The organism is Pectobacterium hainanensis, assembly GCF_046237015.1.
Taxonomy (GTDB): Bacteria; Pseudomonadota; Gammaproteobacteria; order Enterobacterales; family Enterobacteriaceae; genus JBJYIN01.
Genome location: NZ_JBJYIN010000010.1, coordinates 115344 through 159023, shown reverse-complemented (window position 1 = coordinate 159023; position 43680 = coordinate 115344). Strand labels below are relative to the sequence as shown.

The 43680-nt window shown below is 50.1% G+C and carries 36 protein-coding genes, 1 pseudogene and 1 riboswitch (1 of these 38 cut by a window edge); of the genes and pseudogenes, 17 read left to right on the top strand and 20 right to left on the bottom strand.

The window, feature by feature from the left end; translation table 11 throughout:
* Nucleotides 1-83: 83 nt before the first annotated feature.
* Both murI and btuB read right to left on the bottom strand, forming a co-directional pair.
* Nucleotides 84-941, bottom strand: a complete 858-nt coding sequence (gene murI, locus ACKPVM_RS12360) for a glutamate racemase (protein WP_409309345.1) — start codon at nucleotides 939-941, stop codon at nucleotides 84-86.
* Nucleotides 886-2760 carry a TonB-dependent vitamin B12 receptor BtuB gene (gene btuB, locus ACKPVM_RS12355; RefSeq protein ID WP_409309344.1) on the bottom strand — a complete coding sequence of 625 codons (1875 nt, stop codon included), beginning with the start codon at nucleotides 2758-2760 and terminating at the stop codon, nucleotides 886-888. The genes murI and btuB overlap by 56 nt, the downstream gene beginning before the upstream one ends.
* A gap of 67 nt (nucleotides 2761-2827) precedes the next feature.
* A riboswitch (cobalamin riboswitch) is annotated at nucleotides 2828-3049 on the bottom strand.
* A 134-nt stretch (nucleotides 3050-3183) separates the two neighbouring features.
* Here btuB and trmA point away from each other — a divergent pair.
* Nucleotides 3184-4287 (top strand): tRNA (uridine(54)-C5)-methyltransferase TrmA, encoded by a 1104-nt coding sequence (gene trmA / locus ACKPVM_RS12350; protein WP_409309343.1) that lies wholly within the window; start codon nucleotides 3184-3186, stop codon nucleotides 4285-4287.
* 42 nt (nucleotides 4288-4329) lie between these two features.
* Here the strand turns inward: trmA and ACKPVM_RS12345 are convergent, their stop codons facing one another.
* Complete coding sequence (locus tag ACKPVM_RS12345; RefSeq protein WP_409309342.1) at nucleotides 4330-4704, bottom strand: YijD family membrane protein; 375 nt, start codon at nucleotides 4702-4704, stop codon at nucleotides 4330-4332.
* A 144-nt stretch (nucleotides 4705-4848) separates the two neighbouring features.
* Nucleotides 4849-5484 carry an HTH-type transcriptional repressor FabR gene (fabR, locus tag ACKPVM_RS12340; protein WP_409309341.1) on the bottom strand — a complete coding sequence of 212 codons (636 nt, stop codon included), beginning with the start codon at nucleotides 5482-5484 and terminating at the stop codon, nucleotides 4849-4851.
* A 194-nt stretch (nucleotides 5485-5678) separates the two neighbouring features.
* Here fabR and sthA point away from each other — a divergent pair, with 194 nt between their 5' ends.
* Nucleotides 5679-7085, top strand: coding sequence for a Si-specific NAD(P)(+) transhydrogenase (gene sthA, locus ACKPVM_RS12335; RefSeq protein WP_409309340.1), 1407 nt, complete (start codon nucleotides 5679-5681; stop codon nucleotides 7083-7085).
* Here the strand turns inward: sthA and oxyR are convergent.
* Complete coding sequence (oxyR, locus tag ACKPVM_RS12330; RefSeq protein WP_409309339.1) at nucleotides 7068-7985, bottom strand: DNA-binding transcriptional regulator OxyR; 918 nt, start codon at nucleotides 7983-7985, stop codon at nucleotides 7068-7070. The genes sthA and oxyR overlap by 18 nt on opposite strands.
* 117 nt (nucleotides 7986-8102) lie before the next feature.
* Here oxyR and ACKPVM_RS12325 point away from each other — a divergent pair.
* A pseudogene (locus ACKPVM_RS12325) lies at nucleotides 8103-8189 on the top strand (glutathione peroxidase); the annotation flags it as partial.
* Nucleotides 8190-8380: 191 nt separating this feature from the next.
* On the opposite strand, the gene metF reads toward ACKPVM_RS12325, so the two are convergent.
* The 3 genes from metF to metB all read right to left on the bottom strand — a co-directional run bounded on the left by metF (nucleotide 8381) and on the right by metB (nucleotide 13148).
* Complete coding sequence (gene metF, locus ACKPVM_RS12320; RefSeq protein ID WP_409309338.1) at nucleotides 8381-9277, bottom strand: methylenetetrahydrofolate reductase; 897 nt, start codon at nucleotides 9275-9277, stop codon at nucleotides 8381-8383.
* A 272-nt stretch (nucleotides 9278-9549) separates the two neighbouring features.
* Nucleotides 9550-11985 carry a bifunctional aspartate kinase/homoserine dehydrogenase II gene (locus tag ACKPVM_RS12315; RefSeq protein ID WP_409309337.1) on the bottom strand — a complete coding sequence of 812 codons (2436 nt, stop codon included), beginning with the start codon at nucleotides 11983-11985 and terminating at the stop codon, nucleotides 9550-9552.
* 2 nt (nucleotides 11986-11987) lie between these two features.
* Complete coding sequence (gene metB / locus ACKPVM_RS12310; protein WP_409309336.1) at nucleotides 11988-13148, bottom strand: cystathionine gamma-synthase; 1161 nt, start codon at nucleotides 13146-13148, stop codon at nucleotides 11988-11990.
* A 189-nt stretch (nucleotides 13149-13337) separates the two neighbouring features.
* Between metB and metJ the strand changes: the two genes are divergently transcribed.
* Nucleotides 13338-13658, top strand: coding sequence for a met regulon transcriptional regulator MetJ (gene metJ, locus ACKPVM_RS12305; protein ID WP_409309335.1), 321 nt, complete (start codon nucleotides 13338-13340; stop codon nucleotides 13656-13658).
* Between the two features lie 137 nt (nucleotides 13659-13795).
* On the opposite strand, the gene ACKPVM_RS12300 is transcribed toward metJ, so the two are convergent.
* A complete protein-coding gene (locus tag ACKPVM_RS12300) occupies nucleotides 13796-15355 on the bottom strand; it encodes a methyl-accepting chemotaxis protein (protein ID WP_409309334.1) in 1560 nt (519 codons plus the stop codon).
* A gap of 408 nt (nucleotides 15356-15763) precedes the next feature.
* Nucleotides 15764-15979: a 50S ribosomal protein L31 gene (gene rpmE, locus ACKPVM_RS12295; RefSeq protein ID WP_409309333.1), complete on the bottom strand. Its 216-nt coding sequence runs from the start codon at nucleotides 15977-15979 to the stop codon at nucleotides 15764-15766.
* 233 nt (nucleotides 15980-16212) lie between these two features.
* Here rpmE and priA point away from each other — a divergent pair, with 233 nt between their 5' ends.
* The 7 genes from priA (at nucleotide 16213) to rraA (ending at nucleotide 24685) form a co-directional block, all read left to right on the top strand.
* Nucleotides 16213-18411 (top strand): primosomal protein N', encoded by a 2199-nt coding sequence (gene priA, locus ACKPVM_RS12290; RefSeq protein WP_409309332.1) that lies wholly within the window; start codon nucleotides 16213-16215, stop codon nucleotides 18409-18411.
* Nucleotides 18412-18680: 269 nt separating this feature from the next.
* Entirely contained in the window at nucleotides 18681-19724 is a 1044-nt protein-coding gene (gene cytR / locus ACKPVM_RS12285; protein ID WP_409309352.1) for a DNA-binding transcriptional regulator CytR, read from the top strand.
* An 82-nt stretch (nucleotides 19725-19806) separates the two neighbouring features.
* Entirely contained in the window at nucleotides 19807-20637 is an 831-nt protein-coding gene (gene ftsN / locus ACKPVM_RS12280) for a cell division protein FtsN (RefSeq protein ID WP_409309331.1), read from the top strand.
* Nucleotides 20638-20995: 358 nt separating this feature from the next.
* Complete coding sequence (gene hslV / locus ACKPVM_RS12275) at nucleotides 20996-21526, top strand: ATP-dependent protease subunit HslV (RefSeq protein WP_409309330.1); 531 nt, start codon at nucleotides 20996-20998, stop codon at nucleotides 21524-21526.
* A gap of 9 nt (nucleotides 21527-21535) precedes the next feature.
* Nucleotides 21536-22867 (top strand): ATP-dependent protease ATPase subunit HslU, encoded by a 1332-nt coding sequence (gene hslU, locus ACKPVM_RS12270; protein WP_409309329.1) that lies wholly within the window; start codon nucleotides 21536-21538, stop codon nucleotides 22865-22867.
* Nucleotides 22868-23103: 236 nt separating this feature from the next.
* Nucleotides 23104-24021, top strand: a complete 918-nt coding sequence (locus tag ACKPVM_RS12265) for a 1,4-dihydroxy-2-naphthoate polyprenyltransferase (protein WP_409309328.1) — start codon at nucleotides 23104-23106, stop codon at nucleotides 24019-24021.
* A gap of 178 nt (nucleotides 24022-24199) precedes the next feature.
* Nucleotides 24200-24685, top strand: a complete 486-nt coding sequence (rraA, locus tag ACKPVM_RS12260; protein WP_409309327.1) for a ribonuclease E activity regulator RraA — start codon at nucleotides 24200-24202, stop codon at nucleotides 24683-24685.
* 102 nt (nucleotides 24686-24787) lie between these two features.
* Here the strand turns inward: rraA and zapB are convergent, their stop codons facing one another.
* Nucleotides 24788-25027: a septal ring assembly protein ZapB gene (zapB, locus tag ACKPVM_RS12255; protein ID WP_409309326.1), complete on the bottom strand. Its 240-nt coding sequence runs from the start codon at nucleotides 25025-25027 to the stop codon at nucleotides 24788-24790.
* Nucleotides 25028-25505: 478 nt separating this feature from the next.
* Here zapB and ACKPVM_RS12250 point away from each other — a divergent pair, with 478 nt between their 5' ends.
* The 4 genes from ACKPVM_RS12250 to fpr all read left to right on the top strand — a co-directional run bounded on the left by ACKPVM_RS12250 (nucleotide 25506) and on the right by fpr (nucleotide 29949).
* Nucleotides 25506-26345, top strand: coding sequence for an MIP/aquaporin family protein (locus tag ACKPVM_RS12250; RefSeq protein ID WP_409309325.1), 840 nt, complete (start codon nucleotides 25506-25508; stop codon nucleotides 26343-26345).
* A gap of 55 nt (nucleotides 26346-26400) precedes the next feature.
* On the top strand, nucleotides 26401-27912 hold the full coding sequence (glpK, locus tag ACKPVM_RS12245; protein ID WP_409309324.1) for a glycerol kinase GlpK: 1512 nt from the start codon (nucleotides 26401-26403) through the stop codon (nucleotides 27910-27912).
* 127 nt (nucleotides 27913-28039) lie between these two features.
* A complete protein-coding gene (gene glpX, locus ACKPVM_RS12240) occupies nucleotides 28040-29050 on the top strand; it encodes a class II fructose-bisphosphatase (RefSeq protein ID WP_409309323.1) in 1011 nt (336 codons plus the stop codon).
* A 152-nt stretch (nucleotides 29051-29202) separates the two neighbouring features.
* Complete coding sequence (gene fpr / locus ACKPVM_RS12235) at nucleotides 29203-29949, top strand: ferredoxin--NADP(+) reductase (RefSeq protein WP_409309322.1); 747 nt, start codon at nucleotides 29203-29205, stop codon at nucleotides 29947-29949.
* 28 nt (nucleotides 29950-29977) lie between these two features.
* Here fpr and ACKPVM_RS12230 read toward each other — a convergent pair whose 3' ends face one another.
* Nucleotides 29978-30400, bottom strand: a complete 423-nt coding sequence (locus ACKPVM_RS12230) for a DUF805 domain-containing protein (RefSeq protein ID WP_409309321.1) — start codon at nucleotides 30398-30400, stop codon at nucleotides 29978-29980.
* A 190-nt stretch (nucleotides 30401-30590) separates the two neighbouring features.
* Here ACKPVM_RS12230 and ACKPVM_RS12225 point away from each other — a divergent pair, with 190 nt between their 5' ends.
* Both ACKPVM_RS12225 and tpiA read left to right on the top strand, forming a co-directional pair.
* Nucleotides 30591-31187 (top strand): DUF1454 family protein, encoded by a 597-nt coding sequence (locus tag ACKPVM_RS12225; RefSeq protein ID WP_409309351.1) that lies wholly within the window; start codon nucleotides 30591-30593, stop codon nucleotides 31185-31187.
* 126 nt (nucleotides 31188-31313) lie between these two features.
* Nucleotides 31314-32081: a triose-phosphate isomerase gene (tpiA, locus tag ACKPVM_RS12220; RefSeq protein WP_409309320.1), complete on the top strand. Its 768-nt coding sequence runs from the start codon at nucleotides 31314-31316 to the stop codon at nucleotides 32079-32081.
* A gap of 148 nt (nucleotides 32082-32229) precedes the next feature.
* Here tpiA and aguA read toward each other — a convergent pair whose 3' ends face one another.
* The 8 genes from aguA to ACKPVM_RS12180 all read right to left on the bottom strand — a co-directional run.
* Nucleotides 32230-33351, bottom strand: a complete 1122-nt coding sequence (gene aguA / locus ACKPVM_RS12215; protein ID WP_409309319.1) for an agmatine deiminase — start codon at nucleotides 33349-33351, stop codon at nucleotides 32230-32232.
* Nucleotides 33352-33354: 3 nt separating this feature from the next.
* The gene (gene aguB / locus ACKPVM_RS12210; RefSeq protein ID WP_409309318.1) at nucleotides 33355-34239 is read right to left on the bottom strand and encodes an N-carbamoylputrescine amidase; all 885 of its coding nucleotides are present in this window, start codon (nucleotides 34237-34239) and stop codon (nucleotides 33355-33357) included.
* 293 nt (nucleotides 34240-34532) lie between these two features.
* On the bottom strand, nucleotides 34533-35495 hold the full coding sequence (gene pfkA / locus ACKPVM_RS12205; protein WP_409309317.1) for a 6-phosphofructokinase: 963 nt from the start codon (nucleotides 35493-35495) through the stop codon (nucleotides 34533-34535).
* A 218-nt stretch (nucleotides 35496-35713) separates the two neighbouring features.
* Nucleotides 35714-36619 (bottom strand): CDF family cation-efflux transporter FieF, encoded by a 906-nt coding sequence (gene fieF / locus ACKPVM_RS12200; protein WP_409309316.1) that lies wholly within the window; start codon nucleotides 36617-36619, stop codon nucleotides 35714-35716.
* A gap of 33 nt (nucleotides 36620-36652) precedes the next feature.
* Entirely contained in the window at nucleotides 36653-37840 is a 1188-nt protein-coding gene (locus tag ACKPVM_RS12195; RefSeq protein WP_409309315.1) for a sugar transporter, read from the bottom strand.
* Between the two features lie 310 nt (nucleotides 37841-38150).
* Complete coding sequence (locus ACKPVM_RS12190; protein WP_409309314.1) at nucleotides 38151-40244, bottom strand: YehQ C-terminal OB-fold domain-containing protein; 2094 nt, start codon at nucleotides 40242-40244, stop codon at nucleotides 38151-38153.
* A complete protein-coding gene (locus tag ACKPVM_RS12185; RefSeq protein WP_409309313.1) occupies nucleotides 40241-41395 on the bottom strand; it encodes a VWA domain-containing protein in 1155 nt (384 codons plus the stop codon). The genes ACKPVM_RS12190 and ACKPVM_RS12185 overlap by 4 nt, the downstream gene beginning before the upstream one ends.
* Nucleotides 41392-43680, bottom strand: partial view of a DUF5682 family protein gene (locus ACKPVM_RS12180; protein WP_409309312.1) — the 3' portion only. Its footprint extends 276 nt past the window's final position; 2289 of the gene's 2565 nt are visible here — the last part of the coding sequence; its start codon lies beyond the right edge, outside the window; its stop codon occupies nucleotides 41392-41394. Before ACKPVM_RS12180 ends, ACKPVM_RS12185 begins: the two co-directional genes overlap by 4 nt.

The following is a 43680-nucleotide window of genomic DNA, read 5'->3' as shown; positions in this document are numbered from 1 at the left end:
GCGCATTATAGGGACTTCTCGCCGCCTGACAAGCGCTAAATGCAAAAAAATTATCATTCGCCTACAATTTGCCCACCAGCACACTAAAGTGATAGTTTTTCCAACGAAAAGAAACCATAACGCTGCAATACTGGCCACAAAGTAGCAACCTTTGGTGTAATCGCTAGACAGTAGACCAGATTTTTTTCCGTTGAGCATGGTGGGTTATCAAGATTGGCGACCAACCATACTGTCCTTCTTGCTATCGCCGCACCGGAATCCACCAATCGAGTACCATTAGGTAGCGCTAATTGCAGTTCCTCCGATAACAACGGGAAATGCGTACACCCCAGCACAACAGTATCCGGTGGCTCAGGCAAACGCAGCCAGGGACGCAAAATCTTTTGCAGTTCAGACGTCGAGATCGTCTCTCCCTGCAACTTTGCCTCTGCCAATTCGACCAGTTCTGACGAACCCAGCGATAAAATCTGGCAATCAGTCGCAAAACGAGCAATCAGTTCGTGTGTATAAGGCCGCTGCACCGTAGCCCGAGTGGCTAATAAACCCACGACACCATTACGCGTCAACTTTGCAGCCGGTTTAACCGCAGGCACAACCCCTACTACTGGGAAAGTAAAACGTTCGCGCAAAGCAGGAAGAGAAATCGTACTTGCCGTGTTACAGGCAATCACAACCAGCGCCAATGGGTGGCGTTGCTGAATAGCAGTAACTATGTTGACAACACGCTCAATAATAAACTGCTGCGGTTTCTCACCATAGGGAAACGCTTCATTATCGAATGCGTAAATATAGTGAAGATCCGGCAAGAGTTGCCGGATCTCATCATAAACAGACAGCCCGCCTACGCCGGAATCGAACACCAGTACCGTAGGACGGGATGGCAGGTTAGAAGGTATAGCTTCCGGTGAGATAGTATTCTCGCCCTGCCGTGCGGTAGCCATATGCCGTCTCATAATCTTTATCAAACAGGTTGGCAATTCTACCACGAACGGTTAGGTGAGAGGTGATCGGATATGAAGCTGCGAAATCAACGGTACTGTAGCTTGGCAAACGTCGAGTATTCTGAACCGAATCAAAACGTTTTCCTACATATTGATAACTAAGATCAAAATCCACGTCATACAATGACCAATCAAGTTGATACTTAGCCTGCTGCTTCGCTCGACGCCCCAATACGTTGTCATCATCATCACGACGCGCATCAAGATAATTCAGCGTAATTTGATGTTTTACAATGCCAGTATCAAACGATCCTGTCCATTCAACGCCTTTCATCGTTGCCGCTTTGACGTTGTAATAGGTTCCAGTATTCGTCGCAGAGGAATACTCATACTCAATGAGGTTATCAACTTTGTTGATATAAGCGAACAGGCGCCAGTCCAATGGACCCGTCAACCCTTCAATCCCGGCTTCCCACTGTTTTGATTCTTCAGGGTTCAGGTCTTTATTCGAGTCAATATCAAAACGTTTCTGCCCGTATAACTGACCCAGCGTTGGAGCCTGGAACCCCGTGCCGTAAGAAAGCGTGAAACGATAATCAGGAACAAATTCCCATCCCGCAGCCAACTGCCATGTTCCATAACGGCCAAACTGTTCATTATCATCTCCGCGCGCAGACCCTTCCAAAGTGACCGAACCGTACTGCTGCTGCGCGGTAATATAAGCGCCAGTATTGTCTTGTTTATAGCTGTTCGCCTCTCGGAGGCCGCTACTAAAACTTACCCCTTTGGAAGTTAGCCTCTGCTGCTTCCAATCAATACCGCCACTCACTGTTCCATGCGCAATTGCAAAGGTATTCCCCCATTGCAGATTACGCTGTTCCATATCATCCAGCGAATGATTCTTGCCGTAGCGCCCTTGGGTACTGGCGTAATTCAGCGAACTGTATGTCTGATAAGTAGCAATCAGTTGAGAAGCATAATTCCCCTGATTGAAACGCAAGCCTGAGCTATAGGTGTGGTTATAGGTTTGTTGCTCATCCCCTTCTCCGGGAGATCTCGCGTCATAATCATTATTTGCCCCATAGCCATAGCCGCGCACAAACCCTGAAAAACGCTCATTAAACTTATGTTCAACGCCCGCCCAGAATGATTTATTTCGCCAACCGTCTCTATCTCTATCAACGCTATAGGAAGAATCAGGATAAACATTAAAGCCTCTTGTGTCCTGATATGCGCCAGCCAAAGTCAGTTGCGTATTATCCGCAATCATACGGCGAAAATTGCCACCATATTCCTGATAATGGTTGGACCCTATGCCAGCATGGAGGTTTGCGCTGTCACCTTCAGCCTGAGTAATGATATTAATCACGCCACCAATCGCGTCAGCGCCGTACACCGCAGAGCGAGGGCCACGAATAAACTCAATACGCTGAACAAGAGAAATTGGAATCTGGTTGAAATCAGCAACACCTGAAATCCCAGGTTTAGCAACAGGCACTCCATCAATCAGCACCAGAGTATGACGCGCTTCTGAACCACGAATAAACATTGAGGCACTTTGCCCCAACCCGCCATTCTGAGCGATATCAACACCGGGTAATCGGCGCATCACTTCCAATACATTTTTAGCCTGCCAACGATCAATATCATCACGAGTGACAATATCGATTGGAGCCAACACAGAGGAAACGGGTTGAGAAAAACGGTTTGCTGTTACGACAATATCGTCAGAAGAATCTTGCGATGAATGGCTATCCTGCGCCCAGCCGGAAAATGCCGTGACAGAGAGCGCTGTCAACAGCGTTGTTTTTTTAAACATAAATCAAGCATCCACACCATATTAAGGATGCCGCATTACCACGATCGATAGCACGCGATGGTCATGGTCATTGCGACGTATACCGGCAGGTCTTCGGGCTTGGGTGCCATTGTTACTCTATTTCGAAAACGAAAGTATGGTTAACAATAGGAGCGATGACTTCCCATCTTTAAAAGACAGTGTCTGCAATCATGCTATCGCTCGACGTTCCCTTACCGCTGCGCGTCAGCCCCAGATTTACACTGGATTCCCTTTTAACTCATGATAAAAGGCCGGACGCACATGCTACGATGCCAGCATGCAGATGTCTAGACTGCTATTTCACAACAGCATAACCGTATAACAGAACTGGACTTCCCAGCGATATTCCCTACAATTCCCCGCCAGTAAACCTCATTTAGACGCCGTTCAGACGAGAAAACCATGACGCCAGAAACCCTGCCTATTGATCAATATGACGACCAGCTTGCACAAAAAACTGAACGTCTTCGCAGGATGATGGCACCCTTTGATGCGCCGGAACCATTCGTTTTCCGTTCCCCCGTCAGCCACTACCGGATGCGAGCAGAATTTCGTATTTGGCATGACGGCGATGAGCTTTACCACATCATGTTTAACCCGCAAACGAAACAACGCATTCGGGTTGATCAATTTCCCGTAGCCAGCGAACTGATTAATCGTCTGATGCCGGTGTTGATTCGCGAGTTACAGCCCAACCCGACGCTACGCCGCAAATTATTTCAGATTGATTATTTATCCACGTTGAGCGGTGAAATCGTCGTTTCTCTACTGTATCACCGCGCACTGGATGAGGAATGGCAGGAACATGCCCGCGTACTACGCGACAACCTGACTCATCAAGGATTTCGTCTACAGTTAATTGGTCGCGCGACAAAAACCAAAATCTGCCTTGACCACGATTATGTCGATGAATGTCTGCCAGTTGCAGGCCGGGATATGATTTACCGGCAAGTGGAAAATAGCTTTACCCAGCCGAATGCGGCAATCAATATTCAGATGCTGGAGTGGGCGTTAGATGCTACGGCAGGATCAAAAGGTGATTTGCTGGAACTGTATTGCGGCAATGGCAATTTTTCACTCGCGCTGGCAAGAAACTTCGAGCGGGTGCTGGCTACTGAGATCGCCAAACCTTCCGTCGCCGCAGCACAATATAACATTTCAGCAAACCTGATTGATAACGTACAGATTATCCGAATGTCAGCAGAAGAGTTTACTCAAGCCATGCAAGGGTTCAGGGCGTTTAATCGCTTAGAAGGGATCGATCTAACCGATTATCAGTGCGAAACCATTTTTGTCGATCCACCACGTAGCGGTCTGGATTCAGAAACGCTCAAACTTGTGCAGGCTTATCCGCGCATACTCTATATTTCCTGCAACCCGGAAACGCTGTGCCACAACCTGGAAACGTTGAATGATACACATCGGATTCAACGTCTGGCGCTCTTTGACCAATTCCCCTATACCCACCACATGGAATGTGGCGTAGTACTGGAAAAACGCACGTAATCCGCACTACTGACTGGCGGCATCGCCGCCAGAAACGAGTACCTACGGTGTGTCTATCTCTGTTGCAGGCTTTCTGGCCCGCAATTTAAGTCCAATCCAGAAAATCAACGCAACACACAGCAGAGACGGAATAAAATTTGAGCCAATAGCCGGGTATTCAACGCGAACAATCGCGCTGTAGATCAACAATCCCAATAGGAAACAGGCGGCGACCAGTATTGGCATCCCTTCTTGCATGCTCTGATTCATGTAACGCTGATGCAGGCAGTAAATAGAGAGCGCCAGCGCAATCAAGGGAAAAATCGAGAAGGGGACGATTGAACTAAATAACGCTGCAAACGCACCGTTCACCGATAACCCAGCGATAAGCGCCAGCAACAGCGTCCCTTTTTCTTGCAGAGGTGGTTGTTTTGTCATGGGATCTCCCTTTTCATGTTGACACCCGCCATATTCCAAGTTGCCCTGTATATTAGCGACGTTTACGACTTGCCCTATCCAAGGGGCTAGCATTATGGGATGCCGCAGCAACTCAAATTATGTCAGGAATATTCGGTATAAAAATCACGAAGTACTTGTACTGGTGCCAGAGTCTTGTTCCTTTCTATACCAGTAGTAAGCGCCTTTAGAGATAATGCGCAGTTGTAACACCAAACGTTCTTCCAGTTGCCTACGCTGTGCCAAATCGACATCCAATGCTTCCGCCCCGGCACTAAAAACAATGGTCACCATCGCTTCTGATTGCGCCTCCGCAAAACTGCGGGGTATATGATTTTCAACTTCCAGATAATCAGCCAATTCTGCGATAAAGTGCTGTATCTCACGCGCGACCGCAGCACGAAATGCAGCAGACGTTCCAGAGCGTTCGCGTAATAACAATCTGAAAGCGTTAGGATTATCGCCAATAAATTCCATGAAAGTAGACACTGACGTTCTGATCACACTGCCGCTTTTCGCAATACGTTGCCGGGCCTGACGCATTAGCTGACGCAGCATCAACCCGCTTTCATCCACCATCGTCAGCCCCAATTCGTCCACATCGCGAAAATGGCGATAAAAAGAGGTTGGCGCGATACCGGCTTCACGAGCGACCTCACGCAAACTCAGGCTGGCAAAACTACGTTCAGCACTTAATTGACTAAACGCCGCCTCAATCAGCGAACGACGCGTCCGTTCTTTTTGTTGTGCTCTGACACCCATTATCCTGCCCAAATCCTTCGCTCTCCTTTCCAGAAAAGCACTATAGCAAACTTTAATCCCAGCATACTGAGACAAAGTTTGCCATATTAAAAATGCGCCTATCATTTCTCCTTAATAACAGCAGGGATGATTGGGTTCTACCGTGAGCGATGTTACAATCAAGTTACTATTTTGTATAAAAACAGGTTTAGACAATGGCCTTACAAAAGCAATTCGACTACGATGCGATAGTGATTGGTTCAGGTCCCGGCGGCGAAGGGGCAGCCATGGGCTTATCCAAACAAGGGGCTAAAATTGCGGTAATTGAACGACATTACAATGTCGGCGGCGGCTGTACCCATTGGGGAACCATTCCTTCCAAAGCCTTGCGCCATGCCGTCAGCCGTATCATCGAATTCAACCAGAACCCACTCTATAGTGATAACTCCCGCATTATCAGTTCTTCATTTTCCGATATCCTGCGTCATGCCGACAGCGTGATTGGTCAGCAAACCCGCATGCGTCAGGGGTTCTATGAGCGAAATCAGTGCGAACTATTCTCCGGCGAGGCGCAATTTATTGACGCACATACGCTTGCCGTACATTATCCGGATGGCACACACGATACCCTGACCGCCGCCAATATCATCATTGCGACCGGTTCGCGGCCTTATCGCCCACCGGAAGTCGATTTCACGCATCCCCGTATTTATGACAGCGATTCGATCCTACAACTTAATCATGAGCCGCAACACGTCATCATCTATGGCGCTGGCGTGATCGGTTGCGAATATGCATCGATCTTCCGTGGATTGAGCGTTAAGGTCGACCTGATCAACACTCGCGATCGTTTACTGGCGTTTCTCGATCAGGAAATGTCAGACTCACTGTCCTATCATTTTTGGAACAATGGCGTGGTGATCCGCCATAACGAAGAATTTGAACGTATTGAAGGGTTGTCCGATGGCGTTATCGTCCATCTAAAATCGGGCAAAAAAATGAAAGCCGACTGTTTGCTCTATGCCAATGGCCGAACGGGTAATACTGAAACACTGGGACTGGATAACATTGGTCTGAATACTGATAGCCGTGGGCAAATCAAGGTCAACAGTATGTACCAAACCGGTCTGGCGCACATTTATGCCGTGGGTGACGTTATTGGCTACCCCAGTCTGGCTTCAGCAGCCTATGATCAAGGGCGTCTTGCCGCACAGGCCATCACGAAAGGCGATGCGACCGCTCACCTCATCGAAGACATTCCTACCGGCATTTACACCATTCCAGAAATCAGCTCCGTGGGTAAAACCGAACAAGAACTCACCGCCATGAAGGTGCCTTATGAGGTAGGGAGAGCGCAATTCAAACATCTGGCACGGGCACAGATCGTCGGGATGAACGTAGGTAGCCTGAAAATTCTCTTCCATCGAGAAACCAAACAGATTTTGGGTATTCACTGCTTTGGCGAACGTGCTGCGGAGATCATTCATATCGGACAGGCCATCATGGAGCAAAAAGGCGAAGGTAATACCATCGAGTATTTCGTCAATACCACCTTCAATTACCCAACGATGGCGGAAGCCTATCGGGTTGCGGCATTAAATGGGTTAAACCGTCTGTTTTGACAAGTTTTCCATATAAGCCTGCATATGCTCGCGGACGGTATCAGCAAGTTGTTCATAACGTCCGCGCAGCGGTGAACCAGGGCGATAAACCAGAGCGACAGTCCGCTTTGGCTCCGGTTTATAACAGGTCAAATAACAGACGCCATCGCGTTCTCGCTCATGCGGTACCGATAACGAGGGCAACAGCGTGATGCCACTTCCTGCGGCCACCATGTTACGCAGCGTTTCCAGACTGGTCGCACGGAAATGGGTATCTTCATCGGCACCAGCCTGAAAACAGAATCCCATCGCCTGATCGCGCAGGCAGTGTCCATCTTCCAGCATCAGTAACTTTTCGCCAGCCAGATCGGACATGGCAACCCGTTCGCGGTTTGCCCACGGATGATCCTGATAAATAGCCAGTTTCATTGGCTCATCAAAGAGAGGCACTTCAATAAAAGCCTCGGACTCTTTCACCATAGCTAGTATTGCGCAATCCAATTTCCCACTATCCAACTGAGCCAACAGCTGATGCGTTTGTGCTTCATGTAGGTACATCTCAAGCTTGGGAAACGTACGATGCAACATAGGAATAATTTGCGGTAGCAGATAAGGGCCAACTGTCGGGATCAAACCGATATGCAACGGGCCAGACATGGTTTCTCCCTGCTGACTCGCCATTTCTTTCAACACTTTGACTTCACGCAGTACCGTTCGTGCCTGTTCTACCAGTAACAACCCAGCTTGAGTAAACAAGACTTTTCGACTGGTTCGTTCTAACAACATCACACCAAGTTCATCTTCCAACTTCCGAATTTGCCCACTGAGCGTTGGCTGACTAACGTGGCAAGAGTCTGCTGCGCGCCGAAAATGACGGTGCTCGGCCAACGCCACAAGATACTCTAAATCCCGAATATTCATTTATTATTCTCCTTATCATGATAGCAAATGGCGATAGATAGAATAGCAATGAACGATTATTCCTATCAACAGACAAAACGAATAATGCATCTCATCACGATATATCTACTTTTATCTACATGCTCCCTCAGCCACCTGCCACGCTATAATGAGTTGGCTAATATATTCAAGTTATTTGGTGTTGATAGCATTTTGTGCATGTCATCGATGTCACGGTTGCCAGCATCTTCAAGAAAATGTTCTGGCATGTAGAGCAGCGATCACGGCGCGATAAGATAACAAAAAACAACGCGTTGATATCGTCATGATTTGCAAAGACAGGAAGATAACGAAATGCGCAGACGATACCGGGTTCGGGGAAAACCAGGCATCGTCTGTATTATGCAAGAGTGAGTTTAGTGTGCGACCACCGGACGAACGCCCAGCGTATGACAAATTGCGTAGCTTAATTCAGCACGATTCAACGTATAAAAATGGAAATCCTTCACACCTTCACGGCTCAGAATTTTAACCATATCCATGGCAATGGACGCGCCAACCATCTTGCGGGTTTCCGGATCGTTATCCAACCCTTCAAACATAGACGTCATCCAGTTCGGCACACGAACATTCGTCATGGTGGCGAAACGCTGTAGCTGTTTGAAGTTAGAAACAGGCAAGATCCCCGGCACAATCTCGACATCGATCCCTGTGGAAACACAGCGATCGCGAAAGCGTAAATAGCTCTCTACATCAAAAAAGAATTGCGTAATCGCACGGTTAGCACCTGCATCAATCTTATGTTTCAAATTGATCAAGTCAGCCTGCGCACTCTTTGCTTCGGGATGGACTTCCGGATAGGCGGCAACAGAAATATCAAAATCACCGACCTCTTTCAGCAACGTCACCAGATCGGATGCATACATTTCTGGTTTTCCACCGGTAGGGGGCAAATCACCCCGCAGCGCGACAATATGACGAATGCCGCTCTGCCAGTAATCCTGCGCGATTTCACGTAACTGCTCACGTGAAGCGTCAATACAAGTCAAGTGTGGGGCGGCTTCCAAGCCCGTGCGTTCTTTAATGGTTTTTATGATGCTGTGAGTACGATCGCGCTCACCCGAATTAGCACCGTAGGTAACAGACACAAACTTCGGCTTTAGGTTACTCAGGCGATCAATAGAATTCCACAAAGTCTCTTCCATATCACTGGTACGCGGCGGGAAAAACTCAAATGAAACATTAATCTGCCCCTGTAATTCCGCCAGACTTTGATTCAGCGCTTCCCGCTGGTTTGCGTGAAAAAAACTCATACCCTGCTACCCCATTCACCGTTGCCGTTATCATCATTTCCATAAACGTCTATACGTTTAGACGTCTATATAGAAAATGACGTAATCTGCCTAAAGAGTCAACGCTTTTCATCAGGATATGCGGTGATGATTACTCAAGCTACATGAATAAAATTCATGTGGTCGATATGAGGATAAAGAAAATAGAGGATTACTCAGACAATGAATTACGCGCCCCAGGAAAACAAGAGCGCGCGATTAGATGTAATCTATTGATAAATAGTCACAAAAAACTAAAGTAGTTGAGCCAACCGGTTTAAATCGGATTGGATAGCGCCAGCCGTTACATCACGCCCCGCACCGGGCCCACGGATCACCAGAGGATTGTCGCGGTACCAGCGACTTTCGATGGCAAACACATTATCACAGGGCAACAATGACGCCAGCGGATGATCCGGCCTGACCGCTTCCACGCCAACCCGCGCTTTGCCATTGCTGTCAAACCGGGCGACGTGTCGCAATACCAACCCCATCTCCTGAGCGGCTTCCAGACGTTGGATCATCTGTTCGTTTAGCGATTCACCATTTTCGAAGAAATAGTCAACAGAACCTTCTTCACAACCTGATGGCACCAACGATTCCACCCGCACCTGACTGGGCTCAATTTCATACCCTGCTTCACGAGCCAAAATCACCAACTTACGCATCACATCCTGTCCAGACAGATCGACACGCGGATCGGGTTCGGTCAACCCTTGCTGGCATGCCTGATCCACGAGCTCAGTAAACGGTACTGAACCATCAAACTGCAAGAATAACCAAGACAGGGTGCCAGAAAAAATACCACTGATTGCAAGAATACTATCACCGCTATCGCGCAGATCCCTGACAGCAAAGTTCACCGGCAACCCAGCGCCGACCGTCGCGTTATACAGCCAATGACGACCCGTTTTAGCAAAGGCGTCCCGGATCTGACGATAATTATTCCCTCCAGAAGCTCCAGCCAACTTGTTAGCACTAATCACATGAAAACCATAGCTGGCAAAATCGAGGTACAAATCGGCAACCGACTCACTGGCCGTGACATCCAGCACCACTAAATCATCGAAGGGATGTGAACGCATCCACAGGAATAAATCTTCACCATCACGCGTCTGTGCTTCATTTTCGAAAAATGCCAACACACGACTGGCGTCCAGACCGTCGTAATTTAGCAAGCTACGAGTACTGTCCACGACGCCTGCCAACACAAATTCAAAGCCTGTCCGGGCAGAGATATTACTCTGCTCACGCGCGAACAGTTCCAGCCAACGCGAGCCAATGTTCCCTTTACCGAACAATACCAGCCCGATGCGTTTTTCCGCCCGGAATAAAGAGTGATGAAGACCACGAATCAGATGTTCTGTCGGGCCAACACGCAATACTGCAACCAGACTAATCCCATCTTCCGACTGCCAGATAAACTCGATCGGCTGATCTTTTAACTGCTGATAAAAACGATGGCTGTGCAGCGGATTTTTCCCCACGCCCGCGCCAACCATCGCAACCAACGCCAGGTTTTCCCGCTTATTTAGCACGACCGGAAGATCTGCCTGAGCCAGCTTCTCCCAGGCGCTGTCCACAACCTCAGAGGTATAGCAGAGCTGTAGCAAATGACGGTCATGATGAACTCCCGTCGCTAGCGGTTTTAACTGTAAACGATTTAAAAGCTGCTCAATGTCGTGCTGTACCTGCAAGAACGCGTCTTCAGCCGGAACCTGAATTTCAATCAGGCAAACGTCATCATGGCTGGTCACTATTTTGGCACCGGTTCCAGAAGCCAATACGCGCTCAATACGCGTCGATCCCTGTTCCGGCTGGTAGCTGCAACGCAACTGCAAATCGATATCACTACCGGATACTGGTTGCAGCGTACGCGCATGTAACACGGGCGCAGCCAATCGCGCCAGTTCACTCGCTTCGTCCAACCGTAGCAGAGGGAGCAGACAGGCATCTTTCACCTTGCGCGGATCAGCACTGTAAACACCAGCGACATCACTCCAAATCGTGACGCGAGCCACGCCCGCCAGCGCACCAATCTGCGTCGCGGAATAATCACTACCGTTACGCCCCAGCAGTACCGTTTCTCCCGCATCATTGCGACAGATAAAGCCGGTCACCACCAGACGGTGCCCCGCATACTTCGTGAGGTATTGCTGCAACAACGGTCGGGATTGTCCTTCGTCTACCTGAGGCTGCGCCGCACGTTCTGCCCGCATAAAATCACGCGCATCCAGCCAGGATGTTTGCATGTCCAGGTGATTAAGTACTGCCGACATCAAACGTGCGGACCAAATCTCGCCGTGTCCCACGACTTCGGCGTATACCGCATCGGTAATTTTGCCATCCAGCAGGGCGGCCAAACGCTCCAGATCGCGAATTAGCAGGGCAATCAGCGGTTCAGCTATCTCAGAAGGAAGCAACCCTGCAATCAAATCACTCTGATAACGACGCAATGCTTGTTGAACCTGATGAGCGGAAAGACGATCGCTTTGGCTCAATTTTAACCAGCTGATCAGCTGGTTGGTGGTACTGCCCGCAGCGGATACCACCATCAGATCTCCTGGATGGCTATACTCCGCCATGATGCCTGCGACACGCAGATAACATTTCACATCCGCCAGGCTGCTACCGCCAAATTTATGCAATTGCCGGTCGGTTACCGGTCCTGCAACTCCTAGTGAACTCATTCTTACCTCTTCGCTGCCGCCTGAAATGCACGATCCAGATCGGCAACGAGATCATCGCCGTCTTCAATACCGGTTGAAATACGCAGTAACGTCTCAGAGATCCCGGCTGCCGCACGCGCTTCGGGAGCCATACCCGCATGAGTCATGGTTGCTGCATGGGAAATCAGGCTTTCCACTCCCCCCAACGATTCAGCCAAAGTAAACAGCTCCAGCGGTTCCAAGAAGCGCCGCAGAGTGTCTTCATCGCCATCTAGCTCAAAGCTTAGCATGGCACCAAACCCAGATTGCTGACGACGCGCAATTTCATGACCCGGATTCTGTGGCAGTGACGGATGATATAATTTCTTCACCAACGGCTGATGTTGCAAGTATTCAACCAATTGCAATGCGTTACGCTGTGCAGCGGCCATACGCGGTGCCAACGTGCGCAGACCACGTAATAACAGATAACTATCAAATGCCGCGCCCGTTACACCGATATTGTTTGCCCACCATGCCAGTTCGGTGACCATTTCCGGATCGCTGGCTATTACCGCTCCCGCAACCACATCGGAGTGACCATTCAGGTACTTAGTGCAGGAGTGCAGCACCAAATCCGCGCCCAACGCCAACGGCTGCTGCAAAGCAGGACTCAGGAAGGTGTTATCCACCACGCTAATCGCACCAGCGGCACGGGCCGCCCGGCAAATTGCCGCAATATCCACGACACGAAGTAATGGGTTGCTGGGGCTTTCAACCAGCACCAGCTTGGGCTTCTCTTCCAGCGCAGCATTGAGCGCCGATTCATCGCCCTGATCGACAAACTTCACGCGAAACGCACCGCGTTTACTCAGGCTGTCGAATAAACGATAGCTACCGCCGTAACAATCATGGGGGGCAACCAGCAAATCCCCCGGACGCAGAAATACCGTACAAACCAGCATAATCGCCGACATACCGCTGCTGGTCATTACCGACCCTGCGCCCCCTTCCAGCTCAGCCAACGCGCGCTGTACAACATCACGAGTCGGATTACCGCGACGTGAATAATCATGCGCTCTTGGCTGATTAAACCCGGTAAAATTATAGGTACTGGAAAGATGAATGGGGGGGACAACGCAGCCGTATTGCTCGTCATCATTTAACCCGCTGCGAACTGCGATCGTTGCCTGTTTACGCGTCATCGGTTTTTCCTGGCTGGAGGCTAAAACATAGGGAAGTAAAGAGTAAACCCACTCTCAACGGACGTCAATACATCTAGACTTCTAAACTTCTTTGCGTATAGATTGAGCATAGGCATAATAACCGCTAGAATTGTGGTATTTCATGACAAATGCTGTCTTCTTCATTGTGATTAATTTTTAAGGTATCCCATGGCTGCTGAGTGGAATGGTGAGTATGTCAGCCCTTACGCTGAACACGGTAAAAAAAGCGAACAGGTCAAAAAGATCACGGTCTCTATTCCGCTGAAAGTCTTGAAAATCCTGACGGATGAGCGAACAAGACGCCAGGTGAATAATTTACGCCACGCAACAAACAGCGAGCTTCTCTGTGAGGCTTTCTTACATGCCTTCACGGGTCAACCCCTTCCAAACGATGAAGATTTGCGTAAAGAACGTAGCGATGAAATTCCTGAAGAAGCGAAAGTTATCATGCGGGAAATGGGGATAGATCCTGATACGTGGGAATATTGATCGTATTTTCCCCATTTTAGTGGTTGATTGTCTATCAGCAGTCATCTGAAACCACCTCGAAAAGAGGTGGTTTCGTCTTTTGGGCCTCAGTGCCAACAGTGCTTAGCCGATGACTTAACGCCTGCGGTTTTCACCTGTTAGCTTGCACCCAACGCCAGATAACTACCTGCGGATTCATCAACGCGGAACTGTTCAACGGTGCGTGACAGTTCTTGCGCTTGCTCACTCAGCGACCTCGCCGCAGCTAGGGCTTCTTCGACGAGCGCAGCATTCTGTTCTGTGCTCTGATCCATCTGCGATATCGCCAGATTAACCTGTTCGATACCAGAGCGTTGTTCTGCGCTAGCCACGCTGATCTCACCCATCATAGATGTGACGCGATGTACACTTTCAACGACCTCACTCATCGTATCGCCAGCCTGCTTCACGAAATCCGAACCTTCGCCAACCTTGGTAACAGAATCATCAATCAGACCTTTAATTTCACGGGCCGCAGATGCAGAGCGCTGCGCCAACGTGCGTACTTCGCTGGCGACTACCGCAAAACCGCGACCTTGTTCACCGGCTCGTGCCGCCTCAACTGCCGCATTCAACGCCAAAATGTTCGTCTGGAAAGCAATGCTGTCGATCACGCCGATGATATCCACAATTTTGCGCGATGATGAGCTAATGGAATCCATCGTCACGACAACCCGACTGACAACATCCCCACCGCGTACCGCCACATCCGATGCCGACACTGCAAGTTCATTCGCATAACGTGCATTATCCGCATTCTGTTTCACCGTCGCGGTCAGTTGTTCCATTGCCGCAGCCGTTTGTTCTAATGCGCTGGCCTGTGACTCAGTACGGGCAGATAAATCGCCATTACCCGATGCGATCTGCGTTGACGCGGTGGCGATAGAGTTTGTGCTGCTGCGCACCTGATTAACGAGATGAGACAGGTTGTCGCGCATCGCCCGGATAGCGTAAAGAATACTGGTTTGATCGCCCGGTTTTGTTTCAACATCAACGCGCAAATTGCCTTCCGCGATTTCACGAACGACATCAACGGCATACTGAGGTTCACCGCCGAGCTGGCGCATCAACGTACGCAGCATATTCCATGCTAACGCGGAAATAGCTAACAACAGAACCAACCCTAAAGACAGCAGAACCAGCGCATTGTGCCAGAACGTCTGCTGAATATCGTCGATATAATCACCGTAACCAATCGTCCAGTCCCAAGGCTCGAATTTGATGACGGCATAAAGCTTCTCAACCTTATTTTGCTGTCCTGGACGTGTTCCTTCCGCGATTACGGTGCCAATCGTATTGCCCTGGAGCGCAGCACGATAACGTTCCCCGGCCTCTTTACCACCATTAGCATCAACGATACCAATGCGCTTAGGATTGGGGTGGACATAGTTCACATCATTCGTGTAACCGCGCACAAAGAAATAGCGATCGCCCTGATGGAAACTGCCGATCGTACGTTTGGCCTCTTTCTCTGCTTCATCGCGCGACAGCTTGCCGCTTTTCTCAAGGTCGTAGGCCTTTTGTGCCGCAGAATGCGCCAGTTGAACCAGCGTAGAAAGCTGGCCAGTACGCTCACTCATCATCGTGTTATAGAGTGTGTTCAGCGCCACCGCAGATAAAATTAACATCCCTAACAAAGTCATGCCGCATAGCAGCGCAATTCTGGTTCGTAATTTCACGTCATTCTTCCCTCTAACGATTTTTCAGATAATTCCGAGTGAAAATTACACTACATTGCCACCTTGAGCTATACCATCCAGGTAGTAATGATAGGTTTTTTAACAAAAAACCATGAAAAATCACCTTATTCGCTCAACATTAAGTCCAAACCGCGCAATAACGATTAAAACCCCGCTAAAAATGATCGAAATCGAACCAAACGAGTCGATGACGAAACCATCACGGCAAAGCCCCAGATCGTCATCTTGGCCTCATGTGTTTATTAATTGCGTTTGCCGGTCATGTCGATGAAATGAAGATGGAGAGATGAAAAGAGAAACAGACGTTGTCAATTGTAGAAACAATCAGGGCGCCTGACGGCGCCCTGATTGTTTCTGCTTAGCTTGTTATCGCTGAACCAAAACAGCTTATTTTTTGCTGCCTGGTACGCTGAAACGCTTGTTAAAGCGTTCAACACGACCACCAGTATCAACAACACGTTGCTTACCAGTATAGAACGGGTGGCATGCGCCACAAACGTCCAGGTTCAGATCGTGACCCACGGTAGAATGGGTTTTGATAACATTACCGCAAGAGCAAGTTGCAGTAACTTCAACGTAATTCGGGTGAATACCTTTTTTCATGGGAAACCTCGATTAAGGCCGTGTCGCTATCCAGCCCTGTTCCGCCAGACACCACACGAAAGTTGAGTAAATGGGTTTATCATGCAAATAGCGTGATCGTTTATGCTAACTACACAATGGCGGCGGATCATACAGAAACTGATAACCCGATGCAATCGCATCCACACATTATCACTCACTGCATGTACACTAGCGCATTACATCATTCTACGTCTGACCCAACCGGAGCTGTCATGCCTGTCGCCCAAATCGCACTGCCCGTGCCATTAGCACGTACATTCGATTACACACTCCCCACTGATGGCATCATGCCACAGGTAGGCGTGCGCGTCAGCGTGTCCTTTGGTAACCGCAAGGCCATCGGCATCGTCACCGCATTGAGCGAATCAAGCGTACTCCCGCTGGATCAATTGAAACCTATACACGCGGTACTGGATGATCACCCCTTGTTTCCTACCAGCCTGTGGCGAATTCTAATGTGGGCGGTGGATTATTATCACTATCCTATTGGTGAAGTGCTATTCCATGCGTTACCCGTCTTATTACGCCAAGGTAAACCCGCCCATCGCGCACCACTCTGGCAATGGTTCGCCACCGAACAAGGACGAGCCACACCGTTAAGCTCACTCAAACGGGCACCTAAACAACAGCAGGCATTGGCAACACTCATCCAGGGCCCGATCTATCGTCATCAGGTTAGTGAAACCGAATTAACAGAATCAGTATTCCAGGCGTTGCGTAATAAAGGGTTATGCGATTTAAAAGCTGCCGAGCAGGCAACTCACGATTGGCGTAAAGATTTCAGTACCGCCACAGAACGTCTTCGGCTAAGTACCGAACAGGCAACCGCCGTTGGCGCCATTCGTAGCGAAGATCGTCATTTTGCCGCATGGTTATTGGCCGGTATCACTGGCTCCGGTAAAACGGAAGTCTACCTGAGCGTACTGGAAAACGTGCTGGCACAGGGAAAGCAAGCGCTGGTGCTGGTGCCGGAGATAGGCCTGACGCCGCAGACGATTGCCCGATTCCGCGAACGCTTCAACGCCCCCGTCGATGTACTACATTCCGGCCTGAATGACAGCGAGCGACTTGCCGTCTGGCTCAGAGCGCGACAGGGTGAAACGGCAATTGTCATCGGTACGCGATCGGCCCTGTTCACCCCATTTGCCAGACTGGGGGTGATCGTTATCGATGAAGAACATGATGGTTCGTATAAACAACAGGAAGGCTGGCGCTATCATGCTCGCGATCTGGCGGTATTCCGTGCCCGAGAAGAAGATATCCCAGTCGTCATGGGAACCGCGACACCTGCGCTGGAAACGCTGTATAACGTACAAATCGGCAAATACCGTCAATTAAAGCTGACCAAACGCCCTGGCAACGCGATGCTGGCACGTCAGCATATTCTTGATTTGAAGGGGTTGCCTCTCACTACGGGGTTACCACAGCCACTCATCACTCGTATCCGTCACCATTTGGCACAGGATAATCAAGTCATTTTATTCCTGAATCGTCGCGGATTTGCGCCAGTGGTGATGTGCCACGAATGTGGTTGGATCGCTGAATGCCAACGTTGCGATCATTACTATACCCTACACCAGCATCAGAAAATGCTGCGCTGTCACCATTGCGACAGCCAGCGCCCAGTGCCGCATCAGTGTCCCGGTTGCGGGTCCACCAATCTGGTACCGATCGGTCTTGGTACGGAACAGTTGGAACAATCGCTGTCGCCGCTCTTTCCCGATACCCCCATCACCCGTATCGATCGGGACACCACCAGTCGTAAAGGTACGCTGGAACATCAGCTATCACAGGTGAGACAAGGCGGCGCTCGTATCCTGATCGGTACACAAATGCTGGCGAAGGGGCACCATTTCCCTGACGTAACGCTGGTTGCTTTACTGGATGTAGACAGTTCGCTCTTTTCGGCAGATTTTCGCGCAGCAGAACGCTTCGCCCAACTTTATACTCAGGTTTCAGGACGCGCGGGACGTGCCGGTAAAGCGGGGGAAGTCGTGTTACAGACACACCATCCAGAACACCCTTTATTGCAAATACTGCTGCAACAGGGTTATGACGCTTTCGCCAGCCAGACTTTAAAAGAGCGAAAAAGCGTTTTTCTCCCTCCGTTCACTAACCATATTCTGTTCCGTGCTGACGATCATGATAATCAGCAGGCTGCTCTTTTCCTACAGCAGTTGCGCAACCTGTTGGAAGCCAGCCCGCTACAGGATGAGTCGCTGTGGATCCTGGGGCCAGTGCCAGCCCTTCAACCCAAACGCGCCGGGCGCTTCCGCTGGCAGTTATTATTACAGCACCCTTCTCGAGGCGTATTGCAACGTCTGGTTAAAACGTCCATGACGCTCATTGATACGCTACCGCAAGCACGCAAAGTGAAATGGGTGTTAGATGTAGACCCGACGGACGGTTAAGCCTTCCACTTTCCACAACCCCGGTCCATTGTTGCGAACCACCTCGTAAAACCGATATTCATCACACTTTCTATGCAAATTAAGCAACAAAAATTGCGCTCAATCTGTTAAGAATGTGGGTGAAAACAGTATGCTGAAAAAGATTACCCCACCAATATGACAACACCCCGGCACGGTGATGAATGATGGCGCATCATCATCTTCGTGCGAAGGGGGAAGCAATAACCCGGCTGGTCGCGCCAGTTAAAACTGACGCAAGGAGAAAAGCGTTGGAACAGAAAAAAGCAGTCACGACAGCGACGATGAAAGACGTCGCGGACGAGGCCGGTGTATCCACCGCCACGGTGTCCCGCACGTTGATGAATCCGGAAAAAGTCTCCGCAACAACGAGAAAAAAAGTCGAACAAGCGGTGACCACGGTAGGTTACGCCCCTCATGCCCTGGCCAGAAACCTGAAACGTAACGAATCACGAACCATCTTAACTATCGTGCCAGATATCTGTGATCCCTACTTTTCTGAAATATTCAGAGGCATTGAGGAAACCGCGGCGGAACACGGGTATCTGGTTCTGGTTGGCGATTGCGCACATCAACGTCAGAAAGAAAAAACCTTCGTTGATTTAATCATTACGAAACAAATTGATGGCATGTTACTGCTGGGATCAGACCTACCGTTCGATGCAAGTAAAGAAGAACAGCGAAATCTACCGCCGATGGTGATGGCGAACGAATTTGCACCGGAATTGGAACTGCCTACGGTCCATATTGATAATCTCACCGCTGCATTCGATGCAGTACACTACTTACACCAGCTCGGTCACCAACGGATCGCCTGCATTGCCGGTCCAGAACACACGCATCTGAGCCAATATCGGCTACAAGGCTATATACAGGCACTGCGTCGCAGTGGCATTGCTGTCGATAACCAATACATCATCCGGGGTGATTTTACCTATGAAACGGGCGTAAATGGCTTGATTGCACTGATGAAACACCCACAGCCACCCAGCGCAATTTTTTGTCATAGCGACATGATGGCATTGGGCGTACTGTCGCAGGCCAGAAAAATGGAGTTAGCCATCCCACGCGATATTTCCGTGGTCGGTTTTGACGATATCGCTCAGGCACAGTATTGTTGCCCGCCGCTGACAACGGTGGCACAGCCGCGTTATCAGATCGGACGTGAAGCAATGCTGCTATTATTAGAGCAGTTGCACGGCAATACCGTTCGTAGCGGCTCACGATTACTGGCCAGTGAACTTGTCATACGAGAGAGTTCGGCAGCGTTGAATTATTCTCGCAACAGGCTTTAAGAATTCAGGTGCTGGTCAAATATTTTAGGGTTCAGTAACATGGCCCCCTAATACTTTTTATCTCATTCACAGCGAAACGACAGTGGCACAAAGAGACTATGTCAGCCGGGGCCGTGCAGGTACGCGCCGGAAAAAGACAACCAGCCGAAGAAAGGGTAATACGTCAGGTGCATCCAAAACCATGGTAGCTCTGGCTGTTGCCGTTTTGGTCACGTTTGCGGGCGGGCTCTATTTTATCGCGCACAACAAACCAGAAGAATCGCCAGTATTACCACATCAAAACGCCGCAGGAAAAGGCAATGGCCTCCCTCCTAAGCCTGAAGAGCGTTGGCGTTATATTAAAGAGCTGGAAAACCGCCAGTTGGGTGTGGCGTCGCCAACTGAGCCTTCCGCTGGCGGAGAAGTCCGGTCTCCCGTACAACTAACGGATGAACAGCGTCAACTGCTGGAACAGATGCAATCAGATATGCGTCGCCAACCGACGCAACTTTCAGAAGTGCCGTATAACGACCAAACGCCGGTACCGCGTTCGCAAGTTACGATCAAACCACCGTCACCCGCGCAGCAAACCCCGGTTGTCACGGCACCGCCACCTGCCGTTCGGGCACCAGTGGCAGCAACGCCTACACCGCCAAAGCAGGAACCGGTAAAACAACCCGAAGCGCCAAAACCGGAAAAAGAGAAAAACCAACGCTGGGTCGTTCAATGCGGCTCATTCAAAACCATGGAACCAGCCGAATCAGTGCGAGCACAATTGGCCTTTGCTGGCATCGAAAGCCGCATCGCGTCGAGCGGTGGATGGAACCGCATTATGTTGGGGCCTTACAATAACCGCGCTACCGCAGACAGTATGCTGCAACGCCTGAAAGGTGCTGGGGCATCAAACTGCATCCCGCTTGCCAGCGGGGGTTGAAAAACTTTACCCATTCCCCCATCTATATCCTAAATAATTCAAGTTTCAGGAAGACGGCAAGTGAGGGACAAATTCGTCGGGAACGAATTTGAACAGCCAACGGCTGGCCTCCGGTGAGAGACAGGATGTCTCTCATTTAATCCCGATGAGCTTACTTGAGTAAGTGATTCGGGTGACAAATCTGCCGGGAGCAGATTTGAACGCTGCTTGCAGCGGCCCCAACGGGGCGAGGCTCATGGATGAGCCGAGTAACGAGCGCAGCCAACGCACATGCAACTTGAAGTATGACGGGTATATACCTTAACTACACCCCGCCCGCTTGGCGGGGGCCTTTTTCTTCAGTAACGGGGACTCACTCGTGACAACTATTGTAAGTGTACGCCGCAACGGCCATGTGGTCATCGGCGGTGATGGGCAAGCCACGCTGGGCAACACCGTCATGAAGGGCAATGTGCGTAAAGTTCGTCGCCTCTATAACGATCGCGTTATTGCCGGTTTCGCTGGTGGTACGGCGGATGCTTTCACCTTGTTTGAGCTTTTTGAGCGCAAACTGGAAATGCATCAGGGGCATCTGGTAAAAGCAGCGGTCGAACTGGCGAAAGACTGGCGTACCGATCGCATGTTGCGTCGGCTTGAGGCTTTACTTGCCGTTGCTGATGAAAACGCGTCATTGATCATTACAGGTAATGGCGATGTCGTGCAGCCAGAAAACGATCTGATTGCTATCGGTTCTGGCGGGCCATATGCTCAGGCCGCCGCTCGCGCCTTGCTTGAAAACACAGAATTGAACGCACGGGATATTGTCGAAAAGTCGTTAGGTATTGCTGGCGATATCTGTATCTACACCAACCAGTTCCACACGATTGAAGAATTAGCCTCAAAGGCGTAAGGATCCACCATGTCTGAAATGACCCCGCGCGAAATAGTGAGTGAACTCGATAGCTATATCATTGGTCAGCAAAAAGCCAAACGAGCCGTTGCGATTGCCTTGCGTAATCGCTGGCGTCGAATGCAGTTGGAAGAAACACTGCGTCACGAAGTCACCCCCAAAAATATCCTGATGATTGGTCCAACCGGTGTCGGCAAAACGGAAATCGCCCGCCGTCTGGCTAAGCTAGCGAATGCGCCGTTCATCAAGGTTGAAGCCACCAAATTCACCGAAGTTGGCTATGTTGGTAAAGAAGTCGACTCGATTATCCGTGACTTAACGGATTCGGCGATCAAGATGGTGCGTCATCAGTCCATTGAAAAGAATCGCTACCGTGCGGAAGAGTTGGCGGAAGAGCGTATTCTGGATGTGTTGATCCCTCCGGCGAAAAACAACTGGGGGCAGGCAGAAGAAGTCAGTGAACCCTCTGCGGCCCGTCAGGCTTTCCGTAAAAAATTACGCGAAGGTCAGTTAGATGATAAAGAAATTGAAATCGAACTGGCTGCGGCCCCCGTTGGCGTTGAAATTATGGCGCCTCCTGGCATGGAAGAGATGACGAACCAGCTACAGTCCATGTTCCAGAATCTGGCGGGTCAGAAACAAAAAGCGCGTAAAGTCAAAATTAAAGAAGCGTTTAAGCTGTTGGTTGAAGAAGAAGCGGCCAAGTTGGTCAATCCTGAAGAGCTAAAACAGCAGGCCATTGAGGCCGTCGAACAACACGGTATCGTGTTTATCGATGAGATCGATAAAATCTGTAAGCGTGGTGAAAGCTCTGGCCCAGATGTGTCTCGTGAAGGTGTTCAGCGTGATTTATTGCCGCTGGTAGAAGGTTGCACGGTTTCGACCAAGCACGGCATGGTAAAAACCGACCATATTCTGTTTATCGCCTCGGGGGCATTTCAGGTTGCCAGCCCATCCGATTTGATCCCGGAATTACAAGGCCGTTTACCCATCCGTGTTGAATTACAGGCGCTGACGACAGAAGATTTTGAGCGTATCCTGACGGAACCGAGCGCCTCTCTGACCGAGCAATATAAAGCCCTGATGGCCACCGAAGGCGTCAATATTGAGTTTTCTGCCGAGGGGATTCGTCGTATTGCAGAAGCCGCATGGCAGGTTAACGAACGCACTGAGAATATCGGCGCACGTCGTTTACATACCGTATTGGAGCGTCTGATAGAAGATATTTCTTACGATGCCAGCGAAATGGGTGGTCAAAATGTTACCATTGACGCAGATTACGTACGTAGTCACCTGGATGAATTAGTTGCAGATGAAGATCTAAGCCGATTTATCTTATAATCCGTTTCACGGATCGCCCGGTTTATAAAATGGGAGGCCTCGGCCTCCCATTTGAGGTTAATGACAAACCTCGCTATCCCTCACGCAGCAAGGATGACGAATGCAAATTCGGCGTGACGCATCGCGACGTGGCCAATGGTTCCGTTTATATTTATCGCATTGTCGTTAAAGAAATTATTTATTCATAAACAAATACTTCCCTCATTTGGGAGTATCAATAAAAACTGAAGCACACCATGACCTTATCAACCCATAGCAGCAAAACCAAAGCCTGGCTGGATAGCTTACGCCCTAAAACATTGCCATTGGCTTTCGCTTCTATCGTCACCGGCTCTGCAATTGCAAGCTGGCATAGCAGTTTTAAACCGGGAGTGGCGTTACTCGCGTTACTCACCGCAGGATTGCTACAGATTCTTTCTAATCTGGCCAATGACTATGGGGATGCGGTAAAAGGCAGCGACACCGAAGACCGTATCGGGCCATTACGTGGTATCCAAACCGGTGCAATCAGTCTGTCACAGTTAAGAAACGCGCTCATTGTCACCATCGTGCTCACCATTATCTCAGGCGTATCACTGGTGGTTATCGCGTGTGAAAAGCCAAGCGATATTATCGGCTTTCTGGTTCTGGGTTTACTGGCGATTTTTGCCGCAATTACCTATACCGTCGGCAATCGTCCCTACGGCTATATCGGGCTCGGCGACATTTCGGTACTCATATTTTTTGGCTGGCTTAGCGTTGCGGGTTCCTATTATCTTCAAACCGGTCATTTCGATAGCATCGTGATGCTTCCCGCTACCGCCTGCGGCCTGCTTGCTACTGCGGTATTAAATATTAATAACTTGCGCGATATTGATAATGATCGGCTCAGCGGCAAAAACACGCTGGCCGTTCGTCTTGGCGCACAAAAAGCACGCTGCTATCACACGCTGTTATTAATGCTGGCCCCTTTCTGTCTCGGTCTGTTTGCTATGCTGTACTTACATAGTCTGGCTGGCTGGCTCTTCCTCCTGACGCTTCCCCTACTGCTTAAACAAGCTATTTATGTGCTACGTGAAACCAGTGCGTTCAGTATGCGTCCTATGCTGGAAAAAACGGTCAAAGGGGCGTTGCTGACCAATATCCTGTTTGCCGTCGGCGTAATACTCAGCTAAAAATTGAAATTGGGACGCCCCAATAACATCGTGTTAATGGGGTTTGCTTGACTCAAAGGGATGGCGAAGCGTTAATTGCCGTTTACTGATTCTCATCAAGTTAACATTTGATGATTTTGCCAACACCCGTCAGAAAGGGATATACTCACCATTCCAGCGGCAACCTGACATTAATCCTATGAAATACGATACTTCCGAACTGTGCGATATTTACCACGAAGAGGTGAACGTTGTTGAACCTCTGTTCTCTAATTTTGGCGGGCGTACTTCATTTGGTGGAAAAATCACCACGGTGAAATGTTTTGAGGATAATGGCCTGCTTTACGATCTGCTGGAAGAAAATGGCCTCGGACGAGTATTGCTTATTGATGGCGGAGGCTCAGTGCGCCGCGCCTTAATCAACGCAGAGCTAGCCAGGTTAGCGACACAAAATGAATGGGAAGGTATCGTCATCTATGGCGCAGTGCGTCAGGTGGACGATCTCGCCGAACTGGATATCGGAATTCAGGCAATGGCAGCGATCCCAGCAGGCGCTACCAGTGAAGGTATTGGAGAGAGCGATATTCGGGTGAATTTTGGCGGTGTGACGTTCTTCTCCGGCGACCACCTGTACGCCGACAACACCGGTATTATTCTGGCAGAAGATCCGCTGGATATTGAATAACCGTCAGTATTGCACAACCGATCAGTATTATATAATCGATCAGTATCGCACTGCCAAACAGAATCCCCGCCTTCGCGGGGATGATTAACAAGCAGTAAGCGCTTAAACTTCTTCCATCTTGCCTAACAGCGCGCGCAGACGCTCTTGCCATACCGCCTGTTCTTCTTTCAATTGTGCATTTTCACGCACGAGCGCTTCCTGGGAACCCGCAGCAGCCTGAACATCTTGTGACAGCGTGTTGTTCTGTTCTTTTAGCTCTTCGATTTCCATTTGCAACAGCGTGATCGTATCAATCGCCTGCTGAACTTTTGCTTCCAGCTTTTCAAACACTTCAAATGACATTCTTCAAACCCCTTTTAATCGCAAGGCATAAACCGGTAATAATGCCCGTTTAATACACCTCTGGACATAACCTGATGGCGAAACCGACCATAGCTGAATTGTATGTAGCCAATGGCTCGCTGTCTAGCGGACATCCCATACAACGCCGAGTGTGACGGTTTTTATTTATTACCACTATCAGCACAAACTGAAAAAGCACGACCTAGTCTGACATGGCAACAGTCATGTTAATTATTTCACCGATTATTTAACATAAAATGGACGCTATCGACCACCAAGTCACAAAATAATAGGCGAATTCGCACATTTTTTGACGAGCAACACACATTTCGATTTCGATACTTCTCGTTTACGCTCATTAACGATAAATTCACATTATCAGGACGTTCAAAGCCATGGTCGTTCTTTGTTTGTAAAATCACTGTTTGTGAAATCACTCAAGACCAACCACTCTGTATTCAACAAGTAGGAAAACAACATGAGTCAATCAGAGCGTTCCCCCCTAAAAGGTCAATGTATCGCTGAGTTTCTGGGCACTGGCCTATTAATTTTCTTCGGCGTGGGCTGTGTCGCAGCACTAAAGTTAGCCGGAGCCAGCTTTGGTCAATGGGAAATCAGTGTTATCTGGGGCCTGGGAGTGGCAATGGCAATCTATCTGACAGCGGCCATCTCTGGAGCGCATCTGAACCCGGCAGTGACCATCGCACTATGGCTGTTCGCCTGTTTTGATGGTAAGAAAGTCATTCCTTATATTCTTGCTCAAGTTGCAGGAGCCTTCTGCGCCGCAGCATTAGTCTATGCCCTGTACTACAATTTGTTCGTAGATTTCGAGCAGGCAAACAATATGGTACGCGGTAGCGTCGAGAGCCTGAATCTCGCGGGCATCTTCTCCACTTACCCCAACCCGCATATTTCAGTGATGCAGGCATTTTTAATTGAAACCGTGATTACCGCCATCCTAATGTGTCTGATTCTAGCGTTAACGGATGATGGTAACGGTATTCCACGTGGGCCGCTGGCTCCGCTATTGATCGGTATTTTAATCGCCGTCATCGGGGCTTCGATGGGGCCGCTGACTGGATTCGCACTTAACCCGGCGCGTGACTTTGGTCCAAAACTTTTTGCCTTCCTGGCAGGCTGGGGAGACGTTGCGTTAACTGGCGCACGCGATATTCCGTACTTTCTGGTACCCATTTTTGGTCCGCTAGTCGGTGCTTGCTTAGGCGCATTCGGTTACCGTGCCTTAATCGGCCGCCACCTGCCATGTGATGTATGCGAAGCAGACAACGAAACGACGACGCGCACAGAAACCCGCTAAATGTCGTGTTACCGCGAATTGCCTTTTTATGGCTAACCATTACAGGATTAGATTTATGAACCCGGAAAAAAAATACATTGTCGCACTCGACCAGGGTACCACCAGCTCCCGTGCCGTTGTGCTGGATCACGACGCCAATATTATCAGCGTCTCACAGCGTGAATTCAGCCAAATTTATCCTAAAGCCGGTTGGGTAGAACACGATCCGATGGAAATCTGGGCTTCGCAGAGTTCAACACTGGTTGAAGTGCTGGCTAAAGCAGATATTAGCGCGGATGAAGTCGCAGGGATCGGTATCACCAACCAGCGTGAAACCACTATTGTGTGGGAAAAAGAAACAGGCAAGCCTATTTATAACGCTATTGTCTGGCAATGTCGTCGAACGGCGGAGATCTGCGAACGACTCAAAAAAGAAGGTTTGGAAGAGTATGTTCGTAACACGACCGGTCTGGTCGTTGACCCTTATTTCTCCGGCACCAAGGTGAAATGGATTTTGGATCACGTCGAGGGCTCTCGTGAACGCGCTCAGCGCGGTGAACTCCTGTTCGGTACCGTAGACACCTGGCTGATCTGGAAAATGACACAGGGACGCGTTCACGTTACCGATTATACCAATGCCTCACGTACCATGCTGTTCAACATCCATACGCTCGAATGGGATGAGCGCATGCTGGAAGCATTAGATATTCCTCGCGCGATGCTGCCAGAAGTCCGCGCTTCTTCCGAGGTCTATGGTCAAACCAACATTGGCGGTAAGGGTGGTACGCGTATTCCGATCGCGGGTATCGCAGGAGATCAGCAGGCCGCGCTGTATGGACAACTTTGCGTCCACCCTGGCATGGCCAAAAACACCTATGGCACCGGCTGCTTCCTGCTCATGAATACTGGTAACGAAGCCGTGCTCTCCAAACACGGTTTACTGACTACCATCGCCTGCGGACCTCGCGGTGAAGTTAACTATGCTCTGGAAGGATCCGTTTTCGTTGGCGGCGCATCAATCCAGTGGTTGCGCGATGAACTTAAGCTGATCGGCGACTCCATGGACTCTGAATATTTTGCCACCAAGGTAAAAGATACCAATGGCGTCTATGTCGTTCCCGCCTTTACCGGTTTGGGTGCGCCCTACTGGGACCCGTATGCCCGTGGCGCGATTTTCGGTTTGACCCGTGGCGTCAACGCGAACCACATTATTCGTGCCACGCTGGAATCCATTGCTTTCCAGACTCGTGACGTGCTGGATGCCATGCAGGCCGACGCCAATACGCGTTTGAAAGCACTGCGTGTCGATGGCGGAGCGGTCGCCAACAACTTCCTGATGCAGTTCCAGTCAGATATCCTCGGTACGCGCGTGGAACGCCCGGAAGTACGTGAATCCACCGCATTAGGTGCTGCGTTCCTGGCAGGGCTAGCGACCGGATTCTGGAACGATCTGGATGAAGTCAAAAGCAAAGCCACGATCGAGCGTGAATTCCGCCCTGGTATTGAAACAGTGGAACGTAACTACCGTTACAGTGGCTGGCAAAAAGCCGTTGCCCGCGCACGTAACTGGGAAGAACACGACGCATAATGTCATTCAGGGCGCGCGAGTCGCGCCCTTTGTTTAATCACATCGCACTGACTCCCCTCAGCAATCCACTGTGATAAAATCCCGCCCGTTTACTCTTCTCTTCCCGATCAAAAACAGACAGGTATCCATGAAACGTGAATTAGCCATCGAATTCTCACGCGTCACCGAAGCGGCGGCGCTAGCAGGCTATAAATGGTTAGGCCGTGGTGATAAAAACGCTGCGGATAATGCTGCGGTGCAAGCCATGCGCATTATGCTCAATCAGGTCAATATCAATGGTCAAATTGTCATTGGCGAAGGTGAAATCGACGACGCGCCCATGCTTTTCATCGGTGAGCAGGTGGGGACCGGTCAGGGAGAAGCCGTCGATATCGCCGTTGATCCTATTGAAGGCACCCGGATGACAGCCATGGGTCAGGCCAATGCCTTAGCGGTGCTGGCCGTTGGCGAAAAAGGCGCGTTTCTCCACGCGCCTGACATGTACATGGAAAAATTGATTGTCGGCCCTGCGGCAAAGGGCGTGATTGACCTGTCTCGTCCTCTGGCTGAGAACCTGCGCAATATCGCGATAAAACTGGCGAAACCGCTCAGTCAATTAACCGTCATCACGCTGGCAAAACCACGCCACGACGCCTGCATTGCGGAAATGCAGCAATTGGGGGTAAAAGTGTTCGCCATTCCCGACGGTGATGTTGCCGCATCTATTCTTACCTGTATGCCTGACAGCGAAGTGGACGTGCTGTACGGTATCGGCGGTGCGCCGGAAGGTGTCATTTCAGCCGCGGTCATTCGCGCACTTGATGGCGATATGCAAGGTCGCTTGCTGGCCCGTCATCAGGTAAAAGGCGATACCGCAGAAAACCGTCATATTGGTGAAAATGAACTGGCTCGCTGCCAGCAAATGGGGATTGAAGCCGACAAAGTTTTACAACTGAGTGATATGGCGCGTAATGATAACGTGATTTTTTCAGCCACGGGGATCACCAAAGGCGACTTGCTTGAGGGGATCTCCCGCAAGGGAAATATCGCCACCACGGAAACCTTACTGATCCGGGGTAAATCAAGGACGATCCGTCGAATTAAATCCACACATTACCTCGATCGCAAAGATCAAACGCTACATGATTTCTTACTGTAACCGATCGCGGAACAATACGTTTTAACCGATGATTTGTTTCACAATTGTTAATAGATAGCGTATCTTAGAGGCGGTCGATCATGGCCGCACTCGCCTACCGTAATAATATGTAAGGGTATAAGGGCGAACACAGAGAACAGGAGCGCAGCACGATGGCTGAATGGGTCACAGGCAACGTTATTCAGGTGGAACACTGGACAGAAAGTTTGTTTAGCATTCGGGTCACCGCCCCCACCGATCCGTTTACGGCCGGACAATATGCAAAGCTGGCGCTAGAGCTTAACGGTGAAAAAGTTCAGCGTGCCTACTCCTATGTCAACGCGCCCAGTAATCCTCATCTCGAATTTTACTTGGTTAACGTACCAGAGGGGAAACTCAGCCCTCATTTGCATGCCATGCAACCCGGTGCAGAAATCATGATCACCAAAGACGCGACCGGCTTTTTCGTGCTGGAAGAAATTCCCACCTGCGAAACCCTATGGATGCTGGCAACTGGTACTGCCATCGGACCGTATCTTTCCATCCTCCAGGAAGGCAACGATTTGGCGCGTTTTAAAAACATCGTACTGGTCCATGCCGCCCGCTTCGCCCGCGATTTAAGCTATCTGCCATTAATGCAGCAGCTACAACAACGCTATAACGGCAAGTTACGTATCCAGACTGTCGTCAGCCGTGAAGAGGAAGTGGGTTCATTAACAGGACGAGTTCCGGCGCTAATCAGTAATGGTTCGCTGGAAGCAACGGTAGGTTTATCAATGGATGCGGCAACCAGCCATGTCATGCTGTGCGGCAACCCGCAAATGGTACGTGATACGCAGCAAGTGCTAAAAGACGAACGCCAGATGACTAAGCATCTGCGCCGCAGACCCGGACATATGACCAGCGAACATTACTGGTAATCAACGCTATTGTCAGGCAGAGGGCCGTTCAGAAGCGGAATTTCAGCGGTTCCGCTTCAGGTCCAAACCGATTCTCACCTTTCGTCCCTAAAAAGACACCGCAATCAAGCACCATCATGATGCCAATCAGCGTTGGGATAAACCGACCGATTCCCCACTGCCAGACCACTGGCAACATGGACCAGTTACCCGACGCTAATACCCAAGCCACGACGAGTAATAACGCCCACCAACCGCTTTTACCACGATCGTGCAAACGCTTCACCACCATCGCCGACGTTGGCCACAGCAATGCAACAATCACAAACGCGGTAGATTGAACATCCAACCAATTCTGGCCAGATAACGTGAAAAGAATCACCATCGCCAGTAGCCAAAGCGCAATCCAGACCCAAAAATCACGGCGTCCAATCCGGCCTTTAAACGAGAAACACCATTGCTGTAACGTCATCAAATACGGAATCCTAAATTGCAGCACCAATATCTTCAGCAGAGTTTACCTTAACAGACCAACAATGAAGCGTTATCTTTACGCGCCTTTTGACAATGACTCATGAATACCGTTTTAATCAGATATTGCCCCACACTATCGCCACCTTTGGCCTAAACTGATCACCACGGTGATGACTGATAAAACTGATATGACACGACAATCTATCGCTACGCTTTGTACGTTTTCCGCTCTGATGCTCTACCAACCCTGTGTATGGTCCGATCCTATTTTCCCCGCCAAAACAGCCATAACCGCGCCCTACCTATCGGCTGGAGCTCCAACCTTTGATCAAACGATTGTTCAATTCCGGGCTCGCTATAATTTGAGCAATCCAGCGCTACCTATTGGGGAATTTCGGGTTGTCGATACCGGCAGTATTTCCAGCCTGCTGACACGTGCCGCCAGCAAAATCAACGATCACCTGTATGCTTCAACGGCCTTGGAAAAAGGGACAGGGAAGATAAAAACGCTACAAATTACCTGGTTACCACAACAGGAAGATACCGATACAGCCGCAAGGCGCACACAAGCCATCAGCTATATGGCTGCTCTGTCACGCGCATTTTCTCCCTCCTTGACGGAGGAACAGAGCATTAAGAAAGTGACCGAATTACTGGAGAAAGGCAAAGGACAACACTTTTATCAGCAAACGGAAGGCGCTATGCGCTATGTTGTGGCAGACAATGCGGAAAAAGGGCTAACTTTTGCTGTTGAACCGATTAAGCTAACGTTATCTGAACCGTGATCAATGAGGCAATAAATGACGAAAGACCGAGCCACCTCCGCATTTCGTCTTTATACTGGTGACAGATAAGGCTGCCTCTCGGCAGTAACATATTGATTATTCGCGATCCCCCTTGGAGGAAAAAAAATGCGTCATCCATTAGTTATGGGTAACTGGAAGCTGAATGGTAGCACCAATATGGTCAACGAACTGATCGCTGGTCTGCGTAAAGAATTAAGCACCGTTGACGGCTGTGGTGTCGCTATCGCACCGCCCGCAATCTATCTGGATCAAGCTAATCATCACTTGGCTGGTAGCCGTATTGCTCTGGGCGCACAGAACGTGGATGTGAACCTGTCTGGCGCGTTTACGGGCGAAACCTCTGCCGATATGCTGAAAGACATCGGGGCGAAATATATTATTATCGGCCACTCAGAACGTCGCACTTACCATAAAGAAAGCGATGAATTCATTGCCAAAAAATTTGGTGTACTGAAAGAAACAGGTTTAATTCCGGTTCTGTGCATCGGCGAAACCGAAGCTGAAAACGAAGCCGGACAGACAGAAGCTGTCTGCGCACGTCAATTGGACGCGGTGCTGAATACGCTGGGTGCGAAAGCATTTGAAAACACCGTCATCGCCTACGAACCCGTATGGGCTATCGGCACCGGCAAATCAGCAACGCCAGCACAAGCTCAAGCCGTTCATAAATTTATCCGTGACCATATTGCCAAACAAGACGCGGCCATCGCCAAGCAAGTCATCATCCAATACGGCGGTTCTGTTAATGCTGCCAACGCGGCGGAGTTGTTCACTCAACCTGACATCGACGGCGCATTGGTTGGTGGGGCCTCCCTGAAAGCCGATGCCTTTGCGGTCATCGTGAAAGCCGCAGCCGACGCGAAACGCGGCTAAGCTTTTATAACCTTTACGCTTTATAGAAAACGGATGGACACCTGTCCGTCCGATCAAAAAGCCGGTTCACGCTGTCGCGCCAACCGGCTTTTTATGGCGAACGGGATATGCGCCCGCTCTTTTCAATCGTCCGCTAACGGATCAACGCTTACTTCACCGCTGGGATTTGCTGCGTAATACAGTGGATATTCCCCCCGCCCAGCAGGATTTCCCGTGCAGGGACACCACTAATCAAATAGCTCGGGAACATCTGTCGCAACAAATCGCGCGCAACGCCATCCGTCTTTTCATCCAGCAACGGGAAAATAATCTGCTGGTTACTAATCAGAAAATTCACATAAGAACCTGCCAGACGAGAATCGGCAAGGCGTTCAATGGCATCTCCGCTCGCCACGCCCTGCGCCTCCTCCTGGGTCGCATACAGCGGACCGGGAGCAGGTAACTTCCAGATCTTCAGTTCACGTCCTTGCGCATCACGTGCCGCTGAGAGCACCTCGTAAGCCGCGACAGAACGCGCATATTGGGGATCGTTCTCGTCATCGGTCCAGTGCAGCGCCACTTCACCGGGGCGGACAAAACAACACATATTGTCGATGTGACCATCGGTTTCGTCGTTAAACACGCCCTCTTCCAACCAGATAATCGTCGATATGTTCAGATAATCACGCATCAGCTGTTCAATTTCTGCCTTGTTCAACTGAGGATTACGGTTAGGGTTCAACAGGCATTCTGCCGTAGTAAGCAACGTACCTTCGCCATCCGTATGAATTGAACCACCCTCGAGGATCAGCGGTGCAATATAGCGAGCGTTCTGATGATAGGCCAACACCTGAGCCGCAACGTTTTCATCCTGACGCCAGTCTTCATACAACCCGCCTAGTTCGCCGCCCCAGGCATTGAACCCCCAGTCAACACCACGCCGTTCGCCATCCGAATTCAACAGCATGGTTGGCCCGGTATCACGCATCCAGGCATCATCACTTTCCATCTCAACCAACGTGACATTGGCAGGCATCACGCGTTTTGCTTCCGCCATATGGCTCGCGGGCACCCCCATGATAACCGGCGTTGTTTGCGCAATTGCCGTTGCAACCTGTGCAAACGTTTTCTGAGCAGGAACACCGTCTTCACGCCAGTTATCCCGACGATACGGCCAAATCATCCACACCGCGTCATGCTGAGCCCATTCAGCAGGCATCATGAAACCATCCTGGCGCGGGACGGTTGTCAAATGAGGTGTCGTGAAGCGAGAAGTTGCTAACTGTGGCATCACTTATCTCCGGGTTTTACCGTCAGAACTGCCAATCGTGCCATACATTTCCGGGCGGCGATCGCGGAACAAGCCCCACGAAGCACGCTGTGCAGCGATAGCATCTAAATCAAATTCGTGGACCAGCACGGTTTCATCGGTTTTGTTAGCCTGAGCCACCAGCGCACCGGTCTGATCGGCAATAAAAGAGGAGCCGTAGAATGTCATTTCCAGACCATCGATAAACTTACTGGCTTCCGTTCCAATACGGTTAGAGGCAATCACCGGCACCAAATTCGCGGCGGCATGGCCTTGCTGAACACGAGTCCAATGCGGTTGACTGTCGATCTCAGGATAAGCGGGTTCAGAACCAATCGCCGTTGGGTAAAAGATCATCTCCGCGCCAAGCAACGCCAGACTACGCGCGGTTTCCGGGAACCATTGATCCCAACAGATACCGACACCAATTTTCGCATAGCGCGTCTGCCAGACCTTAAAGCCGGTGTCGCCCGGAATGAAGAACTGTTTTTCCTGATACGCCGGGCCGTTCGGGATATGCGTTTTACGGTAAACATCCAGCACGGCACCATCCGCGTCAATCATCACCAGCGAGTTGTAATAGGCGTTATTGGCACGTTCAAAGAAGCTCAACGGCAGCACCACGCTCAATTCTGCTGCCAATGCAGAAAAATGTTTGATGAGCGGACTGGTTTCCAGCTCTTCCGCCAGTGCATAGTGCTCTGGGCTCTGGTCGATACAGAAATAAGGCGCGGCAAACAATTCCTGAATCAGGATAACCTGAGCGCCTTTTGCATGCGCCTGCCGCACCAGCTTCTCAGCATTTTCAATGTTTCTGGGTAAATCCCAGGAGCACGCCATTTGTGTTGCGGCAACGGTAACTTTTTTCATGCGAAAACCTCAATAATAGCGATTCAATTCACCAGCAATAAGCAAAGCAGCATGTTCACTCAATGGACGTCATACCAGAAGTTTAGGTCAACAAACTGCCCAATGCCGATCGACAAAACCCAAACCCTGCATTCGCTAAAGCAGCGATTCGTATTATGCCAGTTAATGGCGATATTTAGCCATAATGGGTAATAACGATAAAAAATAATTAATTATTAAACACATATAAAAATCCCGCCTTACGAGCGAGCGGGATTTTTACTTCAGACAGGAACAAACAACATCTGGCGAAATTAGAACAATTTTTTCGCCGTATCCAACCAGTCGCCTTTAAATGGACGCTTCATATTCTCGATCGCATCGATGATATCGTGATGAACCAGTTTCTCATTCTGGATACCGACACAGCGACCGCCATAGCCTTGCAGCAATAACTCAATGGAGTACGCGCCCATACGAGAAGCCAGAATGCGGTCATAAGCGACAGGGGAACCGCCACGCTGAATGTGACCAAGAACGGTTGCCCGGGTTTCACGCCCCGTCTCTTTCTCAATGTATTTAGCCAACTCATCGACGTCACATACCAGTTCAGTGATCGCCACAATCGCGTGTTTTTTGCCTTTCTCAATACCCGCTTTGATTTCGCAAACCAAATCTTCCGGGCTGAACGGTACTTCTGGCAACACGATAAACTCACATCCACCGGCAATCGCTGCCGCCAGCGTCAAATCGCCACAGTGACGCCCCATCACTTCCACAATGGAAATACGTTGATGTGAAGAAGAAGTATCACGCAGTCGGTCAATCGCCTCCAGCACCGTTTCCAGCGCCGTAAAGTAACCTATCGTATAATCCGTTCCCGCTACGTCGTTGTCGATCGTACCGGGCAGACCGATGCAGGGAAATCCCGTCTCAGTCAGACGTTTAGCCCCCATATAGGAACCATCGCCGCCAATAACCACCAACGCATCCAGGCCGCGTTTTTTCATATTATCTACGCACACCTGTCGAACCGCATCTTCCCGAAACTGCGGGAAACGCGCTGAGCCAAGAAAGGTTCCGCCACGATTGATTACATCCGATACGCTGTAGCGATCCAACTGCGCCATGCGATCTTCATACAAGCCCTGATAGCCATCATAAATACCAAAAACTTCCAGCCCTTCCGACAGTGCGGCTCGAACCACACCACGAATTGCCGCATTCATTCCGGGTGCATCACCGCCGCTCGTCAGTACTCCAATTCTTTTAATCATGACAACCTCTGGACTTGTAGATGTAATTTCGCAGGATTCTTCTATCGTAAATTAGCTGTCGCTTGTTACGTCGACAGCGACCACTCATCTTTTATTAGCATATTATAACAAATACACGTAGCTGAATTGATTCAGGTCAGTCTAAATTGTGCATGAATTTTCATGCTATATCACGTTTTAAACATAAGCTGGTAACAAACAACGCCGGGGACAACGCATCATCGCACGCTGAGTTGTCCTTTCTGTGACGCTGGCACAGCCGAGACCGGATCCTGATGGATAATAATATCGGAGCCCGGAAATTGCTTGAGCAATGCCTGCTCTATGTCATCGGCGATTTGATGCGCCTGCACCAGTGGAAAGGCGTCATCCATCTCCAGATGCAGTTGAATGAAACGGGTTGGACCGGAACGGCGGGTTCTCAGATCGTGAGCACCTCGAATACCCGGCCAATTGGCAATAATCTCCACAATTAAGCGCCGCTCTTCATCGGGCAAAGCACGATCGAGTAAAGATTGAACGGCCTCATAGCCCATACGTAAGGCGCTATACAAAATATAGGCACCAATGCCCAGCGCAAATAACGCATCAGCACGCGTTATCCCTTTCCAACTGAGTGCCAAGGCCACCAGAATGGCGCCATTCATCAAGAGGTCAGACTGATAGTGGAGCATATCCGCCCGCACAGCCTGGCTGTGTGTGCGCTTAACCACCCAACGCTGGAATGACACCAGCAACAGCGTCGACAGTAGAGCAATAACCGTGACCCACATGCCGACTTCCGGTGCCCGAAGCGTTTGCGGTGTCAGCGTATGCTGCAACCCTGTCAGGATCAGGAACAACGCAGAACCGGAAATAAACATACTTTGAGCCAACGCCGCCAGCGATTCGGCCTTACCGTGACCAAAAGTATGTTCGGGATCCGCAGGCTGCAACGAATAGCGAACCACCAGCAGATTGACCAGTGAAGCGGCGATATCCACCAACGAATCCACTAGCGAGGCCAGCAGGCTTACTGAGCCAGTATGCCACCAGGCGAATATCTTCATCACAAACAACAGCACCGCAACCGTTGTCGCGCTAAATGCCGCCAGCGTCACCAAACGCGCATAATGTGAATTCATCACGCCCTCACTTAGGACAGGAAACGTTGAACCTCAGTTCATCAACGTATTATTTAACACGCGGGCATAGCGGCTCAGTGTAAAAATACAGCAAATCAGTGCGATCAATCCCAACGCCGCGCCCATGAAACCAATATCGGGCAAACCCAGATGAATGATCACCTGATTGCCTAACAAAGCCCCCGCACCAATACCCAGATTGTAAATCCCCGAGTAAAGCGCCATGGCAACATCCGTCGCATCCGACGCCAACGTCAGCACTTTAACCTGCATCGCCAGACTCAGTGCCATAATCGCGATCCCCCATACGACGCACAACAAGGACACGCTCCAACCGCTAAATGACAGCGGCAAAAGCAGCAACAGGGATACGGTTAAAAACGCAAATGACGTCATCAAAAAGCCAGAAGGATACTTACTGCTATAGCGACTGAATAACATACTGCCGATAATGCCTGCACCACCAAAGATTAGCAGCAACACGGTCGTAAAGTTCTCACTCAGCAGCGCGACTTTCTGAATGAACGGCTCAATGTAGCTGTAAGCCGTAAAATGTGCGGTAACAATCATCACGGTCAAACCGTAAATGCACAATAATGCGGGACGCTTCAGCAATAGCGGCAAACTTTTCAGCGAACCAGAATTACTACTAGGCAATGTCGGCAACAGTTTCATCATCACTAGCATAATTGCGGCAGCCACCACACCAATCATGACAAACGTGCTACGCCAGCCCAAATACTGACCAATCAGACGCCCCAATGGCAACCCCAACACCATCGCCAGAGCGGTACCGGTCGCCAACAAACTCAGCGCCTGTGCCTTTTTATCCGCCGGTGCCAGTCGGACGGCTAGCGACGCCGTGATCGACCAGAAGATCGCATGTGCCAGCGCGACGCCGATACGAGCAGCCACCAAAACCCAATAGTTCCAGGCCAAGCCCGACAATATGTTGCTGATAACAAATAGAATAAAAATTTTGATCAACAGGCCTCGCCGCTCCATGTCACTGGAGAACAACATGCAGGGCAACGACATGACCCCGACGACCCAGGCATAGATGGTAATAATCAATCCAACCTGCGCCGCGCTCATTGAAAAACTGGCCGCAATATCAGATAGCAAAGCAACAGGAGCAAATTCGGCGGTATTAAAAATAAAAGCAGCGAGAGAGAGACTGACAACTCTCAACCATGCTGTCGAGCGAGGAGAACGGGTCATAGCATTGATATCAAACGTTAAAATAAAAGGATGCACCGCCCTGCGTTGACAAGGCCTGGTACGATGAAGCAATGGTACAGAATAAGTATGACAATGCCGCGCAAAACCAACGTTAGCCGGTTTTTTTTGTGCTTTTATGAGGGTGTGAATCAGCAGCCTGATAACAAGTAGAAAACTCTCATGAGCATCATTTTTTGATGCTCACATTCTACGCTTTACCTCTCTTTTACGCTGTCTTTATTTCGTGCCGATAGGTTGAAATACACACTTCCGGCTAGCCCTTTTCGCTGCGCTGTCTGCTGACGAAAAATCAACGTGGTGCCGATGAGGATTGACGCAACACAAGGGGCAATTCATGTTGAAGACGTTGAAGCCTGTCGCAAATAAAAACAACCCGCAGCAACTGGCTGCCTTTCGGTTGATGCTGCGCTAAATAGTGTGCCAAGGCACGCTCGATAAGCGTTAGCCCCAGTTCATTGGCGATTTTCATGCAAGTTTGCAGTTGTTCTCGTTGCATCTCCGTTAAATGCCGCCGTCCGGTACAAGCCTGTGCATCCAACACATCAAGAATGGGGCGACAAACCCGCTGTGCCAATGTAGGCGCAGGCTGTCTCACTATTTTGCTTTGTTTCTTCTGTGTAAGAAGCGCTTGAATACGACCAATAAAATTCGGCATTTTTGGCTTACTTTTAATCGTCTGAAAATCCAGGCAGAAAGCGATAACGGCACCGCCATCATTCACCATCAGAGAATAGGGATGAAGCTCAATCTGATTCCCACGGCGCTGGGGTTGTACCAAGACCGCAACAATATCCACCCCTTGCTGGGTAGCGCGTTCAAGCATATCTATCCGTTGGCGCTGCGTTTTTCCCCAGTTTAGGTTGAGGTACAGCGCATTATCCGCTTTATCAAAAACGGGCCATACCACACGTTGATCCACTTCATGCCACACCACCGCCTCATAGCGCTGCACATGCAGCAGCAAGGGAGGCGGATAATCATGATCTTCCTGCTCAAAATAATGAAACAGCTGCGACCAGTCAGCAATCCCGCTTGTCGCTTTACACTGCTCATAAGCCGCAATATCCCATCGTCTATCGTCAAGGCTCGCATAACTCTCTCCGCCTACGGCCAATTTGCCGTCCTCAGAAAAGCGGGGATGGTGTAACGTAAAAGGCGCTCGCATGATGCTTTCACCAATCTGCTTCCACAGAGACTGGCTATGCCACACACCATGCTGATCAAACGAAACATCATGGCGATCGGCTCGCGCTTGCGTACAATGCAGCAATTGCTGGTTTTCGCTATCCCAAAATGAAAAAGTGGCACCTCGTGTACCGCTCTGTGTCTCCCACCATTGCGCTCCCAATGGCACCAGAGATAAGGATTCCGGCTGTTGCTGATAGCGCCGTCGCACCTGTCCACGCAAATGCTGCAATCGTGCCGGCGTTGCCTGTTCAAGCTGATATAAGTAAGCCGACAGACGGGCAATAAACAGTAAGACATCGCGTTCTTCCAGACTGTAATGTTTATCCGCCAACAAACGAACCTGCCCACTCACATTGCGCAGATAGCTCGCCAGTCGGGGTAAGCCTTCTGCTCGCGCAGACATATTCAGCAAATGAAGCTGTCGTGCGCTGCTTTTACTCATGTGCGATAGCCCCTGATTCATCACGTCATCAATAAACGAATGAAGTGACGTAATCAGTGCGTGTTCATCCGCATTAAGTGCCCTTTCACTCGTATCCTGAATCAGGCAATCCGATGGCCACGGCCAGACACGCTGATGTTTTTCAAAGAGACAGGCAATGGCGGCGAGGTGTAACGCGGGCTGCTTATCACGCAAAAAATCCGACAACATACCCGCCATGCCTGCGCCAGCCAGGTAAATCACCGGGGTCTCTAGCGTGGGCAGGTAAATCTTCAACTGATTGGGCAGAGATTCTGTCCTGACCGACTCGCCCGTCCATGTCTGCATAAACCGTGCAGCATGCCGCGTTTGTCCCTTGCCGACTTGCTTCATCAGCGCATCAGGCGAGAGCTGTAGGATTTCAGCCATCACATCTACGGGAGGAACCTCTATTGGTGGCGCATCCACGTCCACGGAGGATACCGCGTCATTCTCCACAGCCTCCTCAGCATGGGCTTGTAACCACAGCACCGATGCCAGAATATGTTTACAACAGCCGCTCGCGGGGCAATGGCATCGCGCTGCCTGTATGCCTTGTCCATTGAGCACGACCTGCTGTCCATCGCTGATAAAATGTCCTTCGTGCCCGGTATTTTCCACGAGCGTCACATTATCGCCGGTCAGATCCTTCTTCGCCCGGCGTAATAAACCCGCGTTAGCAAAAAGGCTCAGCGCATCATCATCATAATTCAGGTAGATGGATTGCCAGCTCATCGCATCACCTCCGCCAGCCATTGCGCAAAGTGCTCGGGCGTCAATGCCGCGACGTGCATACCTCGATCGGCCAATTTCTGCCCAATCGCAGTGTCATAAACAGGCATCGCGGCATCATCAAGCGCCGCCAGCCCCAGCAACGTGATCTGCTGGCTATGCATACGCTGCACACAACTGAGCAGACGATTCAGCGCGCCCCCTTCTTCAAAATCACTGATTAGGGTCACAATCGTACGCCTCGGATTTTGTACTAACTGTTCGCAATACTGCATGGCTTGCGCAATATTCGTGCCGCCACCGAGTTGAACGGTCATCAACACCTCAACAGGATCGTGGGCAAGATGCGATAAATCCACCACCTGCGTATCAAACACAATTAAAGAGACCCGTACCGCCGGTAATGTTGCCAAAATGCTGGCACAGATCGCGGCGTACATCACCGAACTGGACATCGATGCGCTTTGGTCAACGCATAAAATGACATCCCACGGCATATGCCGCTGCATACGTGAATTAAAATACGGCGTTTCAATGATCAAGCGATTTTTCTCGCGATCGAAATGCTTCAGGTTGGCCGCAATCGTGGCACGCCAGTCAAAATTTTGGCTACTGGCAATCGGTGAGCGTCGAAATCGGTTACGCCGACCAGTCAGCGTATGGGTAAAGGTGGGCCTCAGCGTACGTAATATCTCATCAACCACCTTGCGAATAATCTCGCGTACCGCTTCACGCGTTTGCTCATTCATCCGGCCACGTAAACTCAGCAAGGCTTTCGCCAGCGCAGGCGTGGGTTCCATGGCTTGCAACGCCTGCGGGTCTTTGAGCAAACTGGTCATCTCATAACGCTCAATCGCCTGTGATTGCATCCGCTCAAACGTACTGCTGGGAAATAATTTACGCGCCTGATCCAGCCAGTTCACCGCCGTCAGTTGGGACTGATCCAAAGAACCGTGGCGACCACCTTCCTGTTTTAGCCCACGACGCTGATATTCACGGTGATACAGATAATCCAGCGTGCGTTCAATTTTCAGATCGTTCGCATCAAGCACCGCTTTACCTAAAGCCTCATCGGCATAGTGACCCAGGATTAATCGCCAGCGTTTGCCATTTTTTTCTTTATCATCATCAGACTGCGGGTCCTGAGCGCTCATCGCACCACCCCTTTATCATTTTCGTACCACGACAGTAAATCGTTCTCGACCAATTGCTGTTGCAGCTTTTGGTTTAACTGGATCGCCTGTAACATCTCCCGTTCCGTAAAATCCGTTTGCCAGAGTTGCAATTCCGGTTCGGAGAGGCCGCATTGCTCAGCGAGGTAGTTCGCTAGCACGGCATTTTGCTTCGGGGTGAGTTGGCTAAAGGCAAAACGCAAGTCAGGTAACACGTGCAAAAAACGGTCATCATCCCATTGCGCAATCAACATGTTTAACCTATCGATCAGACGCGGCGTTTTGATAATCAATTCAGGCGTGGTACGCATTACCCCCACAAAATAACGAATCGCCTGCTCAGGATCGCTACCCTGGCTAAAAGCATTCGATAGGTTGTCACTCAGGGCACATTCATCTATTTCATCACCAAGATAGCGTAAGGCATCCACCGCCCCTTTTAATAAAGGGACATCGTTTAGCGTAGGGGCAATCTGCCGCAATTGGCGGTAAAAATCGCCACTGGCGGTACTGGTGGGATCGATCGTAGGAACAAACTCAATAAACTCACGCAGAGCAAGCAAGGCGGTGAAGTGTTCTTCCTGCTGTGGTTCATCCCCTGCCGCAATGGTCGATAAACAAAACAACGTTTGTGGAACCAACTCGAGCAACAGTTGGGTTAATTCAGGCTGGTAGCGTAGACCAAGAAAATCACGTCCACGCCATAAATGAATCAGACTATGCCCACATTCCACGAGCGAGCTCAGCCGAAAATCATTCTGGATATCATCATGTAATAGACGAAATAATCCGGCTAAACGTGACTGTAGACCTAATAACGCCGCCTGAATCAATACCTGAACCGCATTTTTACTCGAGCGGTTTTGTCCCTGCTCTTCTAATTGCTTCTCCAAATGGACTAATTTATCGATCGCAATCGCTTCCAGTTGGCTTCCCTTCTCCGATAACGCAATCAATCGTCCTTCAACCGACGGCGTCCACGCGTATTGCCACTCTTCAAAAAGCAGTTCGAGGTTGTGACCGCTCAAAAAATCAGGGCCGCTCATTCGTGTGGCAAACCCTACCTCAAGGAAATTCAGCAGGTGCAAGAAACGGCTACGAGCACGGTGCTGCGGATTACGATAAATATCTAAACGGCTCAGCTTGGCGAGCGTATCATCCAGTTTAAAACGATGCCCTTTTGCTAACTGGTAGGTTTCATTAACCAGTGGCGGCGTCGCACTCCCCTTTGGGATCTGCCCTAACGTATGCCCTGAAAAGGTCTTTTCGATCTCAAGCCAGAGATCGCGCTGCGTATCGTCAATACTGCCTTTAATAAAACTACTCTGTAATCCATCCAGCAGATCATAACGGCCAGGGCCTTCATGCCCACGCAATGCGGCTAACTGCACACATTGCTCCATGGCATTTTTCACCGTGATATAACTGGGTGGATCGTCAAACGATTGGGTACGGAGCATACTGGCGACCTCGGACAAAAAACGCATCACCATGTGGTGACGGTATGCCTGAGTCGTGCGCAACGGCAGATCTTTTTCTGCCGCCCGATCGCGCCGCTGCGTCATCAGCATTTGCCAGCTTTGTTGGTAGTAAGCCGGGGCAGGCATGCCAGAGGCATACCCATTGAGCGCGTCCAGTCGGTCAAAGCTATAGCGGATTAGCCATGCCTGATCTTTTTCCGCCTGCTTTAGCTGTTTTTGATACTGTTTTTTCGCCGCGTCAGTCAACGCATTAAGCGACTGACCATCATGAGACAGCCCCTCGATTAGCGCCAACGAATGAAATCCCCCCGTTACCACCAGAATTTTTCCCGTCGGGTTTTCAGCTCGCGCCTGCATAATCGCAGCAAGCATATGGGCTTCACGCTGTGCGGATCCTTCGGCCTCCAAAACCTGGGGTTCATAATCCAGTCGCGCCAGCGCACACCAAATCAACGTGTCATGAAAAAGTGACGACCAGTCGGCCAGTGCTTCACTCGTTCGTAATTCGAATAAGTGTTCCCAGACTTCATCGTGATCGCGGCAATAACATTTTTTTGCCAGCGCAGAAATAAACTGGCTATGGGCGAGGTAACGTTCCGCCTGTAGACTTTGGCTAACATCCGCCTGACGTTCATCAATCGCGATTTGTTCAACCCACGGCAAGTCGATAAAGCGCAACGTGGCGTGATGTCGTTGGCCGGTACGCAGCGCAACCCATTCTGGCGAATAGTCACAGAAGGGGAAAAAAGCACTACGCGTCGCAGTTTGTCGGCTTTCTCCCTCGTC

Excerpts from the sequence above, each read along its gene's own strand:
- murI (WP_409309345.1), bottom strand. The coding sequence starts at position 941 with ATGGCTACCGCACGGCAGGGCGAGAATACTATCTCACCGGAAGCTATA.
- btuB (WP_409309344.1), bottom strand. The coding sequence starts at position 2,760 with ATGTTTAAAAAAACAACGCTGTTGACAGCGCTCTCTGTCACGGCATTT.
- trmA (WP_409309343.1), top strand. The coding sequence starts at position 3,184 with ATGACGCCAGAAACCCTGCCTATTGATCAATATGACGACCAGCTTGCA.
- ACKPVM_RS12345 (WP_409309342.1), bottom strand. The coding sequence starts at position 4,704 with ATGACAAAACAACCACCTCTGCAAGAAAAAGGGACGCTGTTGCTGGCG.
- fabR (WP_409309341.1), bottom strand. The coding sequence starts at position 5,484 with ATGGGTGTCAGAGCACAACAAAAAGAACGGACGCGTCGTTCGCTGATT.
- sthA (WP_409309340.1), top strand. The coding sequence starts at position 5,679 with ATGGCCTTACAAAAGCAATTCGACTACGATGCGATAGTGATTGGTTCA.
- oxyR (WP_409309339.1), bottom strand. The coding sequence starts at position 7,985 with ATGAATATTCGGGATTTAGAGTATCTTGTGGCGTTGGCCGAGCACCGT.
- metF (WP_409309338.1), bottom strand. The coding sequence starts at position 9,277 with ATGAGTTTTTTTCACGCAAACCAGCGGGAAGCGCTGAATCAAAGTCTG.
- ACKPVM_RS12315 (WP_409309337.1), bottom strand. The coding sequence starts at position 11,985 with ATGAGTTCACTAGGAGTTGCAGGACCGGTAACCGACCGGCAATTGCAT.
- metB (WP_409309336.1), bottom strand. The coding sequence starts at position 13,148 with ATGACGCGTAAACAGGCAACGATCGCAGTTCGCAGCGGGTTAAATGAT.
- metJ (WP_409309335.1), top strand. The coding sequence starts at position 13,338 with ATGGCTGCTGAGTGGAATGGTGAGTATGTCAGCCCTTACGCTGAACAC.
- rpmE (WP_409309333.1), bottom strand. The coding sequence starts at position 15,979 with ATGAAAAAAGGTATTCACCCGAATTACGTTGAAGTTACTGCAACTTGC.
- priA (WP_409309332.1), top strand. The coding sequence starts at position 16,213 with ATGCCTGTCGCCCAAATCGCACTGCCCGTGCCATTAGCACGTACATTC.
- hslU (WP_409309329.1), top strand. The coding sequence starts at position 21,536 with ATGTCTGAAATGACCCCGCGCGAAATAGTGAGTGAACTCGATAGCTAT.
- ACKPVM_RS12265 (WP_409309328.1), top strand. The coding sequence starts at position 23,104 with ATGACCTTATCAACCCATAGCAGCAAAACCAAAGCCTGGCTGGATAGC.
- rraA (WP_409309327.1), top strand. The coding sequence starts at position 24,200 with ATGAAATACGATACTTCCGAACTGTGCGATATTTACCACGAAGAGGTG.
- zapB (WP_409309326.1), bottom strand. The coding sequence starts at position 25,027 with ATGTCATTTGAAGTGTTTGAAAAGCTGGAAGCAAAAGTTCAGCAGGCG.
- ACKPVM_RS12250 (WP_409309325.1), top strand. The coding sequence starts at position 25,506 with ATGAGTCAATCAGAGCGTTCCCCCCTAAAAGGTCAATGTATCGCTGAG.
- glpK (WP_409309324.1), top strand. The coding sequence starts at position 26,401 with ATGAACCCGGAAAAAAAATACATTGTCGCACTCGACCAGGGTACCACC.
- glpX (WP_409309323.1), top strand. The coding sequence starts at position 28,040 with ATGAAACGTGAATTAGCCATCGAATTCTCACGCGTCACCGAAGCGGCG.
- fpr (WP_409309322.1), top strand. The coding sequence starts at position 29,203 with ATGGCTGAATGGGTCACAGGCAACGTTATTCAGGTGGAACACTGGACA.
- ACKPVM_RS12230 (WP_409309321.1), bottom strand. The coding sequence starts at position 30,400 with ATGACGTTACAGCAATGGTGTTTCTCGTTTAAAGGCCGGATTGGACGC.
- ACKPVM_RS12225 (WP_409309351.1), top strand. The coding sequence starts at position 30,591 with ATGACACGACAATCTATCGCTACGCTTTGTACGTTTTCCGCTCTGATG.
- tpiA (WP_409309320.1), top strand. The coding sequence starts at position 31,314 with ATGCGTCATCCATTAGTTATGGGTAACTGGAAGCTGAATGGTAGCACC.
- aguA (WP_409309319.1), bottom strand. The coding sequence starts at position 33,351 with ATGCCACAGTTAGCAACTTCTCGCTTCACGACACCTCATTTGACAACC.
- aguB (WP_409309318.1), bottom strand. The coding sequence starts at position 34,239 with ATGAAAAAAGTTACCGTTGCCGCAACACAAATGGCGTGCTCCTGGGAT.
- pfkA (WP_409309317.1), bottom strand. The coding sequence starts at position 35,495 with ATGATTAAAAGAATTGGAGTACTGACGAGCGGCGGTGATGCACCCGGA.
- fieF (WP_409309316.1), bottom strand. The coding sequence starts at position 36,619 with ATGAATTCACATTATGCGCGTTTGGTGACGCTGGCGGCATTTAGCGCG.
- ACKPVM_RS12195 (WP_409309315.1), bottom strand. The coding sequence starts at position 37,840 with ATGACCCGTTCTCCTCGCTCGACAGCATGGTTGAGAGTTGTCAGTCTC.
- ACKPVM_RS12190 (WP_409309314.1), bottom strand. The coding sequence starts at position 40,244 with ATGAGCTGGCAATCCATCTACCTGAATTATGATGATGATGCGCTGAGC.
- ACKPVM_RS12185 (WP_409309313.1), bottom strand. The coding sequence starts at position 41,395 with ATGAGCGCTCAGGACCCGCAGTCTGATGATGATAAAGAAAAAAATGGC.